Source organism: Paludisphaera borealis (assembly GCF_001956985.1).
Lineage (GTDB): Bacteria > Planctomycetota > Planctomycetia > Isosphaerales > Isosphaeraceae > Paludisphaera > Paludisphaera borealis.
Genome location: NZ_CP019082.1, coordinates 7,429,521 through 7,486,356, shown reverse-complemented (window position 1 = coordinate 7,486,356; position 56,836 = coordinate 7,429,521). Strand labels below are relative to the sequence as shown.

The 56,836-nt window shown below is 65.3% G+C and carries 48 protein-coding genes and 3 rRNA genes (2 of these 51 only partly in view); 17 read left to right on the top strand and 34 right to left on the bottom strand.

Features of this window, described 5'->3' with window-relative positions; all coding sequences use genetic code 11:
- A protein-coding gene (gene tnpC / locus BSF38_RS29015; RefSeq protein WP_076342953.1) for an IS66 family transposase crosses the window boundary here: on the top strand, positions 1–1,056 show its 3' portion. The gene continues 387 nt to the left of window position 1, outside the view; 1,056 of the gene's 1,443 nt are visible here — the last part of the coding sequence; the start codon falls outside the window, past its left edge; its stop codon occupies positions 1,054–1,056.
- Here tnpC and BSF38_RS29010 read toward each other — a convergent pair.
- The 8 genes from BSF38_RS29010 to BSF38_RS28975 all read right to left on the bottom strand — a co-directional run bounded on the left by BSF38_RS29010 (position 975) and on the right by BSF38_RS28975 (position 9,030).
- Positions 975–3,341: a M56 family metallopeptidase gene (locus BSF38_RS29010; RefSeq protein WP_076350482.1), complete on the bottom strand. Its 2,367-nt coding sequence runs from the start codon at positions 3,339–3,341 to the stop codon at positions 975–977. The genes tnpC and BSF38_RS29010 overlap by 82 nt on opposite strands.
- Before the next feature lie 504 nt (positions 3,342–3,845).
- Positions 3,846–4,220 (bottom strand): BlaI/MecI/CopY family transcriptional regulator, encoded by a 375-nt coding sequence (locus BSF38_RS29005; RefSeq protein ID WP_076350481.1) that lies wholly within the window; start codon positions 4,218–4,220, stop codon positions 3,846–3,848.
- Between the two features lie 211 nt (positions 4,221–4,431).
- Positions 4,432–5,382, bottom strand: a complete 951-nt coding sequence (locus tag BSF38_RS29000) for an NmrA family NAD(P)-binding protein (RefSeq protein WP_076350480.1) — start codon at positions 5,380–5,382, stop codon at positions 4,432–4,434.
- Positions 5,383–5,503: 121 nt separating this feature from the next.
- A complete protein-coding gene (locus BSF38_RS28995; protein WP_076350479.1) occupies positions 5,504–5,986 on the bottom strand; it encodes a hypothetical protein in 483 nt (160 codons plus the stop codon).
- An 83-nt stretch (positions 5,987–6,069) separates the two neighbouring features.
- Positions 6,070–6,720, bottom strand: a complete 651-nt coding sequence (locus tag BSF38_RS28990; protein ID WP_076350478.1) for a cysteine hydrolase family protein — start codon at positions 6,718–6,720, stop codon at positions 6,070–6,072.
- A gap of 84 nt (positions 6,721–6,804) precedes the next feature.
- The gene (locus tag BSF38_RS28985; protein WP_076350477.1) at positions 6,805–7,773 is read right to left on the bottom strand and encodes an alpha/beta fold hydrolase; all 969 of its coding nucleotides are present in this window, start codon (positions 7,771–7,773) and stop codon (positions 6,805–6,807) included.
- Between the two features lie 222 nt (positions 7,774–7,995).
- Complete coding sequence (locus BSF38_RS28980; RefSeq protein ID WP_145952384.1) at positions 7,996–8,217, bottom strand: hypothetical protein; 222 nt, start codon at positions 8,215–8,217, stop codon at positions 7,996–7,998.
- A gap of 54 nt (positions 8,218–8,271) precedes the next feature.
- Positions 8,272–9,030, bottom strand: a complete 759-nt coding sequence (locus BSF38_RS28975; RefSeq protein WP_076350475.1) for an SDR family oxidoreductase — start codon at positions 9,028–9,030, stop codon at positions 8,272–8,274.
- 89 nt (positions 9,031–9,119) lie between these two features.
- On the opposite strand from BSF38_RS28975, the gene BSF38_RS28970 reads away from it, so the two are divergent.
- The 3 genes from BSF38_RS28970 to BSF38_RS28960 all read left to right on the top strand — a co-directional run bounded on the left by BSF38_RS28970 (position 9,120) and on the right by BSF38_RS28960 (position 11,801).
- Positions 9,120–9,599, top strand: coding sequence for a MarR family winged helix-turn-helix transcriptional regulator (locus BSF38_RS28970; protein WP_076350474.1), 480 nt, complete (start codon positions 9,120–9,122; stop codon positions 9,597–9,599).
- A gap of 120 nt (positions 9,600–9,719) precedes the next feature.
- Positions 9,720–10,754, top strand: coding sequence for an SGNH/GDSL hydrolase family protein (locus BSF38_RS31580; protein WP_076350473.1), 1,035 nt, complete (start codon positions 9,720–9,722; stop codon positions 10,752–10,754).
- Between the two features lie 12 nt (positions 10,755–10,766).
- Positions 10,767–11,801 (top strand): sialidase family protein, encoded by a 1,035-nt coding sequence (locus tag BSF38_RS28960; protein ID WP_076350472.1) that lies wholly within the window; start codon positions 10,767–10,769, stop codon positions 11,799–11,801.
- Between the two features lie 10 nt (positions 11,802–11,811).
- Here BSF38_RS28960 and arsM read toward each other — a convergent pair whose 3' ends face one another.
- The 7 genes from arsM to BSF38_RS28925 all read right to left on the bottom strand — a co-directional run bounded on the left by arsM (position 11,812) and on the right by BSF38_RS28925 (position 17,447).
- Entirely contained in the window at positions 11,812–12,699 is an 888-nt protein-coding gene (gene arsM, locus BSF38_RS28955; protein ID WP_076350471.1) for an arsenite methyltransferase, read from the bottom strand.
- A 19-nt stretch (positions 12,700–12,718) separates the two neighbouring features.
- Positions 12,719–13,444, bottom strand: coding sequence for a low molecular weight phosphatase family protein (locus BSF38_RS28950; protein ID WP_237170672.1), 726 nt, complete (start codon positions 13,442–13,444; stop codon positions 12,719–12,721).
- Between the two features lie 67 nt (positions 13,445–13,511).
- Positions 13,512–13,886: an ArsR/SmtB family transcription factor gene (locus BSF38_RS28945; RefSeq protein ID WP_076350470.1), complete on the bottom strand. Its 375-nt coding sequence runs from the start codon at positions 13,884–13,886 to the stop codon at positions 13,512–13,514.
- 115 nt (positions 13,887–14,001) lie between these two features.
- On the bottom strand, positions 14,002–14,283 hold the full coding sequence (locus BSF38_RS28940; RefSeq protein ID WP_076350469.1) for an acyl carrier protein: 282 nt from the start codon (positions 14,281–14,283) through the stop codon (positions 14,002–14,004).
- 197 nt (positions 14,284–14,480) lie between these two features.
- Positions 14,481–16,205 carry a bifunctional sulfate adenylyltransferase/adenylylsulfate kinase gene (locus tag BSF38_RS28935; protein WP_076350468.1) on the bottom strand — a complete coding sequence of 575 codons (1,725 nt, stop codon included), beginning with the start codon at positions 16,203–16,205 and terminating at the stop codon, positions 14,481–14,483.
- A gap of 51 nt (positions 16,206–16,256) precedes the next feature.
- Positions 16,257–16,676, bottom strand: a complete 420-nt coding sequence (locus BSF38_RS28930; RefSeq protein WP_076350467.1) for an RrF2 family transcriptional regulator — start codon at positions 16,674–16,676, stop codon at positions 16,257–16,259.
- A gap of 48 nt (positions 16,677–16,724) precedes the next feature.
- A complete protein-coding gene (locus BSF38_RS28925; protein WP_076350466.1) occupies positions 16,725–17,447 on the bottom strand; it encodes a phosphoadenylyl-sulfate reductase in 723 nt (240 codons plus the stop codon).
- A gap of 197 nt (positions 17,448–17,644) precedes the next feature.
- Here BSF38_RS28925 and BSF38_RS28920 point away from each other — a divergent pair, with 197 nt between their 5' ends.
- Complete coding sequence (locus BSF38_RS28920; RefSeq protein ID WP_076350465.1) at positions 17,645–18,220, top strand: rhodanese-like domain-containing protein; 576 nt, start codon at positions 17,645–17,647, stop codon at positions 18,218–18,220.
- Positions 18,221–19,155: 935 nt separating this feature from the next.
- Here the strand turns inward: BSF38_RS28920 and leuD are convergent.
- From leuD to BSF38_RS28885, 7 genes are all read right to left on the bottom strand, one after another.
- On the bottom strand, positions 19,156–19,821 hold the full coding sequence (gene leuD, locus BSF38_RS28915) for a 3-isopropylmalate dehydratase small subunit (RefSeq protein WP_076350464.1): 666 nt from the start codon (positions 19,819–19,821) through the stop codon (positions 19,156–19,158).
- A 71-nt stretch (positions 19,822–19,892) separates the two neighbouring features.
- Positions 19,893–21,299: a 3-isopropylmalate dehydratase large subunit gene (gene leuC, locus BSF38_RS28910; RefSeq protein ID WP_076350463.1), complete on the bottom strand. Its 1,407-nt coding sequence runs from the start codon at positions 21,297–21,299 to the stop codon at positions 19,893–19,895.
- Positions 21,300–21,406: 107 nt separating this feature from the next.
- Positions 21,407–22,342 carry a lipoyl synthase gene (lipA, locus tag BSF38_RS28905; protein WP_076350462.1) on the bottom strand — a complete coding sequence of 312 codons (936 nt, stop codon included), beginning with the start codon at positions 22,340–22,342 and terminating at the stop codon, positions 21,407–21,409.
- The gene (locus tag BSF38_RS28900) at positions 22,317–23,051 is read right to left on the bottom strand and encodes a lipoyl(octanoyl) transferase LipB (RefSeq protein WP_076350461.1); all 735 of its coding nucleotides are present in this window, start codon (positions 23,049–23,051) and stop codon (positions 22,317–22,319) included. Before BSF38_RS28900 ends, lipA begins: the two co-directional genes overlap by 26 nt.
- 124 nt (positions 23,052–23,175) lie before the next feature.
- Entirely contained in the window at positions 23,176–24,219 is a 1,044-nt protein-coding gene (locus BSF38_RS28895; RefSeq protein WP_076350460.1) for a DUF1559 domain-containing protein, read from the bottom strand.
- A gap of 475 nt (positions 24,220–24,694) precedes the next feature.
- Entirely contained in the window at positions 24,695–25,786 is a 1,092-nt protein-coding gene (locus BSF38_RS28890) for a DHH family phosphoesterase (RefSeq protein WP_076350459.1), read from the bottom strand.
- A 160-nt stretch (positions 25,787–25,946) separates the two neighbouring features.
- Positions 25,947–26,561, bottom strand: coding sequence for a DUF4149 domain-containing protein (locus BSF38_RS28885; protein WP_076350458.1), 615 nt, complete (start codon positions 26,559–26,561; stop codon positions 25,947–25,949).
- 274 nt (positions 26,562–26,835) lie between these two features.
- On the opposite strand from BSF38_RS28885, the gene BSF38_RS28880 reads away from it, so the two are divergent.
- From BSF38_RS28880 to BSF38_RS28870, 3 genes are all read left to right on the top strand, one after another.
- Positions 26,836–27,015 (top strand): hypothetical protein, encoded by a 180-nt coding sequence (locus BSF38_RS28880; RefSeq protein ID WP_076350457.1) that lies wholly within the window; start codon positions 26,836–26,838, stop codon positions 27,013–27,015.
- 267 nt (positions 27,016–27,282) lie between these two features.
- Positions 27,283–28,146 carry a protein kinase family protein gene (locus BSF38_RS28875; protein ID WP_145952383.1) on the top strand — a complete coding sequence of 288 codons (864 nt, stop codon included), beginning with the start codon at positions 27,283–27,285 and terminating at the stop codon, positions 28,144–28,146.
- Between the two features lie 108 nt (positions 28,147–28,254).
- Entirely contained in the window at positions 28,255–29,610 is a 1,356-nt protein-coding gene (locus BSF38_RS28870; protein ID WP_076350455.1) for a protein-tyrosine phosphatase family protein, read from the top strand.
- Between the two features lie 32 nt (positions 29,611–29,642).
- Here the strand turns inward: BSF38_RS28870 and BSF38_RS28865 are convergent, their stop codons facing one another.
- The gene (locus BSF38_RS28865; RefSeq protein WP_076350454.1) at positions 29,643–30,068 is read right to left on the bottom strand and encodes an OsmC family protein; all 426 of its coding nucleotides are present in this window, start codon (positions 30,066–30,068) and stop codon (positions 29,643–29,645) included.
- A 1,213-nt stretch (positions 30,069–31,281) separates the two neighbouring features.
- Between BSF38_RS28865 and BSF38_RS28860 the strand changes: the two genes are divergently transcribed.
- Positions 31,282–31,959 (top strand): REP-associated tyrosine transposase, encoded by a 678-nt coding sequence (locus tag BSF38_RS28860; RefSeq protein WP_076350453.1) that lies wholly within the window; start codon positions 31,282–31,284, stop codon positions 31,957–31,959.
- Between the two features lie 115 nt (positions 31,960–32,074).
- Positions 32,075–32,584 (top strand): hypothetical protein, encoded by a 510-nt coding sequence (locus BSF38_RS28855; RefSeq protein ID WP_076350452.1) that lies wholly within the window; start codon positions 32,075–32,077, stop codon positions 32,582–32,584.
- Between the two features lie 165 nt (positions 32,585–32,749).
- Here the strand turns inward: BSF38_RS28855 and BSF38_RS28850 are convergent, their stop codons facing one another.
- The 6 genes from BSF38_RS28850 to BSF38_RS31040 form a co-directional block, all read right to left on the bottom strand.
- Positions 32,750–34,072: a glycosyltransferase family 4 protein gene (locus tag BSF38_RS28850; RefSeq protein ID WP_076350451.1), complete on the bottom strand. Its 1,323-nt coding sequence runs from the start codon at positions 34,070–34,072 to the stop codon at positions 32,750–32,752.
- A gap of 48 nt (positions 34,073–34,120) precedes the next feature.
- Positions 34,121–35,659, bottom strand: a complete 1,539-nt coding sequence (locus BSF38_RS28845) for an oligosaccharide flippase family protein (RefSeq protein ID WP_076350450.1) — start codon at positions 35,657–35,659, stop codon at positions 34,121–34,123.
- A gap of 384 nt (positions 35,660–36,043) precedes the next feature.
- Positions 36,044–37,144 carry an ABC transporter permease gene (locus BSF38_RS28840; RefSeq protein ID WP_237170670.1) on the bottom strand — a complete coding sequence of 367 codons (1,101 nt, stop codon included), beginning with the start codon at positions 37,142–37,144 and terminating at the stop codon, positions 36,044–36,046.
- Positions 37,145–37,220: 76 nt separating this feature from the next.
- The gene (locus tag BSF38_RS28835) at positions 37,221–38,687 is read right to left on the bottom strand and encodes a sugar ABC transporter ATP-binding protein (RefSeq protein ID WP_076350448.1); all 1,467 of its coding nucleotides are present in this window, start codon (positions 38,685–38,687) and stop codon (positions 37,221–37,223) included.
- A gap of 28 nt (positions 38,688–38,715) precedes the next feature.
- The gene (locus BSF38_RS28830; protein WP_076350447.1) at positions 38,716–39,783 is read right to left on the bottom strand and encodes a substrate-binding domain-containing protein; all 1,068 of its coding nucleotides are present in this window, start codon (positions 39,781–39,783) and stop codon (positions 38,716–38,718) included.
- Positions 39,784–40,037: 254 nt separating this feature from the next.
- Positions 40,038–40,466, bottom strand: coding sequence for a hypothetical protein (locus BSF38_RS31040; RefSeq protein ID WP_145952382.1), 429 nt, complete (start codon positions 40,464–40,466; stop codon positions 40,038–40,040).
- A gap of 134 nt (positions 40,467–40,600) precedes the next feature.
- Here BSF38_RS31040 and BSF38_RS28825 point away from each other — a divergent pair.
- From BSF38_RS28825 to rrf, 3 genes are all read left to right on the top strand, one after another.
- Positions 40,601–42,121 (top strand): 16S ribosomal RNA (locus BSF38_RS28825).
- 717 nt (positions 42,122–42,838) lie between these two features.
- Positions 42,839–45,640 (top strand): 23S ribosomal RNA (locus BSF38_RS28820).
- 176 nt (positions 45,641–45,816) lie between these two features.
- Positions 45,817–45,925: ribosomal RNA gene (gene rrf, locus BSF38_RS28815) — 5S ribosomal RNA — on the top strand.
- The 16S, 23S and 5S rRNA genes sit together here, the layout of an rRNA operon.
- A gap of 109 nt (positions 45,926–46,034) precedes the next feature.
- Here rrf and BSF38_RS28810 read toward each other — a convergent pair.
- The 3 genes from BSF38_RS28810 to BSF38_RS28800 form a co-directional block, all read right to left on the bottom strand.
- On the bottom strand, positions 46,035–46,391 hold the full coding sequence (locus BSF38_RS28810) for a hypothetical protein (RefSeq protein WP_076350446.1): 357 nt from the start codon (positions 46,389–46,391) through the stop codon (positions 46,035–46,037).
- 139 nt (positions 46,392–46,530) lie between these two features.
- Complete coding sequence (locus tag BSF38_RS28805) at positions 46,531–47,235, bottom strand: DUF72 domain-containing protein (protein WP_076350445.1); 705 nt, start codon at positions 47,233–47,235, stop codon at positions 46,531–46,533.
- A 7-nt stretch (positions 47,236–47,242) separates the two neighbouring features.
- Positions 47,243–48,934 carry a tetratricopeptide repeat protein gene (locus BSF38_RS28800; RefSeq protein WP_076350444.1) on the bottom strand — a complete coding sequence of 564 codons (1,692 nt, stop codon included), beginning with the start codon at positions 48,932–48,934 and terminating at the stop codon, positions 47,243–47,245.
- A gap of 135 nt (positions 48,935–49,069) precedes the next feature.
- Between BSF38_RS28800 and BSF38_RS28795 the strand changes: the two genes are divergently transcribed.
- Positions 49,070–50,410: a mitochondrial chaperone BCS1 gene (locus BSF38_RS28795; protein WP_076350443.1), complete on the top strand. Its 1,341-nt coding sequence runs from the start codon at positions 49,070–49,072 to the stop codon at positions 50,408–50,410.
- A 10-nt stretch (positions 50,411–50,420) separates the two neighbouring features.
- Here the strand turns inward: BSF38_RS28795 and BSF38_RS28790 are convergent, their stop codons facing one another.
- Complete coding sequence (locus BSF38_RS28790; protein ID WP_076350442.1) at positions 50,421–51,551, bottom strand: radical SAM/SPASM domain-containing protein; 1,131 nt, start codon at positions 51,549–51,551, stop codon at positions 50,421–50,423.
- A 638-nt stretch (positions 51,552–52,189) separates the two neighbouring features.
- On the opposite strand from BSF38_RS28790, the gene BSF38_RS28785 reads away from it, so the two are divergent.
- The 3 genes from BSF38_RS28785 (at position 52,190) to BSF38_RS28775 (ending at position 56,410) form a co-directional block, all read left to right on the top strand.
- Positions 52,190–52,846, top strand: coding sequence for a leucine-rich repeat domain-containing protein (locus BSF38_RS28785; protein ID WP_076350441.1), 657 nt, complete (start codon positions 52,190–52,192; stop codon positions 52,844–52,846).
- A 51-nt stretch (positions 52,847–52,897) separates the two neighbouring features.
- A complete protein-coding gene (locus tag BSF38_RS28780; RefSeq protein WP_210405659.1) occupies positions 52,898–53,797 on the top strand; it encodes a lipase family protein in 900 nt (299 codons plus the stop codon).
- 105 nt (positions 53,798–53,902) lie between these two features.
- Positions 53,903–56,410, top strand: a complete 2,508-nt coding sequence (locus BSF38_RS28775; protein WP_076350440.1) for a helicase HerA domain-containing protein — start codon at positions 53,903–53,905, stop codon at positions 56,408–56,410.
- Positions 56,411–56,430: 20 nt separating this feature from the next.
- Here the strand turns inward: BSF38_RS28775 and BSF38_RS28770 are convergent, their stop codons facing one another.
- On the bottom strand, positions 56,431–56,836 hold the 3' portion of the coding sequence (locus tag BSF38_RS28770) for a polyphosphate kinase 2 family protein (protein ID WP_076350439.1). The gene runs 515 nt beyond the window's last position; only the last 406 of its 921 coding nucleotides appear in the window; the start codon falls outside the window, past its right edge; its stop codon occupies positions 56,431–56,433.

The window sequence follows — 56,836 nt, the reverse complement described above, 5'->3', positions numbered from 1 at the left end:
GAAATCCCCCGGTTCGATCCGTGGGTGGATCAGTATCGGTTGCATCGTCTGACCTGCCCCGGCTGCGGCGCGTCGACTTGCGGCACGCTCCCCGAGGGGGGCTCCGCGAGTTGTTTCGGCCCGCGGCTCCAGGCGGTGCTGGCGACCCTGGCCGGGGCCTATCGGCTGAGCAAGCGGCAGATCCGCCAGTTGGCCGGCGACTTGCTGGGGCTGTCGATCTCCACCGGCATGATCGCCAAGTTGGAGCGGCGGTCGGCCCTCGCCCTGGCCGAACCCCACCGCGAACTGGCCGCGGCGGTCCACGAGGCGGCCGTGGTCAACGTCGACGAGACCGGCTGGCGCGAGCAAGGCCGTCGGGCCTGGCTGTGGGCGGCGACGACCCCGACCGCCACGGTCTTCGCGATCGCCGCGAACCGCTCCGGCGAGGTCGCCCGAAGCCTGCTCGGCGACAGGCCGGACCGGACCGTCGGCAGCGACCGCTTCAGCGCGTACAACTGGATCGCCGCGGCGGACCGGCAACTGTGCTGGAGCCATCTCCGCCGCGATTTCCAGGCGATGATCGACCGCGGCGGGGTCGGCGCGAAGTTCGGCGGCCGGCTGCTGGGGTTGTCGAACCGGCTGTTCCGGATCCATCGCAAGGCGCGCGACGGACTGCTCGGCGGAGCGACATATCAAAAAGCGATCGGCGGTCTGGAACGGCTGGTCCACGCGACGCTGGAGGCCGGCGCGCGGTGCGCGAGCGAGCGGGCGGCCGGTACGTGCTCGGAGCTGTTGCGGCTGGAAGCCGGGCTGTGGAACTTCGCGCGGCGGCCGGGCGTCGAGCCGACCAACAACGTCTCGGAACGCGCGGTGCGTCACGCCGTGATCTGGCGACGGATCAGCGGCGGGACCGCCAGCGCTTCGGGGAGTCGGTTCGTCGAGCGGATGCTGACGGTCGTCGCCACCTGCCGACGACAAGGCCGCAACGTGCTCGACTATCTGACCTCCGCCTTCCAGGCCCATCGCGCGGCCCTCGCCGTCCCATCGCTGACCCCGCCCTCAGTCGGCTCGTGCTGATTCAACAGCGCCGACCCGTGAACGGTTACCCGCGACGCCCGCATCCGCCCTCGCCTCGCCAAGACCCTCTGCGCCTCCCACCGTTCCTGCAATCGTCGGACGACTTCGTCCTTCGAGTTTGGCGTGCGGGAGGGGCGAGCGTCGGGGGCGGGGACGGGGCGGAACCTGAATCGGACGACTTCCGGCCTCCCCGCCACGATCATGGCCAAGGGGTTCTCGGCGTCGATCGGCTCGAAGCCGGGCACGCGATCGGCGAAGTACCGCCGCGCCCCCGGAGACGCGATCACGGCGAGCCGGCCGTCGGTGCCCGTGGCCGGGTGATCGACGTAAACCGTCTGGCTCGCGACCGGCCGGCGCACGCGAGTCGTGTCGGTCTCGTAGGCGAAGCGGACGCCCGCGATTCCCTTCCCGGTCGCCTCCTCGACGGCCTCGAACGTCAACGGCGCGCCCGCTTCGAGCTGGACGTCGACAGCAGTCTCTTTCGTCCCTTTCGCGACCTTGAATGGGAGTTCGGTGACGACGGCGACAACGCCGGACGGGGGCTCGGCTCGGAGCGTGTAGTCGTCCGGCTGAAGATGCAGGACGGCCATGCCTTGGGCGTCCGTCGTGGCGATCGCCCCGCTCCGCTGGATCTTCGACCCGCGGGCGATCACCGTCGCCCCGCCCGCAGCGCCGCCGGACCCGGCGAGGGTCGTCCGGACGCGAACGGTCCCCGGGACGGTGAAAACATGATCCAGAACACCATCATGTCCGAGACTTTTGATGTCGGCGAATGATTCCTTCGAGGTCGCGATCGTGAGCGTGCGCGGTTCGTAAGTGGGTTCATGGTCGATCAAGGCGAGGAACTTGGTCTCGCGCGGCAGCCCTTCGATTGCATACTTGCCGTGCGCGTCGGTGTGAGCCGATCGCCGCGACTCGGGCAATGAGGCGACTCCCCTGAACGCGACGTCCTCGCCGGTCGGGGCGATGGCCGAGCAGTTCCATGTGCCCGAGCCTCCGGGGCTGCGGACGTTGTTGATGTACCCGACCTGGACCAGCGCGCCCTCGACGGGCTTTCCCGCGTCGTCCGTGACCGTGCCGCTCAGTCGGGCAGGGGGGCCGAAGACCAGGTCGGTCGTGACTGTCTCCCCTTCGTAGAATGCCACACCGGCCTCCTTCGCATCGGTCTTCGCGGGACGCGGCCCGGGCCGGTAGCTCTGGGTCGCATGCCAGGCGAACGCCTTGCCGGAAACCCAGCCGGAGACCTCGAATCGCCCCTCGGTCGGCTTCGGAATCGCGCCGGGGGGCGGGGTCAAGACGGGTAGCGAGATGTCTCGAAGCACGAAGCGACCGTCCGTCCCGGACGTCGTCTTGCCGAGGAGCATGTCCCCCGAGTACATCGGGTTGTCGTTCACGACCTGGATGTCCGCGCCGGGCGCCGGGAGGCCGTCTTGGTCCAGGGCGCGACCGGTGATGATGATGGTCGCCACCTGTGCGTCGTAGCCGCCGGCATGCCGCCGGATCGGACCGGTCTTCTGGGAAGGCTCGCGTTTTTCTTGGGGGGCGGTGGGTTTTTCCTCCATCGCCGCGGCCTGTCGCTTCTCGTCGCCCGGCTCGGCGCGGCTGATCCCCAGGCTCCCGATAAGGAACGCCGACAGGCACAAGGAGAGCATCGCGGGCACGGTGAGGCTCCTGGGCGGGTCGTGTCGAAAAACGCGACGGTTGAGGAACGTGATCCGGCGGCGGACGTCGGACGCTCGGGCCATCGCCAGGCCATACGCCCCCGCAGTGCGACCGGACATCCGCAGGGCGAGCCGCGCCAGGGCTCGACCGTAGGAGGCGACGTCGCCCATCGCGTCCACGGCCACCGCGTCGCATACGGCGTCGCAGGCCGCGGCGTGCGTCTCGCGGGCCTTCCAGACGAGCGGATGGAACCACAGCAGGGTCGAGGTCGCGTGGAGGGCGTAGTTCCACATCAGGTCGCGGCCTCGAACGTGCGCCAGCTCGTGGCAGAGGAACGCCTGTAAGTCCTCACGGTTCGATTCGAGGTCGGTACGGGCCGGCAACAGGAGGACCGGCCGCCATGCCGAGGCGATGCACGGAGAGAGCACTTCGGCCGACCTCGCGACGCGAACCGGCCCTGAGCAGCCGAGCCGGGCGGCGAGCGCGGCGCACTCCTCGGCCAACGTATCGGAGGCGGCCTCGGCGCGCTCGATGACGCCGGAGAGCCGGCGTGCATCACGAAAGAGCCTGAACGACAGCAATCCGACGGCCGCCGCCCAGACGAGCAGGAGCCAGACGCCCAAGCGGACCCGCCCGAAGGCCTCGCTCGCTTGACTGCCGGATGATTGCCGGCCCGTGGGGGGACCAAAGGATTCTGGAGCAGGGATCGTCTTGGGGGCGACGTGGACCGGTTCCGCTCCTCGCTCCACGGCGCTCGGCGACTGCTGCCGGACCGGCGTTCTTGGACCCGATTCCGGAGCCTCTGGAAACATCAAGACTGGCGGAGCGACGGGGGCGGTCTTCGCGATATCCGCCGAGCCGATCGCGTCTGGCGGGGCTGCGCCGGCGAGACGCAATGGAATGACCGGAGGAGCCCAGGCGAGGATCGCGATGGCGGCCGCGCCAAGCGGCATCCCCCGCCACAGGGCCACCCGCCACCGTGGATTACGCCCGGCGAGCGCTGCGTGAGCCATCCAGATCAATGTGAGGAAGGCCGTCAACTTCGCTACCAGGACGAACATGGCCAAAGTCTCCTCGGCGCGGGGGAGTCACCCCTCGAATCCCCTGAGCATTTCCGTCTCCCGGCTTCAACTGCCGGACGCTTTCGATCCTTCCTCGTCGGCGAGCCGCTTCAGGGCGATGAGGTCCTCCTCGGTCAGCTTCTCCGACTTGATGACGTTCATCACCAGGGTGCGGACAGAACCGCCGCAGCAGGCCTCGGCCAGCTCGTCGAGCATCGTCCGGAACGCCGAGCGGGACCGGGTGATCGCCTTGTAGTAATACGCCTTGCCCTCGCGGCGACGGCTGACGTGCCCCTTCTCGAGCAGCACGGTCAGATACGAGCGGATCGCCGGGTTCTTGATCGGCTCCGGGAAGAGCTCTTGCAGCTCGGCGGGCTTCAATTCGCCATGGGCCCAGAGGAGGCTCATGACCTTCAATTCCCCCGATGTGAAACGCGGCATGGTCGGCTCCTGAGGTCGTCGATGTGCAGAGGTTACCGCACATGAAAGACCGCGCCAAGGCCCATGTGCAGGATGTTCTGCATTTGCTCTCGCCCCGCCGATTGAGGAAGAGCCAGCCCGATTGCGCGGTGGATGAAGCGGCGGCGGCCCATTCCCCGCATGGCGGGAAAGCCGCCGTGGCTCCTGTTGAGCGATTCGAACCACCGGGACGTCACCGAGATTCCGGGACCGTCGCGGGCTGGGTTCTTGAACCGAACAGCTCGGGATGCTTGGCGACGTACTCGCGGATACTCGTCGCGGGCCTTCCCGTGATCGCCTCGACGTCGTGTGTGAGTCGATCGTAGCGGTTGTCGGCATGGAGTTGAGCCATGACGCGGATGTGGTCAAAGACATGCTTCGGCAGGCCGCTCGCGCGAAGCACCCGATCTTGCCACTCCTTCATCGGCTCATCGACGTAGCGGACGGGTCGCCCGAGGGCTTCGGAATATTCCGTCGCCACGGCTCGCATGTCCTCCGATCGCGGCCCGGTCAATTCGTAGACCTTCCCGACATGAGCGTCTGGATGTTCCAGGACGGCCGCGATCACCTCCGCCACATCTCGGACGTCGACGGGCGATGTTTTCGCGGCGCCGAACGGCAGGCAGATCGTGCCGTCCTTCGCGATCGAATCGGCGGCCCACTGCGAGAAGAAGAAGTGCTGGAGGAAGACCGTCGCCCGGACGTGCACCACGGGCAAGCCGGACCAGTTCAGCGCCTGTTCGCCCAGCCAGTGCATGCGCTGCTGGAGGGAGTCCGTCATCGCGGTCAGGCTCATCTCCGAGACGGTCAACTGGGAGATGTTGACGAGCACCTCAAGGTCGCCGCGCTCGCGGGCGACGGCGGCGGCGGTGACGGTCGCCTCCAGATAGGATGCGGACACGCTCATGCCGAAGTACATGCGTCGGCACCCTTCCAGGGCGCGCGCGACGTCCTCCGGCCGGGTGAGATCGCCGACGACGACTTCGGCCCCGGTTGAGCGAAGGGCCTCGGCGCGCTCGTCTTCCGTTCGAACCAGCGCCCGGACGGGCAGATCGCGCTTGCGGAGGATCTCGACGATCTCTCCACCCACTCCGCCGATGCGCCCCGCGGCGCCCGTGACGAGTATCGGTGCATTGATCGACATCGAAGCAGCTCTTCTTTCCGAGCTTGGAGCCGGCGCGACGGCGACTCACGCCGGCTCGTTGAAAACTTGCCTTGCGCTGAAGCGACGCGGATTGACTTCATGGGCGACGTCGCCCGTCTCATCACGACGCCGTGACCGGTTGTTCGCGGAACCTTTTCGCCGCGAGAGCGCCGAGGACGACGAACGCCGCCATTGCGACGAGTTGAGCGGCCACGAAGGGGGGCTCCGTCTGGTTCGGCGCGAGCGACTTGAGCGCCGGGACCTTCTGGAAGGACTGCACGATCAAAACCAGGAAGTTGAGATAGAAAGCGAACACGGCGCCAACGACGTACACCCGACGCCAGACGCCCGTGAGACGGCGGGAGTAGCGAGCGTAGATCACGGGCGTCAGCACCAGGAGTGAGATCAGGCCGAGAGCGAGCCCGGGCGTCATGCCGTGGATCGGGAACATGAAGCCGGTGATGCTCGTCGCGACCGTGGTAGCCAGGAAGAACGCGGTCCAGCGGTCGAACCGCTTCCCGGCGATCATTCCGAATACGACGATGAATCCCGAGACAATCGCCGCCAGGCTGATGGCAACGTGAATGAGCGTGAAAGTCGACATAATTGAGCAATGCCTTGATTTGTCGCTTTGAACTTCCTGAAGACGCTCGATCGCCCATCGCAAGTGAGAAGCTGAGGGCCTATCTATGCCTGCATCGCGTTCACCGCCTCGTCGGTAGTCAGCACCGCGTTGGCGATGAATTTATAGTTGACGAGCGCGGCCTGATAGCCGTCGCCGAGTTGGGGGTGCCGGGGCCCGGCCGTCGCGTCCTTGACCACGGCCACCTCGAACCCCTGCTCGATCAGTTCACGCAGGTGGCTCTCGACGCACAGATTCGCGAGCATCCCCGCCAGGACGATCTTGTCGACGCGGCGCTTACGGAGTTGCAGGACGAGGTCGTTGGTCTGCGGTCCCCACACCTTGTGGGGGCTGACCACGATCGCCTTGCCGTCTTCGATGAACGGCTTGTAGCTATCGAGCCAGTCGGCCCCCGAGCCGGGCAACCCGTCGAGGCTGAGCGGGTCGTGGCGAAAGAACTCCTTGCTCTCCAACATCATCCGTTCGACCGCCCCGCCGAATCGCCACGCCTGGTCGGCCGGGTAAAGGTAGTGAGGGGAGATGAAGACGCCGAAACCACCATCCTTCGCGGCTCTGAAGAGTCGTGCGATGTTCTCGACGGTGTTGTTCTCCTTGACGCTGTCGCCGACCAGCCCCCAGGAGACGCCCGTCTCGCTCAAGACGTCGTTCTGAGGGTCGATGACGACGACAGCGGTGTCCTTCTTGTTGATCTCCATCGTGAAGCTCCTCGTTGCCGGTCGTTATTGTGCATCGAAGGAATCTCCGGAAACGTCGAGGCCACGCTAGGGAGACATCGGTGTCTACTGTTGCGTCACATGCTTGTCGAGGAACTCCCGCATCAGTTTGGCGATCTCATCGCCGTTCGTTTCCAGGGCGAAGTGTCCAGCGTCGAGCAGGTGGTACTCCAACGTCTTCAGGTCGCGCTTATAGGGCTCGGCGCCGGCGGCCGGGAATATCTGGTCATTCTTCCCCCAAGCGATCAGGACCGGCGGCTGGTGCTTGCGGAAATACTCCTGCCAGCTCGGGTACAGCGGCGGGTTGCTGCCGTAGCTGAGGAACAAGTCGAGCTGAATCTCGTCATTCCCCTTGCGATCGAGCAAGAACTGGTCGTGGGCCGCCCCGTCCGGGCTGACGAGCTCTAGGTTCTTGACCCCGTGCGTGTACTGCCACTTGGTCGCCTCGTAAGTAACCAGCCCACGAATGGCGTCACGCTTCTCCCGGCTTTTCGGCTCCTTCCAGTACGCCTTGATCGGCTTCCAGAAGTCATTGTCGAGCCCCTCGTCGTAGGCGTTGCCGTTCTGCACGACGATAGCGGTGATGCGCTCCGGGTGCTTGACCGCGAGCCTGTAACCGACCGGCGCGCCATAGTCCTGCACATAGAGGGCGTACTTCGTCAGGCTGAGCTTCTCGGTGAACTCGTCGACCACCTTCGCCAGATTGTCGAAGGTGTAGGTGAATTTGTCATGTGTCGGCATCGAACTATGGCCGTAGCCGGGGTAGTCCGGAGCAATCAGGTGATACTTATCTCCCAGGGCGGGGATCAGCTTGCGGAACATCTGCGAGCTGGTCGGGAAGCCGTGGAGCAGCAGCACTGTCGGGGCGTCCTTGGGCCCGGACTCGCGGTAGAAGATGTCCAGATCGCCGACTTTCACGGTCTTGTGGAGCACCTCCACCGGTTGCTGAGCCGAGACGCAGTCGGTCAGGCCGAGGGCCAACGCCGCAGCAGCCACTAGGGACAGGGGCAAGTGGGAGTTTGTCGTGCGGATCATGATCCTGTTTCCGTACGCGGGTGAGGACGGTCTTGGTGCGATTGACGCCAGAATGCCGGACTTGAGCGACGACATCAAGATGCGCGTCGATTCTATAGGTGAGAAGTCGCCGAGTCGGTCGTGGTCGACATCGCCGCGCCCATCATAACGGCGTCCATTCATGCCATCTTCGGTTGGCGGGCAACAGCTCGCCTTTGCGGTTCATGCGCCGTCGGAATTCTTCTACGGGCCGAGATTCATCACGGGGCTGTTGGCCACGAAGGGGACGATGCTCTCGTCCTCGTAGCGGAACGCCTTGAGGCTGCCAACCAGATTGCGTGACGGCGCAAGATCCTCCCACCCGATCACTCCAACTCCAAGGCCAGCCCGCCGCAACGCCTCGTCAATGCGAGCCTGAAGGGACTCGTCCCCGTGGTGCTCCTTGACCATCCGCAGATTGCTCACGCTGTGCTCCTCCACGTTCGGAGTGATCGGGATGGGCGATCCCGTACGAACCGGTCACCAGGGCAGGGGCTCGCCGACGTGAGAAAAGCCGCCGGTCGGGCCGTTGTCGGGCAGGGTCGCCAACAGCACGCTCGTCTTGCCCCCCTCGGAAAGTTCCATCGGGGCCGCCGAGCCTCCCATGTCCGTTTTCACCCAGCCCGGATGGGCCGAGTTCACCTTGATCGCCGTTCCCTTCAGCTCGTGGGCCAGGTGGACGGTGAAGGCGTTGAGCGCCGTCTTCGACGCGTCATAGGCGAACGCCTTCATTCCGTAAATGGGCGACTGCGGGTCGGAGTGGAGCGCGAGCGACCCGAGGATGCTTGACAGGTTGACGATCCGCCCCGCCGGAGATTTGCGGATCAGAGGCAGCAACGTCTGTGTGAGGGCGACGACGGCGAAGAAGTTCGTCTCGAACGTCCGTCGGAGGATGTCGGACGACACCGTGGACGTCGTGTTGACCCCGTTGGGATCGCCGAAATTCGCCTCGTCCAGCGCGACGCCCGCGTTGTTCACCAGGATGTCGAGCTTGCCGTATCGCTCCTTCAGATGCCGGGCGATCTCCTGGTGATCCTCCGGCCTGGTCACGTCGAATCGGACGGCCTCGACCTTCTCAATCCCTTCGGCTCGGAGCGCGTCGGCGGCCTCGCGGCCGTTCGCCTCGTTCCGGCTGCCGATCACGACGGCGACGCCCAACCGCCCGAGCCCCCGCGCCGTCTCCAGGCCGATTCCCTTGTTCGCCCCGGTGATGAACGCGACTTTGTCTTGCGATGCCATGGTCTCGCTACTCGTTGTGACGGATCTCGATACCGTTCCGGGATGGGCTGTCTCTTGACCAGCCGACTTTACCTGCATATACAGATAATATGGGAGACGTCAAGGACCTGACCGCCGGGAAACGCCAGCCGACCGTGACGCCGTGCCTCTGCGCGGCGTTGCGCCAAGCTTCGCGCGCCGTGACCAGGATCTACGATGCGGAGCTTCGGGAAACCGGTCTGAGGACGACCCAGCACGCGCTGTTGAAGCTGCTCGGCCGAGCGGGCGAGGTGCGTCAGAGCGACCTGGGCGAGATGGCGTCCCTTGATGATACGACGCTGACCCGCGGCCTCCGTCCGCTGGTGAAAGGCGGCTGGGTGACGATCCGACCGGGCTCGGATCGCCGGGAGAAGTTGATCGCGATCACCGAGGCGGGGAAAGAAAAGGTCGAAGAGGCCCGCGCGGCGTGGTTGAGGGGCCAGGAACGGATGCGGCGAGCCTTGCCTGTCGGGACGTGGGAGTTACTTTTCGAGGCGTTGCCGGAGGTCGCGAAAGCCGCCTCGAAAGCGACGTCGGGCGACGCGTCGTGATCCAGTCGCGTAGGAACGCCGAGCCCTCCGACACACGACCCTTGCCTCGTCCTCCCCACGCGCCCAACATGGTGCGACGGCCCTCGGCCCTGATCCCTCGCACCGAAGGAAGGACGCTCCATGCGCAGCCTGGCGCTCTCGCTTTCGATTCTGCTTCTCGGCTCCGTACTCGCGCGTGCCGAGGACCGGCCGCCGCTGGCCGGGGTGCGCCGCGTCGTCTTCCTCGGCGACAGCATCACGTATGCGGGCCAGTACGTCGAATATGCCGAAGCCTATCTGCGGGCCAGAAACCCGGCGCTCCGCTGTGAGTTCCTCGGCCTCGGCCTGCCCAGCGAGACCCTTTCGGGCCTCACCGAACCGGGCCACGCCGGGGGGGCATTCCCGCGTCCCGACGTCCACGAACGGCTCGACCGGGTGCTCGCGACTCTGAAGCCCGACCTCGTCGTCGTCTGCTACGGGATGAACGACGGCATCTACCATCCCTTCAGCGAGGAGCGGTTCCAGAAGTTCCGGGACGGGATGCAGTCGTTGCGGGACAAGGCGAAAGCGGCCGGGGCGAAGGTGCTCCACGTCACCCCGCCGGTGTTCGACCCGGCGCCGATCAAGGCGAGCACGCTTCCGGCGGGCCGAGACGAATACCGGCAGCCTTACGAGGGCTACGACGAGGTGCTGAACCTCTATTCCGCGTGGCTCCTGGCTCACCGAGGCGTCGGCTGGGACGTCGTCGACGCCCATGGCCCGATGGAGCGCTATCTCGCCCGGGAGCGACGCCGCGACCCCAACTTCCGGCTCGCCGACGACGGGGTGCACATCAACGCCGCCGGGCACTGGCTGATCGCCCGCGCGATCCTCCTGCACTGGGGAATCCCGGCTCGTGAACTCGACGACCAGAGCGCCGAGCAGGCGCTGGGCAAGCTGCCGCGCGGGCTCGACGTCCTGAAGCTGGTCGAGCGCAGGCAGCGGTTGCTCAAGGACGCCTGGCTGACGGCGATAGGCCACAAACGGCCCGGCATGGCCAAGGGATTGCCGCTCGAAGAGGCCGAGAAGCAAGCGGGCGAACTCGAAGCCGCGATCCGCAAGTTGTCGGAGAAGCCCGCCGATCCTCAAACCGTGCGGCGAGGGTACACGATCCCGCTGATCGATCTGGCCCACTAGGAGCAGCGCCAGGTGATCGTGGACCGCGAGAAGGGGCAGTATCTCGGCCATCCCACCACGGTGCTGCTCGAAGACGGCAAGACGATTCTGGCCGTCTATCCCAAGGGCCACGGCCGAGGGGCCGTCATCCTGAAGCGCAGCACCGACGGCGGCCGGACCTGGTCGGATCGCCTGCCCACGCCCGAGAACTGGGCCACCTCTAAGGAGACCCCCACTATCCACCGCGTCGTCGATCGGGCCGGCGTGAAGCGGCTGATCCTGTTCTCGGGCCTGTTCCCGATCCGGTTGTCGGTCTCCGAGGACGACGGAACCCACTGGACGCCGCTGGCGCCGATCGGCGACTTCGGCGGCATCGTGGCCATGGGCAGCGTCGAGCGCCTGAAGAACGGCGATTACATGGCCCTGTTCCACGACGACGGGCGGTACTTTCACGGCGAGGGCAAGGCGACGAAGTTCCGGGTCTACAAGACCGTCTCGAACGATGGGGGCCTGACCTGGGGCCGGCCGGAGGTCGTCGCCGAGCACCCGACCGCACAGCTTTGCGAGCCGGGCCTGATCCGCTCGCCCGACGGCAACCAGATCGCCGTGTTGCTCCGCGAGAACAGCCGCAAGCTCAACGCGTTCGTGATCTTCTCCAACGACGAGGGCAAGACCTGGACCGAGCCCAGGGAACTGCCGGGGGCCCTGACTGGCGACCGCCACGTCGGCAAGTACGCCCCCGACGGCCGGCTGTTCATCTCGTTCCGGGACATGGCGCACGAGAGCCCGACGAAAGGCGATTGGGTCGGCTGGGTCGGCACTTACGACGACATCGTCCAAGGACGAGAGGGGCAGTGCCGAGTGCGGCTGATGGACAACACCCAGGCGTTCGACTGCGCCTATCCCGGCGTCGAGGTCCTGCCCGACGGCACGTTCGTCGCCACCACGTACGGGCACTGGACCGCGGGCGAGCCGCCGTACATCGTCAGCGTCCGCTTCAAGCTCTCAGAACTCGACGAACTGGCGAAGCCGCGGCCGAAGGTCGACGCCAAGCGCGGGACGGAGTGATCCACGGTCCTCAGCGCGGCTTGACGGCGTAGACCTTTACGCTGGCGGCGTAGTCATTCACGTCGTAGCGTCGGAGGAGATCGGCCAGGCGCGCGTGGAGCGCCTCGTCCACGACTGCCGCCGGGCCGACCGCGCAGCAACCCGCGTCGACGACGGCCAGGCCCGAAGGAGTCGACGCCGGGGGAGGGCAGCATGCCGCCTGGTTCTCGACCTTGGCGTAGGCGTTCAGGTCCGCGCCGCTGTCGACGACCTCGACGTGGGCGAAGCCGGCTTCGGTCAGGCCCCGGCGATAGTCCTCGATCGGGATCGCGCCGGCGATGCAGCCCACGTAGGCCATCAGGTCGTCGCCCAGTTCGGGAGGCAAGTCGCGCTTCAGGGCGATGTCGCTGACCGCCAGCCGTCCGCCGGGCTTCAAGACCCTGGCGATCTCATGGAAGACGGCGGCCTTGTCGGGGGCCAGGTTGATGACGCAGTTGGAGATCACGCAGTCCACCGAGGCGTCGGCCAGCGGCAGCTTGTCGATGGTGGCGAGGTGGAACTCGACGTTGGTCAGTCGCGATTTCTCGGCGTTGTCGCGGGCCAGTTCGATCATCTCGGGGGTCATGTCGACGCCGACGGCCCGGCCGGTCGGCCCGACCTTCCGCGCCGCCAGGAACACGTCGAGGCCGCCGCCGCTGCCCAGGTCCACGACCGTCTCGCCCGGCCTCAGACCGGCCGTCGCGGTGGGATTGCCGCACGAGAGGCCCATGTTGGCCTCGGCGGGGATCGACGCCAACTCGTCGGGCGAGTAGCCGAACGCCTCGGCCACCGCCTTGATCCCCTCATGGGCGGTCGAGAGGCCGCTGGCCGCGACCGAACCATACTTCGATTTTACAGCCCGAGTGATCGTATCGGACATGGTGATTCTCGTCTCCGTCTTAGCGGGTTGAGGGTTGGTCGAGGCGGTTTCGCACCTGCATCATCACGCAGAGCATGAGCCGCCCGATGTCGTCCCGACGTTCGGCGTACTTGAGGGTTTCGTAAGTGCTGTCGTCGTAGATCTTGGGGTCCAGGTAGGGCATCGAGATGCGCAGGGACGCCCCCTTGACCACCGGGCACGCGGCGTCGGCCTCGCCGCAGACCATCAGGGCGGCGAAGCCTCGCTGGGGGTTGGCGGGGTCGAAGTAGGTCTTCGAGAACTCCATCGCCTCCAGACCCGAGTCGCCCCATCGGACCTGGTAAATCGGATTGGCCGTCTTCGGCTCGCCCCGAGACGCCTCCGCGCCGGTGGGTTCGATCTCGACGCCGATCTCCTTGAGGCAGGAGACCGTGCGGGAATTGAAGGCCGTCGGAGCGGTGCCGCCGCTGTGGAATCGAATCTCGGGCATCCCATAGTAAGCGGCGGCGATGTTGCCCATCGTCGAGCCGAGAATGCTCCGGCGACTGTTGCCCGTGCAGACGACCGTGACGTGGAGCGGCTCTCCAGGCTTGTAGTTCTCGGCGATCCAGGCGGCGAGCTTCTCACCCGCCTCACGATGGGGCTCGTCGATCAGGTCGAACGACGTGGTCAGATAGTCGGCGTGGGCCGCGACTTTCGGATTCAGCCGCTTGCGGGAAGCGGGCGATTCGCTTCGGGCTGCTCGATCGTGTCTTGATGCGTCCATGAGCCCCTCCCTCTCGCCTCATTGGATATGCTTGGGCGAATATAGTCGAGTAAAAAAAGTCAAATCATCAGCCCTCGCCGCCGCAGCACGAGACGGCCCGGCCGAGTCGTTCGAGGTCTTCCTTGAACACCTCCGGATCGCCCAGGCAAGTGCCGAGGCATCCGAGAAGGATGCGGTTCAGCCCCGATTTGGACCGGGTTAGTTTGTAGTGGACCCACAGGCCCTCCTTGCGTCCGACCACGACCCCGCTCTTGCGGAGATAGGCCAGGTGGCGCGAGACGGTCGGCTGCGGCAGGTCGAGGGCCTCGTGGAGATGGCAGACGCAGATCTCGCGATCATCGGAGAGCAGGTTCAGAAGCCGCAGGCGCACCGGATCGGCGAACGCCTTGAGCGTCGTCGTTGATTCGTCGAGGCCAGTGGATGTCGTGCGCGTCGTCTTCATGCGTCTAGGCGAATATAAAAGGGCGCGGCCGGTTCGTCAAGCGGCCGGAGGGGCAGGGGATCGAGAAGCTCGCTGCGGGAATTCAACCGACGCGCCCGTTCCAGATCATCCCGCCTCAGGCCGACGTTGAACCCATCTCCAGCGAACGCCCGACCGTCTTCTTGGCGAAGACGAGTTCGAGCAGGTCGCCGACGGTTTTGACTTCGAGGAGTTCTTCCATCGCCAGGCGGATGCGGAACTGGCGTTCGACGCGCATGACGAGGCCGACGACGTCGACCGAGTCGAGGCCGAGGCCGGTTCGAAGGTCGACCGCGTCGTCGTCGAGGTCGTAGGGCTGGCCCATCTCGTCTTCGAGAAGGCCGACGAGAGTCGTTCGGAGCGATTCACGATCCGTCATGATCGGTTCCTGTAGGTGAGTCGCGTCGCGAGCCGTCGCACCCGGCTCGGGCGGCCGTCGCTCCCGCTCGCGGGCTGCAAGGGATGCGTTGAATATACCGTGTCTGGGTTTTCGATCAATTCCGGCTTGGGAGTGAATGCGAACAGGCCCCCCGGGAGACGGTGCCCGCGGCGGGCCTGTTTGGGCGGCGCGGCCGCTCAGGCGGAGATGTGGCCGTGCGGCAGGATGTAGCCGAGGGCCAGGAGCTTCTCGATGATCTTGTCGACGCACTCGGCGACGCCGAGCGAGCCGGTGTCGAGCGTCACCTCGGGGTTTTCCGGAGCTTCGTAGGGGTCGTCGATCCCCGTGAAGCCCATCGGCTTGCCTTCGGCGACGGCGGCGCGGGCCTTGGCGTACATCCCCTTGACGTCGCGATTCTCGCAGACGTCGATGGGGGTCGAGCAGTAGACCTCGACGAAGTTCCCCTTCGACTGCTTGCGGGCTTCGTCGCGGATCGTCTTGTATGGGCTGATAACCGAGCAAAGCGTGGTGCCGCCGTGCTGGGCGACCATGCCGGCGACGTAGCCGACGCGGCGGATGTTGATGTCGCGGTCTTCCTTGCTGAAGCTCAGGCCCTTCGAGAGGTGCGTGCGGATCTCGTCGCCGTCCAGGAACGAGCAGTTGCGGCCGTACTCGGCGAGCCGCTCGACGAGCGCCTGGGCGACGGTGCTCTTGCCCGAGCCGGAGAGGCCGGTGAACCAGATTGTCAGGCCCTGGCGAAAGGCCGGGGGATTGGTTTCGTTGAGGATCTCGGCCACGGCCGGTCGGCTGAACCACTCGGGGAGCTGGAGCCCCTTCGCCAGGTAGTCGTCGCGGACCTGGGCGTCGGAGATGTCGGCGGTCTTGACGCCGGCGGGAACCTCGTCGACCGGCGCGTAGCGGTCCTCGTCGGGGAGGAAGACCATCTGCTTGAACTCGACCATCCCCACGCCGATCTCGTCCTTGTACTTCGCCATGGCTTCCTGGGCGGCGTACGGCTCGTAGAACGGCTTGCCGGTCGAGTCCTTGCCCGGTCCGGCGTGGTCGCGGCCGACGATGAAGTCGGTGCAACCGTAGTTGCGGCGGATGATTGCCTGCAGCAACACCTCGCGCGGGCCGGCCATCCGCATGGCCAGGGGCAGGAGGCAGAGCACGGCCGTTCCCTTGTCGTAGTAATTGTCGACGAGGGCCCGGTAGCAGCGGACGCGGGTGTAGTGGTCGACGTCGCCGGGCTTGGTCACGCCGACGACCGGGTGGATCAGCAGGCCGCCGCCGATCTGCTCGGCCGCGCGCTTGGTGAACTCTTCATGGGCGCGGTGCAGCGGGTCGCGGGTCTGGAAGGCGACGATCTTCGACCAGCCCTGCGACTCGAAATGCTCGCGAAGCTCGCGAGGGGGGCGCCGCAGCTCGACGAAGTCGTAGTGAGGAGGGATGCGGACGACTTCGAGGCGGCCCGTCGCGTAGTGGTTGGGGATGCGGTCGAGGTAGGCGACCGACGGGTGCTTCTTGTCGAGCGAGCCGTAGGCGTGCTCGGCCTCGGCCTGCTTGTCCGGCTCGTAGATCTCGTCGATGTGGAGGAAGGCCAGCAGGTTGCCGTAGACGTCGCGGAGGGCGAGGGCCTTGCCCACGGCGACGCCCTCGCCGGGGGTGACCGGCAGGACGACCGGCAGGGGCCAGAGCATGCCGTCGGCGAGCCGTTGCTCTTTGACCACGCGATCGTAGTCGGCCTTGTTCATGAAGGTCTTGAGCGGTGAGTACCCGCCGACGCTCAGCAGCTCGAGGTCGCAGATGGCGCGCTCGTCGAGCGTCTGGCTGGGGTAGTCCTTGGCGGAGGCCTTCATCTCGGCGGCCCGCTCGGGGCCGACGATCAGGTCGACCAGGAGCCCACCGTACGGGGAGTTCAGCCCCGGTTTCGTAGACGTCGCGGAAATCTCGATACTCCTTCCGGTATCAAATCAAATCGTCCACTCGTGCGGTGAGGTTTGCGCGACGAGCGCGGCGATGGTGGTCTGGTCGAGAACGGTCCGCTCCGCCTCGCGGACCCGTTCCCAGAGACGGCCCAGAATCTGGGTGGCGCGTCGATTGGCACGGGGGATGTCGCGAGGGGCGAGGTCCGGTCCGTCGATGGCGGACAGGACCTCGCTGACCGAGATCGACTCCGGCGATCGGGCGAGGCGGTAGCCGCCGGACGCCCCTCGGGTGCTGGAGACCAGCCCAGCCCCCTTCAATTGCAACAGGATCTGCACCAGGTAACGCTCGGGGATTCCGTGCAGCTCGGAGATCTCCCGGATTCGCAGCGGGGTCGATTCCTGGCCGTGCTGGGCCAGGGCGAGCACGGCCAGGCAGGCGTATTCGGCTTTCGCGGATACCTTCATCAGGTCCAGAACCTTTGGCCGCGGAACGCCCGCGCTTGACGACCCACCTTAGAGTTGACTGCTGTCGAGCGAGTGCAGGCCGCACTCCGTCTTCGCCTGACCCGCCCACCGCCCCGCCCGCTCATCCTGACCAGCGCCCACGGCCTTGGTGCAAGGAAAGCAGCCGACCGACGGATAACCCACGTCGTGAAGCGGGTTGTACGGGATCTTGTTGGCGACGATGAACGCCCAGACGTCGCGCCGGGTCCACTTCAACAGCGGATTGATCTTCACCAGGCTGAACTTGGCGTCCCAGCCGATGATCTTCGAGTACGCCCGGTCCGCCGACTGGTCGGCGCGGATCGCCGTGATCCAGGCTTCATACCCCACCAGCGCCCGCCGCAACGGGACGATCTTGCGGTCGTAGCAGCACTGGTCGGAATTCGACGTGTAAACCGGCCCGCCGTGCTCGCGCTCGTATTCGGCCGTCGACTTCTCGGCCCGCACCATCTCGACCTCGATCCCATAGCGATCGGCCAGACGGTCGCGCAGCTCAAGCGTTTCCGCGAACTGATAGCCCGTGTCGAGATTGAAGATCCGAACCTTCGGACCCACCTGCGACAGCATGTGGATCAGAATACACCCCTCGGGCCCGAACGCCGTGGCCATCGTCAACCGAGAGCCGAATCGCTCGACTCCCCACCGCAGAATCTCATCCGGCGTCGCTTCGGCGAGCGTCGCGTTGATATCCGCAAGTTCCTCTACCGAAAACGATTCGGTCGCAGTAGCCATGGCCTGTTCTGCTCCAAGGGGACGATCGGAACGGTGGCAATCATAAGTTACTTACAGATCAAAGTCAACATTCGGGGAATGGACCGCTCGGGTTTGGGGCGAGACCCGGGAAACGGTCGTGGGTGTTATAATCAGGACGGCTCGCCCGAGGCGGGATTCAGGGGGATGGTTGGGACGAAGCAGGATGGAGGAACGCCATGGAGCCGACGCGCGACGACTCGATTCGGACGATCACGCCCCGGTCGCTCTTTGAAGTTTACGAGGAAGGCAAGCCTGTCGAGCTGATCGACGTCCGGACTCCGGCCGAATACCGCGAGGTTCACGCGACGATGGCCCGGCTCGCGCCGCTGGAGCGGCTCGATCCGATCGCCCTCGTCGGTGCTCGAACCGACGGGAACGAAACGCTTTACGTCATATGCCGAACGGGGGCGCGGAGCAAGAAAGCGTGCGAGGCGTTTGCGGCGGCGGGTTTCGGCGACCGCGTAGTGAACGTCGAGGGGGGGACGCTGGCCTGGGAGAAAGCCGGGCTGCCGGTGGTTCGAGGCAAGAAGACGATCTCGCTCGAGCGCCAGTTGCGGATCGTCGCCGGCGGCATCGTGCTGGGGGGCGTGGTGCTCGGGGCGGTCGTCGACCCTTGGTTCAACCTGCTGGCCGCGATCGGCGGGGCGGGGCTGATCTTCGCCGGCGTGACCGACATCTGCCCGATGGCGATGGTTCTGGCCCGGATGCCCTGGAACCAGGCGGGGGGATCGTCGGCCTCGTGCCGACCCTGAGATCCGACCCGGCCGCCGCCGATCTTGGGTTCGTTCGCGCCGTTTTCCCCCCTCGGCGATGGTCCCACGCCCGCCGCCGCCGCCCCGGATCGGCCGGGGGAGCGATTGGGTTCGATCGTTCAAGTTCTCGCGCCAACGGCCCGCCCCTGACACCGAGAATCGATTTTAACCTCATCGCATGAAACACCTTATCGCTAACGACGCCCGCCGCTGATTTGGGTTCGTTCGCGCCGGTTTTTTTCGTTGATCACGTCTTTCGCCCCGCTGAACTCGTCCCGCCGGTCGCCGGCCGGGTCGAGGGGGGCGATTGGGTTCGATCGTCCCGGTTCTCGCGCCAACGGCCCGCTCCCTGCATTCCGAGACCGGCCGGCGACCGCCCACCGGAGGCCCCCGGAATTTGGGTTCGATCGTCGCGTTCTTTGGCGACGGTCAGCCTGTTCCGCTGCCGGATTGACAAAGATCGGCGAGGCGCGCAGTCGTCCTCTATGAGTGAATATGCTCCAGACCGCCGTGATTGCGCGTGCGAATCCGGGGGATTTTGGGGAAAATCCCGAGGCGATTCTCATCCGACAGCTCTGAAAATTCCGGTCTGTGGTTTGCCGTAGGGGCACCCCTTGTGGGTGCCCGATCGCCGAGCATGAGCGGTCGGGCACCCACAAGGGGCGCCCCTGCCAGATCTGGGCGACCGCAGGCCCCCATCTTCATCAGGCCGGGTGCCGCCTCGGCGGCATGACCGATTGCTCCGAAAATAGCCCGTGGGACGATCGAGGAGCGAAAGGGAAGGAAGCCCGAAGCGCCAGCGAGTGAATTCCCCGCTGGCCGACCGGAAATTCACTCGCTGGCGCTTCGGGCTTCCATTCGGAGGCCGCCCGCGTGACTCCTCGTCAGCTCATTTTCATGAGGTTGGGTGTCGCCACGGCGGCTTGACGATTCGTTCAGGACGAGACCGCGTTGAGCCACGGAGACGCGGCTTGCTCGTAGCGGCGGATGTCGGGCTCGTACTGGAGCGTCTCGGAGATCGCGTCGAGCCCCTGGAGCAGGCGCTGACGCTGGGTTTCGGGGATCTCGAACGCGACCTTGGGCTCGGGGTCGCGGCCGTCGTGGACGACGATGGTCTGGGTCTTGAGGTCGACCGTGGCCTCGACGCCCCCCGGCCCGCCGGCGTCGGCGATGAGCTTCCAGTCGGCCTCGGGGACCTCGATGACGAGGAGCCCGTTGTTGAGCGCGTTGCCCTCGAAGATGTCGGCGAAGCCTTCGTTCTTGCCGGGGGCGATCAGGACGCGGTAGCCGGCCTGGGCGATGGCCCAGACGGCGTGCTCGCGGCTCGACCCGCAGCCGAAGTTCTTGCCGACGACGAGCACCGTCGCCCCCTTCGACTCGGGGCGGTTGAGCGGGAATTCCGCGTTCAGCGCGCCGTGAGTCTCGGGGGCGTCGATCGACGGCGAGCCGCCGGGCTCGTACCGCTTGTCGGCGAAGAGCAGGGTGCCGTAGCCGGTCCGCTCGATCCGCTTGAGGTAGCGGGCCGGGATGATGAGGTCGGTGTTGACGTCGGTCCAGTCGAGGACCGCGATCTTGCCGCGGTGGACGATGAAGGGTTTCATGTTGGGGTCGTCAGCCTTCGTTCGATCGGATGAGTGAATAAGAGCGATATCCGGGACGCCGGGCGCGGTCCTCAGCGGGCCAGCAGCCTGCGGACGTCGGTGAACCGGCCGGTGACGGCGGCGGCGGCGGCCATGGCGGCGCTCACCAGGTGGGTCCGTCCGCCGGGCCCTTGACGGCCCTCGAAGTTGCGGTTGCTCGTGCTGGCCGCGCGCTGGCCGGGCTGGAGGCGGTCGGGGTTCATCGCCAGGCACATGCTGCACCCCGCCTGCCGCCACTCGGCGCCGGCGTCGAGGAACACCTGATCGAGCCCCTCGGCGTGAGCCTGGCTGCGGACCTGCTCGCTGCCCGGCACGACCAGGGCGCGGACGCCGGGCGCGACGTGGCGGCCCTGGAAGACGTGGGCCGCGGCCCGCAGGTCTTCGATCCGTCCGTTCGTACACGAGCCGATGAACACGACGTCGATCGGGATCTCGCTGATCGGCGTGCCGGGGGTCAGCCCCATGTACTGGAACGCGCGGGCGGCCTCGTCGCGCTGCGCCGGGGGGAGTTCCGCGAGCGTGGGGACATGGCCGGTCGCGTCGACGGTCATCGCCGGGTTCGTCCCCCAGGTCACTTGCGGGACGAGCGCCGAGGCGTCGATCTTGACGTGCGCGTCGTGGACGGCGTCGGGATCGGTCGCGAGCGTCTTCCAGTCGGCGACCGCTTCGTCAAACGCCTTGCCCTTGGGCGCGAACGGGCGGTCTTTCCGCGCCAGGTATTCGAAGGTCACGTCGTCGGCCGCGATCAGGCCGGCGCGCGCGCCGGCTTCGATCGACATGTTGCAGACGGTCATGCGGCCTTCCATCGAGAGGGCGCGGATCGCCGGCCCGTAATACTCGATGACCGAGCCCGTTCCGCCGCCGGTGCCGATCGCCCGGATGACCGCGAGGATGATGTCCTTGGGTTCGAGCCCGTCGGGCAGGGTCCCGGTCACCTCGACGCCCAGCGACCTCGGCCGCCGGCCTTGCCAGAGGGTCTGGGTGGCCAGGACGTGCTCGACCTCGCTGGTGCCGATGCCGAAGGCCAGCGCGCCGAACGCGCCATGGGTGCTGGTGTGGCTGTCGCCGCAGACGATCGTGGTTCCCGGCAGTGTCAGGCCCAACTCGGGGCCGATGACGTGGACGATCCCCTGACGGCCGCTCTTGATGTCGTAGAGGGTCACGCCGAACTCGCGGCAGTTGGCGCGGAGGGTTTCGATCTGCCGCCGCGAGAGCAAGTCGCGGATGTCGAGCTGGTCGTCCGTGGGGACGTTGTGGTCGATCGTGGCGAACGTCAGATCCTTGCGGCGGACCTGCCTGCCCGCAAGCCTCAGGCCGTCGAACGCCTGGGGGCTGGTGACTTCATGCACCAGGTGCCGGTCGATGTAAAGGAGCGTCGCCTCGTCGGTCGTGGACAGGACGTGGCGGTTCCAAACTTTCTGAAACAATGTTTCTGGCATGCCCGATCTACCTCGGAAGATCGTCAGGAGGGTCTGGTTCAATCAACTAGTCGAAGAAACACCGCGCGTGGTTCGCGTGAATCTCGATCGCGGCGGAAAGCCGCGGCTTACTTGCGAGCCATCTCGTCGGCGTGGTAGCTCGATCGGACGAACGGTCCGCTGGCCACCTCGTGGAATCCCATCAGCCGCGCCAGGCGGCCCAGTTCGTCGAATTCCTCGGGGGGCAGATAGCGCTCGGGGGCGAGATGGCGGGGCGACGGCTGGAGGTACTGGCCGAGGGTCAGGAAGTCGCAGCCGATCGAGCGCAGGTCGGCCAGCGTTTCGAGCACCTCGTCGGTGGTCTCGCCCAGTCCGAGCATCAGCCCGCTCTTGGTGCGGGTCTCGGGGCTGAGGCGTTTGGCCTGTTCGAGGACGCGCAGGCTGACCTCGTACTGGCTCTTGCGGCGGACGTGCTGCTGGAGCCTGGCGACGGTTTCGAGGTTGTGGTTGAAGACCTCGGGCCGGGCTTCGAGGACGATCGCGATCAGCTCGGGACGGCCGTCGAAGTCGGGCGTGAGCACTTCGATCGTGGCGCCGGTTCGCTCGCGGACGGCCAGGACGCAGCGGCGGAAGTGGTCGGCGCCGCCGTCGGGCAGGTCGTCGCGGGTGACCGACGTGATCACGACGTGCCGCAGGCCGAGCCGGGCCGAAGCCTCGGCCACGCGATCGGGCTCGTCGGCCGCGATCGGCTCGGGGCGGCCCCGCTTGACCGCGCAGAAGCCGCAAGGGCGCGTGCAGGTCTCGCCGAGGATCATGAACGTCGCGGTGCGCCGGGTCCAGCACTCCGACCGGTTCGGGCACTTGCCCGACTCGCAGATCGTCTCCAGGCCCAGCTCGCCGATCAGGTTCTTGGTGAAGTAGGTGCCGCCTCCCGAGGGGATCGGCCGTTTCAGCCACTCGGGAAGACGTCGCGGCTTGCCGCCGACCCTGGCCGTCGTTTCCGACGTCGCGCCGGACGGCGGCGGGTCGCTCGGCCGTTCATCCAGGACTGGGAGCGTAAACATGGGACAGGACCTTCCGGCGAAGCTGCGGATGGTGCGTGTAGAGATGGCGGCGATCCAATCCGAAGACGGCTTCCGTCCGGCGGACCAACGCCTCTCGCACCTTGGACATCAGGGTTGGACGCTGTCGTCGCGATTCCATCGATGTTTGACGCAAGAACGAACCGGCTGAGCCGGGCTCGGACAGGACGTCGAACAGGTCGAGATAGGGGCCGACGTTGAGCGTAAATCCATGGTAGGCGATCCCGCGGTTGATGGCTACCCCGATGGAAGCCACCCGCGCCTCGCCCAGGAAAATCCCGTGGGGGGCGTGGCGGACGGTGCCCCGAAGCTCGAACTCGTCGAGCACCTGGAGCAGAACGTCCTGAAGACCCGCGACGTAGCCCATCGGCGACAGGTCGCGAACCGCCAGCGGCAGGACGAGGTAGCAGGCGAGCTGGCCGGGGAGATGGAGCACGCAGCCGCCTCCCCGGTTGACCCAGAACATCCGGATCCCCATCGAGGCGAGCGCGTCGTCGTCCCTCGCGATGTGCGCCCGGCTCCCCAACCGTCCGACGCTGAGGGTCGGCGGATGCTCGCAGACGATCAGCGTGGCCCCGTCGCGCTCGCCCTGCTCGTAGACCAGCCGGCGCTGGAGTTTCTGGACGTCGGCGAAGTCGACCAGGCCGAGAAGGTAGACTTCGAGAGACGGTTTCGGGGGTTCCAGCGTCATCGGTCCATCCACCCCCAGGAAAAAAACGGAGCCGCCCGCCGGCGCGCCCTCGCGAGCGCGAACGTGAACCCGAACGGTCGTCGCGCGGCCCGCGGCGAAACGACGCCCCCGCGCCCGAATGGCGTCAGTACGCCGAGGAGTCGACGACCTCGCCGCCGGCCCTGGTCCCCAGGGCGCGCCACAGGGCGATGTTGATCGAGTTGGAGAAGAATTGCACGCTGCCGTCGGCGAGGAGTGCGTTGACACCGCCGGAATGGTGGCTCCGGGCGGTCACCGAGGCGAAGGTCGGGCCGCCGAGATACTCGCGAACGGACAACGTGTCGGAGTGCTGACTGCGGCTGAAGTCGGCCGGCTCCGCGTAATTCGGAGGCCGAGCGGTGGTGAACCCGGTCTGGTCGACCGAGCCGTCCGCCCACAACGAGTGGCCGTTCCCCCAGAACGAACAGGCGGTCGCTTTCACCACGCCGCCGCGACTGTCGAAGGGAACGTCGGTCCCCGGAACTTCGCTCGGATAGCGTTTGTTCAGAAGCGAGCCGCATTCGGTGATCTGATTCTGACGGGTTCGGACTTCGCCGATGAACAGCGTGTTGCTGGCACCGTCGGTGAAATCGGCCATCTTGTGGCTCACATTGGGCGAGAACGCGGATCGGTTCGGCATCGTGCCAAAGCCGAAGCCGCCCCAGATGTACCAGTCCCCCTCGGAGACGGCGTAGTTGGTCGTGCCCGCCATCGTCAAACCAGGATAGATCAGGCTTACGTCGAACGTCGTCGAGTTGACCTCGCTGGGACAGGCGAAGGCCGCGACCGGCGTCGACGACACCGTCTGGTTGGTCGGCGCGTCGAATCCGAACCCGAAGTTGATCGCGTTGAACAAGGCGGTCTGCTCGATGAGCGGCAACAACCGCGCCTGCGCGCTCCAGCCGACCCCCTTGGGAACGTTGTTGTTGCCCACCACCAGAAGCAACGGCGGCGGAAACACACCGTTCGACGACTCGTATTGCTGAAGCGCCAATCCTAATTGCTTAAGATTCGATACGCACTGAATTCGTCGGGCTGCTTCTCGTGCCGCCATCACTGCCGGGAGCAGTAATGCAATCAGGGCGGCAATGATGAAAAGTACAACCAGCAACTCGATCAGAGTGAAACCCGTTCGCCCCTGTCGATTCATCGCAGACCGACTCCAAGGCGGCATTGATCCATGTCGATGATACGTCAGACAGCCCGAAATCAATGCGCTTTTCCGATGACCGGCGACCAGAAAACGATGACGACGGCCTCTAGCATCCAATGGTGCACAGCTTAGAGATTGGTTGTTGCCACCCACTCCTTTGGGTCCCGCGAATCGCTTGGCTTGAGCCCCCCTTGTTGTACCCGTTGCCCTCGGTTCAACGCAACAGACTTCTTATCTGTTCGAGCGTTTGTCGATATTCCGAGATCAGCGCGAAACCGAGGGGGGGCGACCGATCGGGAAGGACGTGGGATCGGCTTGAATCGTATCGGAAGAAAATGAGATCTCCGGACTCCGCGCGTTCCTGTCCATCATTCTCTTTTCGACTCGCGGGAGCCGATTCTGTCGAAAATCCGGCGAGGTGGACGCAATCCCAGTCGATGCGCGCCCCCCCACGAGGGACGGGCCGGGGTGGTCAGGGGGCGGGGATGCGCGAGCATTCGTTGAGCAGTCGACGTCCCTGGTGCTCATCGATGTCGAGGTGCGCCAGCAGCCTTCGACGGAGTTCGGTCAGGCTTTGTTCCACGAGCTTGGGGCTCGCGTCGGCGAGCGGAACGACGCCGCCGGCGCGTTTGTCGTGGCCACCGGCGCTGCCCATTCCTTCCACCACGTCGCGGAGGACTTCCCCGGCCTGTCCGCCCAGGGCGCTGGCTCGCAGCGACAGCTTGAGGCCGCCGTCGAAGAGGCCGACGGCAAGGACCCAGTTCACCTGGTCGAACCGAACGAAGAAGTCGGCGACTTCCGCGATGATGTCGGGCTGAGAGACGTCGCCGCACCAGGCGACGATCAGGTCGCGGTACAAGAAGGCATTGGCCAGCGCGCGTTGAAACGTGGCGAAGTGGCTTTGCGGGAGCTTGGGGTTGCGAATCCGCGCCAGCAGTTCCTTGTCGGCGCGGGGGAACAGCCAGACGAGCGCGCCGTCGTCGAGCGAGCTCGCCTCGCGGGGGTAGCCCGTCGTCTCCGATTCGATGCCGTAAAGCAGCGCCGTGGCGAGCTGCGGCGAAACCAGCACGCGCTGTTCCAGCAGGTAGCCGGTCACCATCGTGCTCGAAGCGCCCAGGTGGGTTCGAATGTCTTGAAAGAGCACGCCGCTCAGATCGCCGCCGGTCTCGTGATGGTCGATCACGACCTGAGGCATGGCCGCCTCGCTGCTCCGGCGTCCAGTGTGAGGCTGGCTGTCGACCATGACGACGGCCGTCTCGCGGTCGAAGTGGACCGATTCGATGGGAACCAGCGGCACGGGGATCAGCTCGACCATCGCCCGGTTCTCGGCCCTGGCGATCATCCCCTCGACGGTCAAGATCACCGGCTTGCCCGGCTGGCACTGCTGGATCAGCTCGCGAATTCCGAGCATGCTGGCGAGTGAGTCCGGGTCGGGATTGACGTGGGAGACGGCGACGACGCGGGAGAACGGGGCCAGGGTCGCGAGCAATCGATCCGACCGGACTCGTCGCTGCGAATCGATCTCAAGTTCCACGTCCTGGCTGCTGTCGCCGGCGCCCGTCATGTTTGAAGAGATCCTTGGACCGAGAGGGTTCTCTGCAACCCCTTTGCGATCGCCGACCCCCGACGCGTCGTTTCACCTGATCGCCCCACCGAGTCTATGCCAACCGCGCAAGGATTGGCCAGACGTTCCCGAGACGATCCGCCGAACGTCCGGGCCCATTTTACAACTTCGGATCGACAAGTCTCGGGGAATCTTCGCGAGGTTCGCGAGGCTCCCCTCTCTCATCGACCGGTTCGGCCTGATGGGCGGCGTTCGCCTCGCGCTGCACTCGTTCGACGGGCGACGGCTCGATGATGCCCGACGTCCGCGGCGCCGGTCGGTTGGCGAACGCGACCAGCAGGCCGATTCCGACCACCAGCACCAGCACGTTGAGCACGACCGAGCGGAAGTGCAGCCGCCGGAATCGCGCATCGCCCGACGGGCCCTCGTCCCTCGCCGCGTTGATGGCGGGAGTCAGCGAGTTCCCCGAGTAGAGCGTCAGCAGGATCGCGCCCAGAATCAGCATCGCCTGAACGCCAATCCTCGGCCCCCGGAATTCGGGGTAACACAACGGCCCGGCGATGAACGCCGGCAGCGCGATCGCGCCGGCCGTCGCCCCCCAGGCGTAATAGCGCGGGAACAGGGCCCGAACGAATCGCTCCCCCGTTTCCACCCCCAGCGTCGAGAAGACAATCGGGGCCACGGCGAATGAGAAGAACAAAATTTCACCCGTCCAGGCCGCCAGGGCGAGGAGGTAGATCGAATCGAAGATCCCCAGCAGGAAATGTGCGGACACGGACGCCGACCTCCTCGATTTGATTCCTTCAATAGACCTAGCTTAGGCGGACCGGTCGCCGCACCCAAGGGCCTATCGCCTCGATTCGGCTGGAGCGACTGATGCGGCCATGGGTGCGAGAGGGGCCTTCAGGATGGGAATTCGGACCGGTTCCGCTTCGAGGGGCTTGTTGGCATCGATGTTGCGGTCCTAAACTACTCATCGGCGGCCGACTGCCTAGGCCTCATGCGAGGTCGCGGGTTGCTGAGTCCCACGGCGAAGAGAGAAACAAACTATGAAGAAGACACTGACGTTGTTTGCCGGCGCTTGCTTCCTGGCCGGTTCGTGCATGATCGCCGGCTGCGGCGGCGAAGAGTCCAGCGTGACGAAGGAAACGACCGTCAAGACTCCGGGTGGCTCGGAGAAGACGACGGAAGTGAAGAAGGTCGAAACCAAGGGCGACGCCGCCAAGTGACCTGACATGTCGAGCGGTTTCGCTCGACATGTAACTTCGACGTACAAAGCCGCCGGGAGTCTTCTCTCGGCGGCTTGTTGCTGCGCGGCGCGCAAGCCGCCGTCGAGCTCGGCGTGCCTTGCTAGACATTCCAGTTGAATCGTCTGGGCTAAAATCGACGATTCTGCGATTTAAAGGCTCATGGAGCCCGGAGCGGACAGCCGAAAGGAAGGATGGCGTTCTCAGAATGGACTTTGAGAAGCGGATTAACCAGGGAAGTGCGCCCGCATGTCTACGACGCAGGTCGAGGGTCGAAGCCCATCGCGGGTCAAGCCGCGTCCGAGATGGTTGCGGGCGCTGGGCGACGGATCGCCTCCGGAACAGCTTGAGATCGGCGGCGGACCGCACCGGTTGGTTGAGGTTTTCAAGCACGATTCCTGGGCGGCCACGGCGCTTTATGCCGGTCCACACGGCGCCCGACGAGTGGTGAAGCTGCATCGCCGGGCTTCGGCCTTCGGCGTCCCGCTAAGCTGGGTGGGCTGGCTCACGGCCCGGCGCGAGCACCGGCTGCTCCGCAATCTGGCCGATCTTCCCGGCATCCCCGCGCTGGCCGGTCCCGTCCTGTCGGGCGGAATCCCTCAGAAAAACGCGGTGGCTCGCGAGTACCTCGACGGGCACCCGCTGGGCGATCGCGAAGCCGTCAACGACCGTTTCTTCCCGGAACTGCGCGACCTGCTGCACGCCATGCACCGCCGGCGGATCGTCTACGTCGATCTGCACAAGCGCGAGAACGTGCTCGTCGGCGAGAACGGCGACCCTTGCCTCTTCGATTTCCAGATCAGCATGGATTGGCCGAGGTGGCTCCCACTGCGCCCCATTTTTCCCATTATGAGTGGCAGTGACGACTATCATCTCCTCAAGCATTGGGCGCGGTGCCGGCCCGATCAGTGCGGCGTCGCCGACGACCAGATGGCGGCGAAGCGGCCGTGGTGGATCCGGGCCCATCGCCTGATCGCACGGCCGATCCGCGAGATGCGTCGGCGGTTGCTGGTTCGGATCGGGGTTCGGACGGGCAAGGGGCGGGTGGAATCCGAGCAGTTCGCCGAGCACGCCCTCCGCGCCGCGGCGCCTTCCGATCGTCAAGCGGCTTGACGGAATCGCCGGGATCTGCATCATCGCGGCACGTTTTTTGACAAGCGTGCCGCGGCGCGGATCGTCGGGCGATCGGATCACCGCTGAATCGGAGAGGACGCCGAGCAGATGGAAGCACAGCCCATTCGCAATCGGCTCGGGTACTGGCCGTGGCTCGTTCTGGCTTTGACGACCTTGCCGGCCTTCTGGTACGTCGTCGACTTTGAACGAAGCCTCGACCCCGAGTTCCCCAACGTCGCAAGGCAGACGTACAATCCGTATCCCCCGGCGGCTTACCGTCTGGCCGTCGCGGGCGATACGATCGATCACGCGGCGGTTTACGTCGCGTCGGCGGCCGTCGTGCTCTCCGTCTGGAGCTGCCTGCGCGACCCGAAGCGGCGGCTGCGGTACGCCGCGCTCGCGCTCTCGCTGGCCGCGTTCTGGCACGCCGCCACGCCCGGCCCGCTGATGAACGGCTGGCACGGGCTCGGCTGGCGGACGATCTTCGATCCCCGCGTGGCGACCGGGCAGCGGCTCGCGCTCGCCGGGCTGGCGATGCTCGTCGCGATCGTCGTCGTCTGGTGCTCACGGCCCTGGACGCTGCCGACCTTCTTCCGAGAGGCGCGCGATAGTCGCATCCTCGCGCTCTTGCTGGTCGCCGTCGTGCTGCTGGCGGTCCGTCAGACGTCGTGGATCGATCGCGAGCCGTTCGAGTTCTGGCCGCGTTGGTTCTACGTCTGGGGGCTGTTCGCCTGGTCGTTCGCCCTCCTGCGGGTTACCCCGCCGGCGCCGCCCGGCTGGACGCGTCGCGCGGCCGTCGCGGGCCTGATCGTCGCCTGGCTGGGGCTCGACTTCCTGGGCCGGGGGATCTTTTGGTATCAGCGCCCGATCAACCGCCTCCACGAGATCGTGCCGGGCAAGCTTTACCTCAGCGCGATGCCGACCTATCAGGGGTTGAAGATCGCGCAAGAGCGGCACCATTTCAAGACGATCGTCAACCTGTTCCCCGAGTACACCGAGATGCGGAGCCCGCACTGGCCCGACGAGCAGCGGTTCGCCCGCGAACACGGCATCGCCTGCTACAACCAGCCCGCCGCCGACCCGACTGGCGAGCAGTTCGTGAAGGACACGCTCGCCCTGGCGCAAGACCCCAACAACTGGCCGCTCCTCGTCCACTGCCACGGCAGCATGGACCGCTCGCCCGCGTGGGTCGGCATGTATCGATTCGTCGTCGACGGCTGGCCGCTCAACGAGGCGATCAAGGAGCTCGAACGCCATCGCGGGCTTCGGCCCAAGTCGTCGGTGACGCTGCTTTACAACCGGATGCTGCCGATGCTCGCCCCCGAGCGGGCCGCGACCGATCCCACGGCGGCCCAGCTCAGAGTGAACGCCCGAGGTACGGTCGACCCCGCCGAAGAGATCGCCCGACGAGCAGAAACCGACGCCCAGCAGTCGGGCGAAACCTCCGCGACCCAGCGCCGCTGAGGTCTCGCCTGGACCACGAAGCGGCCGACGCCTCAGCTTTCGAGCGTGGCGTCGAGGGTGATCTTGGCGTTCAGGAGCTTGGAGACGGGGCAGCCGGCCTTCGCCTTGCCGGCCAGCTCTTCGAACTTCGCCTGGTCGGCGCCCGGGATCTTGGCCGTCAGGGTCAGGTGGACGGCGGTGATCGCGTAGCCGTCGGCGACCTGTTCGAGCGTGACGTCGGCCTTCGTCTCCATCCGCTCGGCCTTGAGCTGCGCCTCGCCGAGGATCAGCGACAGCGCCATCGTGAAGCAGCCGGCGTGCGCCGCGCCGATCAGCTCTTCCGGGTTGGTGCCCGGCTTGCCCTCGAACCGGCTGGAGAAGCCGTAGGGGTACGCGTTGAGGGCCCCGCTTTGCGTCGAGATGGCACCCTTGCCGTCCTTGATCCCGCCCTGCCATACCGCCGAGCCGTGCGTCTTCATGGTGGAGGTTCCTCGGGCCGGGGCCGGACAATCCCGGTCGGAAGGCGCTACGATCGCCGATCCGGCCCGCGGACCGTCGCCATTGTACCGGGGACGTCGAGGGGTCATCCTGGGGCTGGGCCTGCTCGACGATCGTCCCCGACCCGGCCGACCAGCCATTGGCTTCGTTCGCGCCCGAATCGCGACTGCCCGACCCGTCCGACTCGACCCGGCCCCTGGCTTCGATTGGCTTCGATTGCCGTCATTCAGACCTGATGGATCTGATGTAAAGACCATTGCCTGAGCAATTTACGTTGATCGCGATTTTGGCTTCGATCGCGTGAGAAACACCCGGTTTTCAGTCCGTTCCCGCCCTCTCCGTTATCTGCCTTCGCATGGCCGACCATCGAATTGACCTCGGCCGATTGGCTTTGATCGCGCGCTTTCCTCTCAGCCCCTTCCGACCGATCCGCCAGGCCGATTGGGTCCGTTCGCGCGCTTTTCTCCAGTCCCTCCGGCTTGTCCGCCGAGGGCGATTGGCTTTGATCGCGCGCATTTTCGGTGCCGAGGGCGTCATCCGCCGAGGTGCTTTCCCTGCTCAACCGACAGCCGTGTTGTGAAAGAGCCGGAGGCTCGCGAAGTCCTCCAGATTAAGCATACGACCGATCGACGAACCTGATCATCAATCCCTCGCGACCGCCCGGAACTTCGCCGCGATGAGGGGCGATCGAAACGATCCGGCGATGAAAAGGGATTGCATCGGTGGCGTGGCAGTCGCGACGAGATTCTACTCGCCTGCCTCTGATCGGATGACAGTCGCAGCCGAGTCCCCCAAACCACTTTTCCGGCCTCACTGCCTCGGAGCCAGTGCGGCGCAATGGGGACTGGCTCCGAGTGTACCCGCTCGGTGCCTGTCCCCATTCCGACGCACTGCGCCCTTGGCCCTCGCGAGTGTAGCCGCTCGGTGCCCGTCCCCCTTCCGACGCCCTGCGCCCTTGGCCCTTGACATCCGCCGCCCCACGGCCTTGGCCCTCGCCATCCGCCCAGCGCCGCTGTGGAGAAGGGGGACGGGCACCGAGCGGGTACTCTCGGAGCCCGTCCCCGTTTCCGAAGCTCGAAGGGAACCGCCCGGCCGAGAAGCTCGCCCGAGCATCCTGGACATCGGTTTGGAATCGCGGGTAGTGTTAATAAGCCGATGGGCCCTGTTGCAATGCGAACCCGGGGGTGAATTCCGATGCCGCGATCGCTTCGCGCCAGCGAGGGGGGCTATTGCTACCACGTCCTGAACCGGGGCAATCGGCGGGCTGAGGTCTTCCACAAGGTCGGCGACTACGCAGCTTTCCTTGGCCTGGTCGCCGAGGCGTCGACCCGGCTGCCATTGCCGGTGCTGGCGTATTGCCTGATGCCCAACCATTTCCACCTGGTGGTCCGGCCGGACGGCGACGGCGACCTCTCGCGGTGGATGCACTGGCTGACGACCGCGCACGTCCGCCGCTACCTCCGTCATTACGAGGGGTCGGGCCACGTCTGGCAGGGGCGGTTCAAGGCGTTCCCGTGCCAGGACGACGACCATTTGCGGACCGTCGTCCGCTACGTCGAGCGGAATCCGCTGCGAGCCGGCCTCGTCGAGCGGGCCGAAGATTGGCCGTGGTCGAGCCTGGGAACCGCCTCCGCCAGCCTTGAGCGAGCGCCGCAACTCGACGCGACCCGCTTCGAACGCGGCCCCGACTGGACGGAGCGGGTGAACGCCCCCATGACCGACGCCGAAGCCGCCGCCGTCTCCGCCTCCATCCGCCGCGACCGCCCCTTCGGCTCCGACGCCTGGGTCCGGACGACCGCCGAGAAGCTCGGCCTGGAATCAAGCCTCCGCAACCGAGGCCGCCCCGCCATCCGCCGCCCCGGCGAGGCTTGAGAACCACCTAAATTGCCCAAGGTGCGTCGAGATTTAGGGATGACCCCTTTTCGACTTCCCTTTTCGACTTCACCCCTTTTCGACTTCCCGAAGAAGCAGGAAAGGATATACCTTCATGGCTGAGGTGAATTTTCACGTGATGAATGCTGCTGTTCGTGAGCACATTGCGCAGGTTGTTGGCCAAATCTGCTGCCATCAGCATATATCAAAAGATCGGAGCCTTAGTCTAGGGTTCGGAGACGTCGTCCGGCACACGTCGGCAATTGCCGATGCGGATCATGGCAAGTGGGAAGTCGGCACTTATTATAGCTCGTGGCGGATTCTCCGTGGCAAGCAGATCGTGTGCGGAAGTCAAGACACGGTGGATTCCATTGATGCACTTCGTGAGGCAATGAACTCGGTCAAATGGGGCAGCTGCACCTCTATTCGACAATTGACCGACTTTGACGTGCGTGTCGAATTCGACAACGACGTTGTTGTGGACTTTCTTGCAACGATCAGCGACGAAGATGAAGTGTTTCATCTGTTTTGTCCAAACAAGATCGTGGTCGCATTTTCCATCACTGATGGTTGGAGAGCGGGGCCTTCAGATAAGCCCTGGGGGGCAGAAAGGGGTCATTCTTAATTTTGGACGGGGGCAGAAAGGGGTCATTCTTAATTTTGGACGACGGTTGGGCGTTATAGGGGATTTAGAGGAGCGGGCTGGCGCGATGCCTCCCAGACCTCCCAAAGTCCCTTGAGAATTCGATTCGCCCTTGATACGAGGGGAGCCGACGCGTCGTGGGCCGGCTCATCCGGTCCGCCGACTTTTCGAGGCGGCTCGGCCGGTTCGAGGCGAGGCGACGTGGGACTCGGCCGGGTCGAGCCGGTGCGACGCCCGCGCGTCGCGCGCCTGGCGATGGCCGGAGATCAGTTCCATGTATCGATGGACGTGCTCGGTCTCGGACCACGGGCCGATCCGCTGCGAGTACCCGCGCGAGGCCAGGTCGGCGCGAAGGTCTTCGTCGTGGACCATCCTCCGCATGGCGGTCAACAGCTCGATCTCGGTGCGATAACTCAGCCCGCCGCCGCTTTGCTGGCCGGTTTCGAGCAGCGCGCCGCCCCCTTCGTGGACGATCACGGGCGTTCCCGTGGCGAACGCTTCCAGAACCACGTAGCCGAACGTCTCGGGAAACAGCGACGGCACGACCACCGCCCGTGAGCCCCGGAACAGGCGGGCCAGGTCGGGGCCCCCCAGGAGACCTTCGAAATGGACGTTCGGCAGGTCTTCGGCCAGACGCCGCAACGTCGGCTCGTACGGTCCGGTTCCGGCGATCCGCAGGTCGGCCTCGGGTAGGTTGCGCATCAGCGGAATGAGCTTCTGGAACCCCTTCATCGCAACCATTCGGCCGGCCGCCGCCAGGTAGGGGCGTCCGCGCGGCTCGGGCTCCTCGTCCTCGATCCCCCGCGACCAATCGTCGGGCAGGAAGTAGGGCAGGTGTACCAGCGGCGCCCACGCGCCGACGCCCCGGCGCTCGTGTTCTTCGAGCGCATGGCGGCTGGGGAAGAGCAGGGCGTCGAGGTGCCGAAGCCCGCGCTCGATCGCGCCGGTGTACCGCCAGACCTGGGGGGGGCGCTTGCCGGCGATCGAGCACCGCACGCACGACGCGCCGTCGCAGGGCTTGCGATCGTACTTCCAGAGCAGGTGCATCGGGCAGATCAGCCAGTGCTCATGAGCGGTCATGATCCGCACCGCGCGGCGATTGGCTCCGAGGCCGAGAACCCCCGGCCCTCCCACGAGCGAGATGTTGTGGAAGTGGACGACGTCGGTGTCGTCGGCGTCGAGCACCTCGCGGAGAGCTTCCGACTTGAACAAGGGCAGGCCCGTCGCCTGGGTGGCCAGCGGCGAGAGCGTGCCGCGCCCGCTCTCCAGGGGATGGAGGTGGAGCCCGGGAGTCGGCTCGTAAGCCCGGAGCGGATGCTCGCCGCGCACGGCGTTGAACGCATCAACGCAGTAGAACACGTGAACTTCGTGCCCGCGGCGGCAGAGCGCCTGGCAGAGTCGGTCCACATAGGCGGCGTCGCCGCCGAAGCTGTGCGGCCCGAAGAAGGTGGTGATCATGCAGAATTTCAAGAGCGACCTCCTGTCGCAGTTGCGTTTCGTGGCTGCGTGATGCGGCGGTCAGGCGGCTTCGCCGGCCTCGGCGACGGGGTGGAACGCGGTGCGCCAGAGTCGGGCGGGATGGAATCCACCCATCGCCAGGAGCGCGACCGCGTAGGCCAGCGCTCCTCCCGAAACGGCGAGCAACACGTGCCAGCGTTGCAAGACCAGGCAGACCGGAACCATCGCCAGCGAGGCGGCCAACGGCCTTCCCAGGTGGTGATGCCAGATCGGCTGACGTCCCTCGCGAACGAGACTCCGGTATCCAGTCAGAACCAAGGCGAGGCCCATCAGCAAGACGCCCGCCGACGCCCCCCAGAGGCCGAACTGCCAGCGGAGCAAGAAGACCAACGGTCCGATCCCGACCGCCCCCAGCACCAGCGAGCGAACCCCCACCGTCTCGCGGTTGAGCGCGATCAACGTCGTCTGATACAAGAATGCAATACTCAGGAGAGGCGCCCGCCAAAGCCCGATCGCCAGCAGGTAGCCGGTGCCCGCGTACTCTTTCGAGAACAGCATCTCCACCAGCGGCTCGGCCAGCAGCGTCCCACCGACGGCCACCGGCACGAGCACCGTCATGAGCACCTCGACCAGCGAATCCAGGGCCTCCCGGCCCGCCTCGGAATGATGACGCCAGAGCCTCGCGAGCGTCGGGAAAGCCGCTTGCTGGAAGATCAGGCCGAACGTCAGGATCGCCGTCGCGATACGGTACGGCGCGCCGTACCGGCCGACGTCCCACCGCCCGCTGGTCATCCCCACGACCAGAAGATCGGCCGCGCAGATGAGCGCTTGCGAAAGTTGGATCAGGCAGACCGTCCGCCCTCGCTGCATGATGATGTAGATGAATCGAAATTCGAATCGGAGCCGCGGCATTCGATATTTATGGAGATAGTGCAGCCACACCAGCCCGATGCCGCACGCCTCGCCGACCACCAGCCAGATCGGCACCCAGGTGATCCGCTTGACGTCCCCCACGAAGGCCAGCACCCCCGCGCCGTAGATCAGCGTCCGCAGGCAGAGGGAGATCGCCAACAGGCCGAGGCTCTCCGTGCCGCGATAGACGAAATCGAGCCCGATCGCCGTCGTGAACAGCATCAGACCGTACAAGGTCAGGACCGTCCAATCGGTGTGGTCGCGGAGCGTCAGCCATCCGACCAGCGTGAGGCCCGAGAACAGGACGGCCGCCAGCAGCGTCTTGAACGCTAGGACGTGGTCGACCAGCGGCTTGATCAGCCGAGGGTGTCGCGACAGCTCGCGGGCGACCATCACGTCGCTGCTGTCTCGCACCAGGAGCACCAGCCAGAACACGACGCTGAAGGCGAATTCGATCCGCCCGTATCCGTCCACCCCCAACCGCTTCGTCAACGCCAGCATCACGAATACCGAGCTCGCCCGGCAAACCAGCTCGGCCATGCTCAGAAACGCGAAGTTCGAGGCGATCCGACGGCCCCGGGCGCGGGGACAGATCGCGATCGCGGGCGCCGAGGAAGGCGGCTGCGTGAGCCGTCTCGACGGAACGCGATGCGGAGATCGTCGCTTGCTTAGTGTCGGGCTGGCCATTCGGGAAGGCACTTCCTTGTGTGCTCGAGCAAAGCTCGCTTCCTTACGAGCCTTCTCAGCTCGCGTTCAGACTGCCAGAACTTATCGGCTTTCTTGACTTCTCCACCTTAACAGGAACCAACCCGGCGTCTGACTCGCCCGGCCAGCGATCGAGGTCGAAGAATCGCGAAAACGCCTCCTCGCACTCGTCGGGACGCGTCCTGGAGGCGGATGCCATGGAGCCCTAACACGTTTCCAGAAAATGGCTTTCAGTGGATCGGGATGTTCGGGCCGACGGCCGGCGCAGCCCCCGGCCCGGGCATGGTATGAGCGGGGGGATAGGCTGTCAATTCAAGCTTTGAGGCTGGGTCGGGATTGTCGCGGGAGAACCGGGCCGAGGGACGGTCAAACGGCGGTCGCCGACCGTCGGCGGAACTGGTCGAGGGTCACCGCGGCGACGATGATCAGGCCGATGATCACGTCCTGGGTGGCGTTGGGAATCCCCGCGTGGACGCAGCCGTTGTTGAGGACCGACATGATCAGGCAGCCGATCAGCGTGCCCAGAACGGTCCCCACGCCGCCGCTGAGGCTCCCGCCGCCGATCACCACCGCCGCGATGGTCTGGAGTTCGAGCCCTTCCGCGGTCGTCGGGTCGCCGGTTCCATTTAGATAGACGAACTGCAAGAGCCCGGCCAGCCCCGTCGCCAGCCCCCCCAGCGTGTAGACCGTCGTCTTGACCAGGGGGACGTTGATCCCGCACAGCCGCGCCGTGGCTTCATTGGAACCGACCGTGTAGATGTAACGCCCCAGGAGCGAATACCGCAGCATGAGCGCCAGAAGCAGGCTCAGAAACAGCAAGATCCAGACCCCGGGCGCGACCAGCAGCCACGAAGGAGTCGGCTCGGTCGCCATGATCCCCCGGAACCACCAGCTCTGCTCCTCCGCCGGAATGTAGATCACGGTGCTTCCGGCCAGCCATTTGGCCAGCCCTCGGAAGATCTTCAGGCCGCCCAGCGTGATGATGAACGGCACCACCCTCAGTCCGGTGATCACCGCGCCGGTGACGAACCCGCTCAGCCCGCCGACCAGCACGCCGCCGAGCATCGCCAGGGCCAGCGGCAACTTGAGCGTGAACAACGGCGTCCACTTCCACCCGAACGAGGGATCGCTGGGCAAGGGGAGCGAAACCGTCGCGCCGTTGACCAGCAAGGCGATGGTCACCGTCACCAAGGCGATGACCGAGCCGACCGACAGGTCGATCCCGCCCGCGATCATGATCGCCGTCATGCCGAGCGCGGCGATCCCGACGATCACCGTCTGAACGGCGATCGTTCGCCAGTTGTCGACCGTCAAGAACAAGCCGGAGTCGCGGGTCAACCAGGCGAAGAAGAGCGTGACCAGCACCAGACCCACGAACGGGCCGAAGACCGTCCAGACCCAGTTCAGGGTGCCTCGAAAAGCCCTGCCGTGTCGCATCGTGTTCGCAAGCCGAGCGTTCTCTGCCACGACCCGTTTCCCCCTCGTGACCGGCGCACCGGTCGCCGACGTCGTTCCGACCCATTGAAGTGAATTGAATTGCTGCTTATCCGCGCGTGGCGACTTCCATCACGCGATGCTCGTTCCATTCGGCGACCGGCCGGCAGTCGCTCAGCGCGCCTCGTCGCATCACGGCGATGCGGTCGCAAATTCCCAGCAGTTCGGGAAGGTACGAGCTGACCACGAGCACCGCCTTGCCCTCGGCCGCCAGCTCGCCGATCAGCCGGTAGATCTCGGACTTCGACCCCACGTCGATGCCGCGCGTCGGTTCGTCGAGCAACAGCACGTCGGCCCTTTGATGCAAGAGCCGGGCGATCGCCACTTTCTGCTGATTGCCCCCCGACAGCTCGCCGACACTCTGAAGCGGCGACCGCGCCTTGACCCGCAACCGCTCCATCCAGCCGCGCACCTCGTTCCGCCGCCGTCGCAGTCGCAAGAAACCCCAGGTCGTGTGCCGGCCCAGCGCCGAGCAAGTCAGATTTTCCTCGATCGGCAGGTTGAGCGCGAGCCCTTCTCCCTTGCGGTCCTCGCTCAAGAACCCCAGCCCTTGCTCGATCCGTTTCCCCGGCCGCGCGCCTCCTCCCGAGACCTTGTTGACGACGACCCGGCCCGAGACCACCGGATCGAGCCCGAAGACCGCGCGCAACAGCTCGGTGCGCCCCGCCCCGATCAGCCCGGCAATCCCCACGATCTCGCCGCGCCGCAAAACCAGGTCGGCCGGCTTCGTCGAGATCCGGGTCGCGACCTCCTTCAGATCCAGGATCGGCTCCCCCGCCTCGTGCGGCACGCGCGGGAACAGCTCGTCGAGATCGCGGCCCACCATGTGCGCGATGATCGACTCGATGCTCGTGTCGGCCAGGTCGCCGACCGCCACCGATCGACCGTCGCGAATCACCGTGTACGTCTGGGCGACGCGCCGCACTTCTTCAAGGAAATGGCTGATGTAAACGATCGCCAGACCGCGCCGCTTCAGCCGGTCGATGATCGCGAACAGTCGTTGGGCGTCGTGCTCGGTCAACGAGCTGGTCGGCTCGTCGAAAACCACCACGCGCGCGTTCGACACCAAGGCGCGAGCCACCTCGACAAGCTGCTGCGCCCCCACGCTGAGGTCGCGCACCTCGGTCTCGGGCTGAATCTCGGGATGATCGAGTAGCTCGAGCGCCTCGCGGACCAGCCGTCGGTGCTCGCCACGGCGGATCAGGCCGGCCCGCACCCGCTCTCTCCCGAGCATGATGTTGGCCTCGACGCTGAGATGAGGCGCCAGGGCCAGCTCCTGGTAAATCATCGCCACCCCCGCCTCCCGCGCCTCGCGCGGGCCCTTGGGGGCGTAAGGGACGCCGCCGAGCGACATCGTCCCGGAATCCGGCCGGTGGGCGCCGCTGAGGATCTTCATCAGCGTGCTCTTGCCCGCCCCGTTCTCGCCGATCAAGGCGTGGACCTCGCCCGCCCCGACGCGCAGCGAGACCCCGTCAAGCGCCCGGGTCGCCCCAAACGCCTTCACCACATTGCTCATTTCCAGTAGTGGCTGCGTTTCCGTCACCCTACCGCCGCTCCGTCAGCAGGCCGGCCGCTTCCAGAGCGCGCAGCATTCCCACCGTGCTGGTCTCGTTGGGAGCGAAGACGCCGTCGATCTTGCCCCGAAACCGCGTCACCAACGACTGCGATTTCAGTTGGGCCGACTCCTGCGTCGCCCCGGCGTACTCGGTGTCCGACAGGTACGTGATCTTGGGAAACTCCTTGGCGATCGTGTCGGTGAACCCCTTCTCACGCTGATCCGTGCTCTCGGAGCCCACCTGGTAACGAAGCAGGATGATCCGCCCCTCGCCCCCAAGAACCTCCCCGAGCCGCTTGGCCGCCAGAACGCCCCCGTTGTAATTGTCGGTGGCCACGTAACTGACCGTCTTCGTCGACTCCAACGCCGAATCGATGATCACCACGGAAATGCCCTTGTCGACCGCCGCCTCGACCGGCTGCTTGAGCGCCCGGGCGTCGAGCGGAGCCAGGACGATGCCGTCGACCCCCGCCGCGATCGCGCTCTGAACAAGCTGGATCTGCTGGACGCGGTCGTCTTCCTTCTGCGGCGCCTGCCAGATCACCTCGACGTTCCCAAGGTCTTGCGCCGCCTGAAGCGCCCCGGCGTGAACCGTCTTCCAGAACTCGTGCGTCGAGCCCTTCGGAATCATCATCACCCGCCACTTCTTCGATTTGCCGCCCGAAAGGCTTCCCGTCGTGTTGTCAACCTTGGGCGGATGCACTCGCTCGACGACCTGGGGATCGGTGAGGTTTTCCGGCGTCACCAGAAACTCGCCGGTCGGCACCCGCGCCTCGACCGGCTGCTTCTCAAGATGCTGGACCATCGTCTTGACCCCCAACATCCCCATCTTGAACGGACTCTGCAGAACGATCCCCTGGATCTTGCCCTGGCTCATCGCATTCAAGGCCGGCTCGCTGGCATCAAAGCCCACGAAGACCACCGGCCGCGTGGAGGCCCCCGCCAGAGACTTGGGGCCCGACGACTGGTCACCCCCCGAATTCGCCGGTCCGCCGCACCCGGCCGCCAGCAGCGCAATCGAGGCCGTACAGACAGCCCGCCAGGCTTGCCAGGTCATGGATCGTCTCCGTTTCGTAAATCAGGCACGACTCATAAGAAGCGACCGATATCGTATGGGCCCCTTTCAACCTCAGTCAAGCGCGTACCGGATTTCACGCCCCCCAAACCCATCCCCAAGAGCAAACAGAACTCCATTGCACTAATAAGGAACGCGCGTGCGCGGAGCACCCCTTCAGCTCGGGAAGAGCAGGGGGGGAGAGACAGGATTCGCACAGCAAAAGAGGGGGAGAAAGCGTGGCAATCATCGAAACGTCACAAAGTTCGCGAGATTATGAGAATGCCTAACCTACTGCCCTCACTGAGTTTGCGCGCTTGCCATGTGAGAACTTCGTGAAGAAGATTCGGTGGGTTGTTGACCTTCGCCGCCGTCCGGGTAATATATCCCTTGTCGCCAGTAAACGTCGCCTTGAACGACACGGCCGGCTGAGACGCTCGCAAGAGACGGCTCGACCGGCCGAAAACGTCGAGTGGACGGGGGCCGGAGACGCTCTTTGACAATCCGATTGATTGCAAGAATTCGTCAGCCAGACGAAAGCAAGAAGCAAGCCAGTCAGCCAGTGAACCTTTGAGGGGAGCCGGCGTGCGGACGGCACCGAAGGCGTCGTCGACCTCCAGGTCCTGGGGGTCGCCAAAGACGACGTCGGGACGGCCGCAAGGACCGGCGGCAAGAAGCTTCTTCAACGATCCGCCGCTCCTTCGGGGGCGGCGGCGAGCGGGGGAGGCGGGCTTGCCGCGACAGTAGAAATTTCCTCAATCCATTCGGATGGGGACCGGACTTCGGCGAAGCCCGCGAGGGCGAGTCGAGGGACGACCTAATCATGAAGGGTTTGATCCTGGCTCAGAATGAACGTTGGCGGCGTGGATTAGGCATGCAAGTCGAACGGGTCCGGCTTCGGCCGGGCCAGTGGCGGAAGGGTGAGTAAGGCGACGGCAACCAACCCCGAGGTTGGGTATAGCCGCGGGAAACTGCGGGTAATCCCCAGCGACGTGACGACGCCGGCATCGGCGTTTCACCAAAGGCTTCGGCCGCCTTGGGACGGGCCGTCGTGGTATTAGGTAGTTGGCGGGGTTACGGCCCACCAAGCCGATGATGCCTACCGGGCGTGCGAGCGTGGCCCGGCACACTGGGACTGAGACACTGCCCAGACTCTTACGGGAGGCTGCAGTCGAGAATCTTCGGCAATGGGCGCAAGCCTGACCGAGCGACGCCGCGTGGAGGATGAAGGCCTTCGGGTTGTAAACTCCTGTCGAGGGGGAGGAAGGGGCAACCTTGACCGATCCCTGGAGGAAGCACGGGCTAAGTTCGTGCCAGCAGCCGCGGTAAGACGAACCGTGCGAACGTTATTCGGAATCACTGGGCTTAAAGCGCGTGTAGGCGGATGGGTGCGTCGGCTTCTGAAAGCCCCCGGCTCAACCGGGGAAGTGGGGCCGAAACGACCCGTCTGGAGGGACGTAGGGGGATCTGGAACTTCCGGTGGAGCGGTGAAATGCGTTGAGATCGGAAGGAACGCCCGTGGCGAAAGCGAGATCCTGGACGTTTTCTGACGCTGAGACGCGAAAGCTAGGGGAGCAAACGGGATTAGATACCCCGGTAGTCCTAGCCGTAAACGATGAGCACTAGGTAGGGGGCTCGCCGATGGGCTCTCTGCCGTAGGGAAACCGTGAAGTGCTCCGCCTGGGGAGTATGGTCGCAAGGCTGAAACTCAAAGGAATTGACGGGGGCTCACACAAGCGGTGGAGCATGTGGCTTAATTCGAGGCTACGCGAAAAACCTTATCCTGGGCTTGACATGCAGGGATTAGCCGGCGGAAACGTCGGTGACGCCGCAAGGTGGAACCTGTGCAGGTGCTGCATGGCTGTCGTCAGCTCGTGCCGTGAGGTGTTGGGTTAAGTCCCCTAACGAGCGCAACCCCTGTGACTAGTTGCCAGCACGTAAAGGTGGGGACTCTAGTCAGACCGCCGGCGTCAAGCCGGAGGAAGGCGGGGACGACGTCAAGTCATCATGGCCCTTATGCCCAGGGCTGCACACGTGCTACAATGGGGCGGACAAAGCGTCGCCAGGCCGCAAGGCCGCGCTAATCGCAAAAACCGCTCCTCAGTTCGGATTGCGGGCTGCAACTCGCCCGCATGAAGCTGGAATCGCTAGTAATCGCGGATCAGCATTGCCGCGGTGAATGTGTTCCTGAGCCTTGTACACACCGCCCGTCAAGCCACCAAAGCGGGGGGCATCCGAAGTCGTCGGAGCCGAAAGGCAGGCGCCGAAGATGAAACCCGTGATGGGGACTAAGTCGTAACAAGGTAACCGTAGGGGAACCTGCGGTTGGATCACCTCCTTTCTAAGGATACTTAGAAAACCGACCTGGGACGTTCAATCCGGAAGTTGCCGCCAGGCCTCGTCCGCGACCGTCCCAAGGTCTCGTCGGCGCCGTTCCTCCCCGGAGGACCGCCGTGCGTACGCCTGCTCCCCCTGAAGGTTCACACCGAAAGAAACGCTTCTTGCTACAACGACGTCCGGGGCCGGGCTTTTCCAAGAGCCCGCCCCGGACGCCGTCTTCCCTCTTGCAATCGATCTCCGCGTCCGCCGGCCGCGGGGCGGGGCCGTCTCGTTCGGGACGACCTCGCCCCCTGGCCGGCACAAACGCCAGGAAAGGGACCGGCTCGGGCCGCGAGGCTTGATCCGTTCCCGTTGCTTTTTGACAATTCGGTGGTTGGTCATACACGAATCCAAGTTCGTGTCGCGAAAGCTCGTCTTCGGACGGGGGTTCGCGGCGACGGACGAGGGATTCACACTACATCCCCGCGGAAGTCTCATGACGCGAGTTGTGACGCTTTCGCGATCAGGGGTAGTGGCATACTCCACAACACAGTTTCACGCCGCATCGACGAGACGTCGACGCGGCGACAGAATGATACGAACCCTTTAGGAATTGGAAAGTCAGGGCCCGAGAGCGGTCGCCGCGTCGCGAGACGCCGGGATCGCACGCCTCGGGGCCCGCAAGCAGCCCGCAGGTCGGCACCGCGGTCTTCCCAGACGGCGGAGGCCCGATCGGCGTGGTCAAGCTCCTAAGGGCGCGGGGGGAATGCCTAGGCGTCATCAGCAATTCGAGCGTGGAAGGCTGCGATATGTCCGGGGGAGCTGCCCAACGAGCGTCGATCCCGGAATCCTCGAGGAAAACCCAGGGAACTGAAACATCTCAGTACCTGGAGGAGAAGAAATCAACCGAGACTCCCTCAGTAGCGGCGAGCGAACGGGGACCAGCCCAAACCGAGTGGGTCACCACTCGGGGTCGTGGGACCGGAGCCATGGAACGAGTCGAAGCGAGCCGAAGCCGTTTGGAAAATCGCACCAGAGCGGGTGACAGTCCCGTAGGCGAAGCGACGACTCTCCTATCCGGCACCCAAGTAGGGTCGGGCACGGGAAACCCGGCCTGAATTCGCGGGGACCATCCCGCAAGGCTAAGTACTCGATGACGACCGATAGCGAACCCAGTAGGGCGACCGAACGGTGGGAAGAACCCCGATCAGGGGAGGAGACTGAACCTGAAACCCCGCGCCTACAAGCGGTGGGAGGGCGTTGGCGCAAGCCAGCCTGACCGCGTGCCTTTTGCATAATGATCCGGCGAGTTACCGTGTCCGGCCAGGTTAACCCCTTCAGGGGGGGAGCCGTAGGGAAACCGAGTCTGAACAGGGCGTCAGAGTCGGGCGTGGTAGACGCGAAACCAGGTGAACTACCCATGGGCAGGTTGAAGCGGCCCTAACCGGCCGTGGAGGACCGAACCCACCAGTGTTGAAAAACTGGGGGAGGACCCGTGGGGAGGAGTGAAAGTCTAATCAAACCTGGAGATAGCTCGTTCTCTCCGAAATGGCTTTAGGGCCAGCCTCGGGACGTAGCGTGCGGGGGTAGAGCGACGGAATCCGACTGGGGGCCTTCCCGGCTACCCATCGGAACCCAACTCCGAATACCGCACGCCGGACCCCGGGAGTCAGAGTGTGGGGGATAAGCTTCATGCTCGAGAGGGAAACAACCCAGACCGCCGACCAAGGCCCCTAAAGCGACGCTCAGTGGTAAAGGAAGTGGGATCGCGGTGACAGCCGGGATGTTGGCTTAGAAGCAGCCACCATTTCAAAAGTGCGTAACAGCTTACCGGTCGAGCCATCCCGCGCCGAAAATGACGGGGACTAAGCGTCGTGCCGCAGTCGCGGATTCGCAAGAATGGTAGGAGAGCGTCGACGTCAGCAGTGAAGCGGCACGGGTAACGAGCCGTGGAGCGGCGTCGAGTGCGCATGCCGGAACGAGTAACGATAAGACGGGTGGGAAGCCCGTCCGCCGAAAGCACAAGGTTTCCTGGGGAAGGTCAATCCGCCCAGGGTCAGCCGGGACCTAAGACGAGGCCCAAGGGCGTAGTCGATGGACAGACGGTTAATATTCCGTCGCCCGAGCGGGAAGGTTGAACGAGGGAGGACGCCGGGAACAGAGAGGTCGGGGCGCTAGAAACCCCCGTGCCGCAAGGCCGACAGCTTGATCTGGAAGCCTCTGGAAGTCTCGGCCGCGAAAAGCCCCCTCGGGACGACCCGCCGGCCCGTACCGCAATCCGACACAGGTGTGCTAGGTGAGCATCCGAAGGCGTTCGGGAGAACCCTCGTGAAGGAACTCGGCAAAATGACCCCGTACCTTCGGTACAAGGGGTGCTCCCTCGCAAGGGGGAGCCGCAGAGAATCGGCTCTAGCGACTGTTTATCAAAAACACAGGACTCTGCTAATTCGCAAGAAGACGTATAGAGTCTGACGCCTGCTCGGTGTCGGTAGGTTGAGGAAGCCAGTCAGCGCAAGCGAAGCCGGCGACCGAAGCCCCGATAAACGGCGGCCGTAACTATGACGGTCCTAAGGTAGCGAAGTTCCTTGTCGGGTAAGTTCCGACCTGCATGAATGGCGTAACGACTGGAGCACTGTCTCCACGAGGGACCCGGTGAAACTGTAGTCGTGGTGAAGATGCCACGTACCCGCGGTTAGACGGAAAGACCCCGTGAACCTTTACTGCAGGTTGGCACTGGTCCAATGCTCGTTCTGTGTAGGATAGGTGGGAGGCTTCGACCCGGCGGCGCCAGCCGTCGGCGAGCCACTGGTGAAATACCACCCTGAATGATCGTTGGCCCTCACCGACGCGTAGCCCGCGTCGGGACCGTGCTCATCGGGCAGTTTGACTGGGGCGGTCTCCTCCCAAAGAGTAACGGAGGAGCGCCATGGTACCCTCGGCCCGGTCGGCAATCGGGCAACACGAGCGCAAACGTACAAGGGTGCCTGACTGCGAGACGTATGCGTCGAGCAGAGACGAAAGTCGGCGTTAGTGATCCGGCGGTGCTGGATGGAAAGGCCGTCGCTCAACAGATAAAAGGTACTCCGGGGATAACAGGCTGATCTCCCCCGAGCGTCCCTAGCGGCGGGGAGGTTTGGCACCTCGATGTCGGCTCATCGCATCCTGGGGCTGGAGAAGGTCCCAAGGGTTTGGCTGTTCGCCAATGAAAGCGGTACGCGAGCTGGGTTCAGACCGTCGTGAGACAGGTCGGTCCCTATCTGCCGTGGGCGTAGGAAACTTGAGGAGAGTCTCCCCTAGTACGAGAGGATTGGGGAGGACCGACCTCTGGTGTACCGGCTGTCCTGCTAAGGGCACCGCCGGGTAGCTAGGTCGGGACAGGATAAGCGCTGAAGGCATCTAAGCGCGAAGCCCCCTCCGAGATGAGGTTTCCAGCAGGATTTCCTGCGTAGGCTCCTGGAAGACGACCAGGTCGATAGGCCGGACGTGCACGACGAGCGATCGTCTCAGCCGACCGGTCCTAACAGCCAAGCGGCTTGACCACCCCGATCGGCCCTCTTCTCCGAAGAGCGGACCCGAACCGGTGTGGCTGCAAGACAGTGACTCGCCGATCCCGAAAAGGGTCGTGCTGTGGAGTCGCCCCTCCCCTGAACACGCGTAGTGCGTACGACCGACCGACCGAACCACGACCGGCGGACCTCACCGTCCGCCGGCCGTTTTTCCGGCGACCATACCGACGGGGCCACACCCGTTCCCATTCCGAACACGGCCGTTAAGCCCGTCGGGCCTATGATAGTGCTTTCAGCGCGAAAGTCGGTCATCGCCGGAATCCTCCACCCCAGCCGCCCCCGATCGTCCTGATCGCGGGCGGCTGTTTTCATGCGCGCCGCTCGACGCCGGGGCCGCGCGTCGGGATGGATGGCGATTTGTCATTTCTCTCAAACGTAAATGCCGTCAGGCTGGATCGAGAACGATTCATACTGCTCGGAGCTGTCGAAAATGGTCAGCGCACAACCATTCTCGAAGTGAAGCGTGAATGAGCTTGGTGAGTCGACGGCGTAACGAAGAACTGGTGAGTTGATGATCTTGTGGACGCAATAGCTGGTTCTTGAGTCGTGCTCCTTCGCCCGATCGATCGTCGTCCCGGTTGCGTCAAGCACCTTCCAGTCGCCTTCAACCAGGATCTCGCCGGCACTCGGAAACGCGAACTGGATTTCAGAGCCTCCGATTCTGATCTGGCTGCATTCTTTCCCGAGGAAACGGGCCAGCGGTAGGTCGGGAGGTACCCCATACATCACAAGACTCCGATCTCGCGACTGTTTTCAAGGGAGCACTGGCTTGCGCGCCCAGTCCTTGAGCGGGATCGCGATTGATTTCCCGCGAGCGTTGAGGTTGGATTCCGTATCGTGAGCCCGGACGCTCGTGGAGTGAAGCCTACGCGTACGCGGCCAACTCCAGATATCGCTCCGCCATCCGTGGCCCTTTGCCTTCATTCTCGTGTTTGAAGAACACGAACGCATCCTCCCAGTCTTGTTCCCGCACCCGCTTCGCCCATTCCTTGAGTTCCGCGTCGCCGTAGTCGGGCCGCCGCAACCGCAGGTAGCCCCAATCCGTGGTCGCCACAAAGGGAACTTCAAAGTTGACTTCGGCGTCGGCGATGCATAACGCTGCGCGGTGATCGCGTAGCAGTCCGAAGACCTCGTCGTCGAACCACGATGGATGGCGGAACTCGAACGCCGCGCGGAGCGGCGATGGCAGCAGCGCGAGAAACGTTCGCAAAAGTGCCACATCCTTTTTCGATGTCGGCGGTAATTGGAATAGCAACGGCCCCCGACGCTCTGTCAAAGCTCCGGACACTTCAAGCAATTGCGACACCAACTCGCCTATGTCTTTGAGCTTCCGCATATGCGTGATCTGCTTCGGCGCCTTGAGCACGAACTTGAAATCGGCGGGAACCGCCTGCGCCCATCCTTCCAGGATCGGAACTTTGGGCATGCCGAAGAATGTGCTATTGATCTCGACGGTACGAAAGCGCTCGCCGTAGAAATGGAGCATCTGCCGAACCGGCAAGTCCTTGGGATAGAACGTGCCCTTCCATTCCTTGTAGGAATAGCCACTGGTGCCGACGTAGAGACCCATTTTTCGTTCACTTGATGAGAAGGTTGAGATCCCTGATGGACGAGGGCTGAGTCGAAGGGCGACCAATCGAGGGCGAGCCGCTTCCTCGGCTCCGTCTCACAGACCGGGGCAGGGCGGTGTAACAAATGTAAGGCGAGACGCCCAGCCCATGTTCCGGACTACGGTCTCGGGGCAGCCTCTCACGACTCGCCTTGCTGTTGGTCACGCGACTGTTCCTCTCATCGGACGGCCGGTCGTCGACGCCAGCGGGCGAGGCGCAGTCGGACCTGGCCCGGATTGCCTTGGCTCGGGTTTCCATGGTCTGGGCTTCGGCGTTGCGTCCCACCTTGCGGAGGAACGCCGCGTAGTTGTCAAGCAATTCGGCGGTCTGGCGATCGTCGCCGGAAGGATGTTCATCGCGAAGGGCGAGGGCGCGCCGGAAGGTGGCTTCCGCTTCGTCGTTCGAGCCGCGCTGGGAGTCGATCCGGGCGAGCACGTCGAACGCCCGGGCGACCTCGGTCGGAAGGTTGGTCGACTCCAGAATCACGAGCGAACTGCGGGCGAGCGGCTCAGCCTCCGCGTATCGGCCCTGCTTCACGTAGAATCGCGACAGCTCGATCAGGCTGATCGCGATCTCCGGATGTTCCGGCCTCCACTGCTTCTCTCGAATGGCCAGGGCGCGTTTGAGTAGCGCTTCGGCCTCGTCGTTCCGGCCCTGGGACGAACGGATGGACGCGAGGCGGACGAGTGGCCAGGCCAGCGCGGGGCAGTCCGGGCCGAGCGTCTTCTCGAAGGACTCGATCGCCGGTTCGTACAGGGCCTCGGCCTCAGTCGTCCGCCCTTGATCGCGAAGCGTGGCTGCCAGGTTGCAGCGGCAGGCCGTAACATCGGGGTGGTCCGGCCCCTGGATCTCTGCGCGGACGGCCAGCGCTCGTTCGGCGTGCTCTCTCGCACTGGCGCATCGCCCCCGGGCGCTATCAACTGCCGCGAGCGCTCCGAGACACAATGCCAGGTTCAGCCGGGCCTCGCCGGTCGCTTTTTCCCAGGTCGCCAGGGCCCGCCTGGCGAGGTGGTCGGCCTCGTCGAGCCGGTCTTGCCTGATGAGGAACCAGGCCAGGCCGTGGAGTGATTTCGCGGTCGGCTCGGCGTCGGCTGGCAGGGCGCGCTCCAGGATCGCCAGCCCGCGGCGCGCCTGTCGCTCGGCCTCGGTATAGCGTCCCTCGTTCCAATAGATCCAGGCCAGATCGTTGAGCGACTGGGCGACCTCGGAGTGGTCGGGGCCGAGGGCGTTTTCGCGGATCGTCAGGGCGCGTCGAAAGAGGGGGGCGGCTTCCGCGTCCTTGGCCTGTCGACCATAGGCCGTCGCCAGGCCGCTCAGGCAGTCGGCGACCTCGGGATGGTCGTGGCCCAGGCGTTTCTCGGCGACGTCCAAGGCGCGATGGAACAGCGACGCGGCCTCGTCATCCTTGCTCAACGCCACATACAAATAACCGAGGCCGGCCAGCGACCGCGCCCGGCGGAGGCCGTGCGCGCCGAACCAGCTCGCCGCGGTGAGTGACTCCGTGAATTGTTCTTCCGAAACGGCGTAGCGCGACTCGGCCAACGCCGCGCGCCCGGCGTCGTAGGCCGTTCGCCAGCGTTGGTCCTGGACGTAGATGAAGAAGACGCACGCCGCCACGACGAGGAATGCCGCGAGCAGAATAGCCTTGAGCAGCTTCATGACCGATGCGTCCCTCGGCTGATGGATTTCGGGTTGAAATCGTGTGAACCCGGCTACTATTTCCAGTGACCATGTTACTGGACTTTTGGCCGTCGATGCTCCGACGATTTCAACACGGGATGATGATCCACGACCATGCTTGAGATGCTCAATCAGAACCCGTTCTTCTCAGGGGGCCTTTCCCTGATGGTCGTCGGGTCGGCGGCGGCGCTGTTGCGGCACTTGCCGGCCCAGATCTGGTCGTTCCTCCAGCGTCGGTTCTCGATCACGATCGAGATCCCGGACCGCGACCCGGCGTTTCGATGGCTTCAGGTGTGGCTGGCGTCGCAGCCGTACGCGCATCGCGCCCGCGATCTGAGCCTGGCGACGACCTGGGTGCCCGTCGACGCCGATTCCGAGACGGCCGTGGTTTTCGACCCCGACGAAGGGGGCTCGAAGAGCGGAGCGTCGCGGGTGAAATTCTTGCTGTCGCCCGCGCCGGGGACGCACTGGATGGTCTATCAGAACCGGCTCGTGGTGCTGAATCGGAGCCGCCGCGACTTGCAGAACGGCAACGCGCGGACGTTTCAGGAGACGCTTTCGCTGCAAGTTCTGGGAGGCTCGCGCGGCCTGATCGAGCAGTTGCTCGGCGATGCGCAGCAGCTCGCGTGTCCCCGGGTTCCCGGCGTGAGCATCCTGACGACCCGGTACGAGTCGTGGGAAACGACGTCGTGGCAGCCTCGGCGGCCGCTCCGGTCGCTGGTCCTGGCCGATGGAGTTTTCGAGGACGTCCTCGAAGACCTGCGCGAGTTCTACGGCTCGCGGACGTGGTACACCGAGCGCGGGGTGCCGTATCGTCGCGGGTATTTGCTGCACGGACCTCCGGGCAACGGCAAGACGACGCTGGTCCTGGCGGCGGCCGGCGAGCTGAACCTGTCGGTCGCCGTGCTGAGCCTGAGCAACCGCTTACTGAGCGACGACGCGTTGCGGACGTTGGTCGACGCGTTGCCGCCGGCCACGGTCCTGTTGATCGAGGACGTCGACTGCGTGTTCAAGACCGAGCGGACGACCACCGACCAGACGGGGGTGACGCTCAGCGGCCTGCTCAACGCCCTGGACGGCGTCAGCTCGCGCGAGGGGCGGATCTTGTTCCTGACCACGAACCATCCCGAGCGACTCGACGCGGCGCTGGTCCGTCCCGGGCGCGTGGACAAGAAGATCGAGCTGGCCAACGCGACTCGGAGCCAGGCGAAGCGGCTGTACGGCTGGTTCTACCAGGGCTGCGGCCTGACTGACGACCGGCTCGACGAGTTGGCCGAGCGGTTCGCCGCCCAGGTCGCCGAGGGTAAGGTCTGCATGGCGGCCGTCCAGGAACATCTGCTGCGCCATCGCGGAGCGCCCGAAGCCGCCGCCCACGAGGTCGACTTCGGCGACGTCGCGCCGGCTTCGTCGGCCAACGGCAAGCCGACGGCCGCGCTCTTGGAGTCGTCGGCGTGATGATCGGAAGTCACGCGGGGAGGCCCGCCGGTTTGGCGGTCGTCGTCGGGCCGTCGTCATGGTTGGCCTTGCCTGCGAACACCATCAAGCCGCGTTTGATCGTGTGGACGATCGGCTTGGAGGAGAGGCAGCCGTAGGGGCAACCACGGTCGCAGGCGACGGTTCGTCGTCGGACCTCCCGGGCCGCCGCCTCGGTCCAGATCTCGCGGGCCGACTGGCGCGTCAGGTCGCCCAAGGGGAGGTGGGCGAAACAACTGGTCACGGCGCCTCGCGGATTGATCGAGAAGACCCGAAGGCCGATCCGACACACGCCGACCTCAGAGGCGACCTTCCGACGCCGGAAGTGGTCCGGCATGCTCAGCAACCTGTGCTCCGACGTCTCGATCGGCAGGCCGTCGGCCTTCATGCGAAGCAACTCGGTGACGATGGACTCCAGCTCGACTGTTTCCTCGGGCGAGAGCCACAACTCGGCCTTCGATTCGTCGGTCCACTCACGATTCGGTTCGATGTCGATCGACGTCGCCCCTTGATCGACGGCCCAGTTCACAAGGTCCGGCATCGCGCGGAAATTCACGGAATTCAGGGTCGGCTTGATCCGGATCGGAAACGACGCTCCGGCCTCGCGACGCGCCCGGCGCAGGTTGCGGATTCCGGCCTCGATCGCTTCCAGCGAGCCCGGGACGCCCCGGAGCCGGTCGTGAATCTCGGGCGTCGGGCCGTCGACCGAGATCTCGACCTTCATGGGAAGCGCCGATACGAATCGAGCGACGATGCGATCGTTCGTAAACGCCGAGCCATTGGTGATGACGCCGAAATCGATCGCCTCGGCGCGGCAGAACTCGAGAAGGTCCAGGAAGCCCTTCTTCACGAAGGGCTCGCCGCCGGCGAACTGAATTCGATAGCGACCGATGAACTCCTTGACGCTGGCCAGCCCGTTCTTCCACTGCTCGATCGACATCTCCGGGCCGTGGGATTCTCGCCAGCAGCCGCAGTGCAGGCACTTGTAGTTGCAACGAGTCGTCAGCGAGGCCCTCACCTCCGTGGGCCGAGTGAGGTCGACGCCGCTCTTGATGTAGATCGTCTCGAAGAAATGCGAGGATAGCTGCTGCATTCCCAGTCGGCCGATCAACGCGAGGTCCATGACTCTCCTCCCGTGGAGACTCGAATGAAGATGAAGGCGAACCGCCGGTGGAAGCCACGGTGAGCAAGCGAAGGCCGACGCCGCCGAGTCGATCGATCCCCGGCCTGGTCATTAGGAGTGTCGTTCCGCGTCGACGCAAGCCGAAAAAAATCAACACTGTAGATATGCTTAATTGTGCGTTTCGGTCTGGTAATGCCGAGGACTTCGCCGAGGCGCGACGAACGTCGATTTGAACATGGCTATACGAGGCGATCCTCGTAACCGCCTCCTTCGCGCTCGAGAGTCGCGGCGCGTCCGGTCCGGTTCATCGCCGTCGGCCTTCGGGCCGTCCGGGGCCGAACACCTTTCGGGACGTCGTCAGGCCGTGCGTCTGGCTACTTCAAGCGCGTTCGGTCGAACGGCCGATCCTGCCTAGTTACAAGAGAATGCGATCGTCGGGATGCGTTTCGGGACGAAGCGTCGCAAAAAACGGATTTCGTCGATGGTGAGAAAAATCGACGCGACGGAGCCGAACGGGGGGCGGATTGCAAAGCCGCAGAGTTCTCGCTCGTCGCGGCGTAACTGGCTAAGATAGCGAAGTCCGACGCGGGGGACGGTCCCCGCTTCGACTGTTCCGATCGTCCGGGAACCGCGTCGCAATGATCGAGCAATACGGCGTCTATATCGAGCTGGCGGGCGTGGCCTTGATGGTGATCGGCTGGCTCTGGATGGCGGCCCGCGCGTTCCGACATCGGATTGGGTGGGGGCTGGCCGTTTTGATTCCGCCCGTGGCACCGTTCTACGGCCTCTGGCGGGGCAGGCCGGCTCGCTGGCCCTTGATCGTGCTCGTCCTGGGTCTGGTCGTGACCGCCGCGCCCCCGGTTTATAGCCTGCTCGCGCCGATCGACCTGGGGCCTCGCGATAGGATAGTCGCCGGCGAGCGGCACCTCACGCTGACCGGCTGGGATCGCAAAGATTACTCGGCGCTGGCCCAGCGGCCGGACGTCGTGGTGCTCCAGATGGCCAATCCCGACGTGACCGACGAGACCCTGACATACCTCAAGGGCCTCGACCGATTGAAAGAGCTGGACCTCGACAACACGAAGATCACCGACGAGGGGCTGAAGATCCTCAAGGACCTGCCCGCGCTCGCGATCTTGCGGCTCAAGAATACGAAAATCACCGACGCCGGCTTTACCGCTTCGCTCGCCGCCAAGGAGTCGCTGCAACGGCTTGACCTGACCGGCACGCGAGTCGATCGTGAGACGGTGGAGACGTGGCGCAAGGCCAAGGCCGGACGTCGGGCGATGCAGTGAAGTGACGGGAAGCGGGAACTCTGGATCTTGTCTTGATCGAGGATGAAAACGGTGCCTACCAAGCTCGACGTCTCGGCCCACGGCAGTCCGAGAAACGGCCTCTTGCTCGCCGAGGCCTGCTCGCTGGCCTATTACGACGAGCCCGAGGGGGCCAAGGGGTTCCTTGAGGACCTCGGCCTCGACGCCCGGCTGATCAGCGTGAGCAACACCCAGGTCTACGTCGCGCAGAGCGACGAGGTGGTGCTGGTCGCGTTTCGAGGTTCGCAGTCGCCGACGAGCCTTGACGGGCTCAAGGACTGGCTGTTGACCAACGCCAACAACTACCTGATCCTGCCGGAAGGCCGGTTCGGCACCGATTTCGCCGCCGCCGGGGTGGGCGCCCGGTTCCACCGGGGGTTCATGGAAGCGCTCGATGACATCTGGGCGCCGCTGTTCAGCGCGGTGGACGAAGCGATGCAGAAGGCCGAGCGGCCGCTCTGGATCACTGGCCACAGCCTGGGAGGCGCGCTCGCTCTGCTGTCGGCCTGGCGGTTCCAGCGGAATTTCATCAAGGTCGACGAGATTGTCACGTTCGGGGCGCCGATGATCGGCAACCAGACGGCCGCCGACGCGTTCGAGAGGGAGTTCGCGGCGAAGATCTCGCGGTACGTCAACTTTGAAGACCCGGTGCCGCTTTTGCCCTCGGTCAGCCTGCTGGCCAACACCTACGTCCACTGTCCGACCGAGGTCGCGCTCACCCCCGCGCAGGCCGCGGCGTCGGCCCTCGACGCGCTCAAGCAGAAGGCGGGGGCGGCGGCCGACAGCGTCATGAACGCCAGCCTTGTCGAAGACGTCTGGGGCGCCGTCCAGGAGCGGATCTCCGCCCACTTCATCGGCCATTACCTCGACCGCGTGAAGTCCAAGATCGCCGAGCTGGCTTCGTCGTCGGACGACCCGTCGGCCGCTTCGTAAGTGCATTCGAGAAGCGCCGATCTCCTGTCTCGCCGTCGCTCGGTCGATACTATGTTGTAAGACGGGACGATCCTTCCGCCTTGCGCCGTTTGCGAGACGCGTTTCATGAAGAACGAAGACTTCGAGCAGCTCGGCTTCTTTTACCTGGGCAAGTATTACGACCAGGAACGGCGCGCGGTCAGCCAGCGGACGTTTCTCTACGACTCGAAGCAGCTCACGACCCACGCGGTCTGCGTGGGGATGACCGGCAGCGGCAAGACGGGGCTCTGCATCTCGCTGCTGGAGGAAGCGGCGATCGACGGCATTCCGGTGATCGCCATTGACCCCAAGGGGGACGTCGGCGATCTGCTGCTGGGCTTTCCCGACCTGCGAGGGTCGGACTTCCTCCCCTGGATCGACGCCGACGCGGCGGCCCGCCAGGGGGAATCGCGCGAGCAGTTCGCCGACCAGACGGCCGAGACCTGGCGCAAGGGCCTCGCCGACTGGGGCCAAGACGGGGCGCGGATCAAGCGGCTGCAAGACGCCGCCGACCTGGCGATTTACACGCCGGGAAGCTCGGCCGGCCTGCCGCTGACGGTCTTGCGGTCGTTCAACGCCCCGCCCCCGAGCCTCGTCAACGACGCCGAAGCCTACCGCGACCGCGTGGCGTCGGCCGTCTCGGGCTTGCTGGCGCTGCTGGGGATCGACGCCGACCCGATCGCCAGCCGCGAGCACATCCTGCTCTCGAACCTGCTCGATCAGACCTGGCGGAACGGCCGCGACCTCGACCTTCCCGGTCTGATCCACGCCGTCCAGGCGCCGCCGTTCGACAAGGTCGGCGTCATCGACCTGGAGACCTTCTATCCGGCCAAGGAGCGGTTCACGCTCGCGCTGAAGATGAACAACCTGATCGCCTCGCCGGGCTTCGCGGGGTGGATGGAGGGCGAGTCGCTCGACGTGCCGAGCCTGCTCTACACCGCCGAGGGCAAGCCGCGCATCTCGATCATGTCGATCGCGCATCTCAACGACAGCGAGCGGATGTTCTTCGTCACGATCCTCCTGAATGAGATCCTGGCCTGGGTCCGCACCCAGCCGGGCACGTCGAGCCTTCGCGCCGTGCTCTATATGGACGAGATCTTCGGCTACTTCCCCCCCACGGCCAACCCGCCTTCGAAGAAGCCGATGCTGACCCTGCTCAAGCAGGGCAGGGCGTTCGGCCTGGGGGTCGTTCTGGCCACCCAGAACCCGGTCGACCTCGACTACAAGGGGCTCTCCAACGCGGGCGCCTGGTTCCTCGGGCGGTTGCAGACCCAGCGCGACAAGGACCGCGTGCTCGAAGGGCTCGAAGGGGCGTCCAACGCGGCGGGCGCGAGTTTCAACCGGAAGCAGATGGACGAGACCCTCTCGGCCCTGGGGAAACGGGTCTTCGTGATGAACAACGTCCACGAAGACCACCCGGTCGTCTTCGAGACCCGCTGGGCGCTCTCGTACCTCGCCGGGCCGCTCACCCGCGAGCAGATCCAGAAGCTGATGGCGCCCCGGAAGCAGGCCCTGGCCGCGAAACCCGCCTCGCCGGCCGTTCCCGCCGCCGATTCCCCGGAGCCCGAACCGGCGCCGGCGTCCGAACCCAAGCCGTCGCCCGCGCCTGGCAGTCCCTCGGCGGCCGTCGCGTCGGGCCGTCGCCCGGTGGTCCCGCCCGACGTGCCGGAGTTCTTCCTGCCGCGCGTCGGCGTCTCGAATCCCGGTTCCAGCCTCGAATACCGCCCGGCGCTCCTGGGCGTGGCCCGCTTGCACTATGTAGAGAAGAAGGCGGGGGTCGATTACTGGGAGACCCTGGCCTTGCTCCGGCCGATCGCCGACGAGGCGCCCGCCGACGTCTGGGAAGAAGGCAAGCAGTTCACCGACCAGATTCCCGAGCTGGACAAGACGCCCGAGACCGGCGCTTCGTTCGCCGCCTTGCCCGCTCCGCTCACCCGCGCCAAGAGCTACCCCGAGTGGACCAAGACGCTCAAGAACCACCTGTACCGCGCGCGCAAGCTGACCATCTGGACGTGCCCCGAGCTGAAGGCGTACGGCAAGCCCGAGGAGACGGCTCGCGACTTCCGGATGCGGCTGACGCAGGGGGCCAGGGAGAAGCGCGACGCCGACATCGAGGCGCTGCGAGCCGAGTTCGGCCCGCGCCGGACCAGCCTGGAGAAGCGGATGCGACAGGCCCAGGAACGCCTGGAGGCCGAGCAGGCCCAGGCCTCGAAATCGACCTGGGACGCCGCCGTCTCGCTGGGGACCTCGATGCTCGACGCCTTCACTGGCCGAAAGACCTGGACCAAGACCAACGTCAGCAAGGCCGGCGCCGCCGCCAAGGCCGCCGGCCGCGCCATGCAGAAGCGCGGCGAGGCCGGCTCCGCCCAGGCCCAGGTCGATAAGCTGAATGAGGAATACGTCGACCTGGAGACTGAGTTCCAGGCCGATCTGGAACTCATCAAGGCCACACGGAGCGCCGACCTGCTCAAGATCGTCCCCCTCGAATTGACTCCGCGCAAGGCCGACATCACCGTCGAACGGGTCGTCCTCGCCTGGACCCCCTGGAACGCCGACGCCGGCGAGCCGGCCGAGATCGCCTATCAGTCGAGCTGATCCGGACCGTCGGACCGACTTCAATCCTTGTTCTTGTCTTTGTCCTTGCCCTCGGCTTCGAGCTGCTGCTTGGCCGCCTTGATCGTTTCCAGGTGCTCGGGGACGACTTGGGGGTACTTAGGGTCGAGGGCTTCGACAGCCTGGACGATCGTCTGCGCCACGATCGACCGGGCGACCCATTTGTGGTCGGCGGGGATCACATGCCACGGGGCCCACTTGGTGCTCGTGGCGCGGATAGTCTCTTCGTAGGCCTTCATGTAATCGTCCCAGTGGCCGCGCTCGGAGAGGTCGTCGGCGGAGAACTTCCAGTTCTTCGAAGGATCGTCGAGCCGCTTGAGGAACCGCTTGCGCTGCTCTTTCTTCGAGAGGTTGAGGAAGAATTTGAGCACGCGGGTGCCGTTGCGCGACAGATGCCGCTCCAGGGCG

What these genes read in the sequence shown, in the direction of transcription:
- BSF38_RS28775 (WP_076350440.1), top strand. Translation starts at nt 53,903, where the DNA reads ATGAAGAACGAAGACTTCGAGCAGCTCGGCTTCTTTTACCTGGGCAAG.
- BSF38_RS28845 (WP_076350450.1), bottom strand. Translation starts at nt 35,659, where the DNA reads ATGGCCAGCCCGACACTAAGCAAGCGACGATCTCCGCATCGCGTTCCG.
- BSF38_RS28975 (WP_076350475.1), bottom strand. Translation starts at nt 9,030, where the DNA reads ATGGCATCGCAAGACAAAGTCGCGTTCATCACCGGGGCGAACAAGGGA.
- BSF38_RS28800 (WP_076350444.1), bottom strand. Translation starts at nt 48,934, where the DNA reads ATGAAGCTGCTCAAGGCTATTCTGCTCGCGGCATTCCTCGTCGTGGCG.
- BSF38_RS28995 (WP_076350479.1), bottom strand. Translation starts at nt 5,986, where the DNA reads ATGTCGACTTTCACGCTCATTCACGTTGCCATCAGCCTGGCGGCGATT.
- BSF38_RS28940 (WP_076350469.1), bottom strand. Translation starts at nt 14,283, where the DNA reads ATGACGGATCGTGAATCGCTCCGAACGACTCTCGTCGGCCTTCTCGAA.
- leuC (WP_076350463.1), bottom strand. Translation starts at nt 21,299, where the DNA reads ATGCCAGAAACATTGTTTCAGAAAGTTTGGAACCGCCACGTCCTGTCC.
- BSF38_RS28925 (WP_076350466.1), bottom strand. Translation starts at nt 17,447, where the DNA reads ATGGCTACTGCGACCGAATCGTTTTCGGTAGAGGAACTTGCGGATATC.
- BSF38_RS28860 (WP_076350453.1), top strand. Translation starts at nt 31,282, where the DNA reads ATGCCGCGATCGCTTCGCGCCAGCGAGGGGGGCTATTGCTACCACGTC.
- BSF38_RS29000 (WP_076350480.1), bottom strand. Translation starts at nt 5,382, where the DNA reads ATGTCGATCAATGCACCGATACTCGTCACGGGCGCCGCGGGGCGCATC.
- BSF38_RS28790 (WP_076350442.1), bottom strand. Translation starts at nt 51,551, where the DNA reads ATGGACCTCGCGTTGATCGGCCGACTGGGAATGCAGCAGCTATCCTCG.
- BSF38_RS28810 (WP_076350446.1), bottom strand. Translation starts at nt 46,391, where the DNA reads ATGTATGGGGTACCTCCCGACCTACCGCTGGCCCGTTTCCTCGGGAAA.
- BSF38_RS28970 (WP_076350474.1), top strand. Translation starts at nt 9,120, where the DNA reads ATGGGAGACGTCAAGGACCTGACCGCCGGGAAACGCCAGCCGACCGTG.
- BSF38_RS28870 (WP_076350455.1), top strand. Translation starts at nt 28,255, where the DNA reads ATGGAAGCACAGCCCATTCGCAATCGGCTCGGGTACTGGCCGTGGCTC.
- BSF38_RS28990 (WP_076350478.1), bottom strand. Translation starts at nt 6,720, where the DNA reads ATGGAGATCAACAAGAAGGACACCGCTGTCGTCGTCATCGACCCTCAG.
- BSF38_RS28945 (WP_076350470.1), bottom strand. Translation starts at nt 13,886, where the DNA reads ATGAAGACGACGCGCACGACATCCACTGGCCTCGACGAATCAACGACG.
- BSF38_RS31580 (WP_076350473.1), top strand. Translation starts at nt 9,720, where the DNA reads ATGCGCAGCCTGGCGCTCTCGCTTTCGATTCTGCTTCTCGGCTCCGTA.
- BSF38_RS29005 (WP_076350481.1), bottom strand. Translation starts at nt 4,220, where the DNA reads ATGCCGCGTTTCACATCGGGGGAATTGAAGGTCATGAGCCTCCTCTGG.
- BSF38_RS28930 (WP_076350467.1), bottom strand. Translation starts at nt 16,676, where the DNA reads ATGAAGGTATCCGCGAAAGCCGAATACGCCTGCCTGGCCGTGCTCGCC.
- BSF38_RS28785 (WP_076350441.1), top strand. Translation starts at nt 52,190, where the DNA reads ATGATCGAGCAATACGGCGTCTATATCGAGCTGGCGGGCGTGGCCTTG.
- BSF38_RS28875 (WP_145952383.1), top strand. Translation starts at nt 27,283, where the DNA reads ATGTCTACGACGCAGGTCGAGGGTCGAAGCCCATCGCGGGTCAAGCCG.
- arsM (WP_076350471.1), bottom strand. Translation starts at nt 12,699, where the DNA reads ATGTCCGATACGATCACTCGGGCTGTAAAATCGAAGTATGGTTCGGTC.
- BSF38_RS28855 (WP_076350452.1), top strand. Translation starts at nt 32,075, where the DNA reads ATGGCTGAGGTGAATTTTCACGTGATGAATGCTGCTGTTCGTGAGCAC.
- BSF38_RS28985 (WP_076350477.1), bottom strand. Translation starts at nt 7,773, where the DNA reads ATGATCCGCACGACAAACTCCCACTTGCCCCTGTCCCTAGTGGCTGCT.
- BSF38_RS28805 (WP_076350445.1), bottom strand. Translation starts at nt 47,235, where the DNA reads ATGGGTCTCTACGTCGGCACCAGTGGCTATTCCTACAAGGAATGGAAG.
- BSF38_RS28830 (WP_076350447.1), bottom strand. Translation starts at nt 39,783, where the DNA reads ATGACCTGGCAAGCCTGGCGGGCTGTCTGTACGGCCTCGATTGCGCTG.
- BSF38_RS28950 (WP_237170672.1), bottom strand. Translation starts at nt 13,444, where the DNA reads ATGGACGCATCAAGACACGATCGAGCAGCCCGAAGCGAATCGCCCGCT.
- lipA (WP_076350462.1), bottom strand. Translation starts at nt 22,342, where the DNA reads ATGTTTACGCTCCCAGTCCTGGATGAACGGCCGAGCGACCCGCCGCCG.
- BSF38_RS28920 (WP_076350465.1), top strand. Translation starts at nt 17,645, where the DNA reads ATGGAGCCGACGCGCGACGACTCGATTCGGACGATCACGCCCCGGTCG.
- BSF38_RS28880 (WP_076350457.1), top strand. Translation starts at nt 26,836, where the DNA reads ATGAAGAAGACACTGACGTTGTTTGCCGGCGCTTGCTTCCTGGCCGGT.
- BSF38_RS28890 (WP_076350459.1), bottom strand. Translation starts at nt 25,786, where the DNA reads ATGACGGGCGCCGGCGACAGCAGCCAGGACGTGGAACTTGAGATCGAT.
- BSF38_RS28865 (WP_076350454.1), bottom strand. Translation starts at nt 30,068, where the DNA reads ATGAAGACGCACGGCTCGGCGGTATGGCAGGGCGGGATCAAGGACGGC.
- BSF38_RS28900 (WP_076350461.1), bottom strand. Translation starts at nt 23,051, where the DNA reads ATGACGCTGGAACCCCCGAAACCGTCTCTCGAAGTCTACCTTCTCGGC.
- BSF38_RS28895 (WP_076350460.1), bottom strand. Translation starts at nt 24,219, where the DNA reads ATGAATCGACAGGGGCGAACGGGTTTCACTCTGATCGAGTTGCTGGTT.
- BSF38_RS28835 (WP_076350448.1), bottom strand. Translation starts at nt 38,687, where the DNA reads ATGAGCAATGTGGTGAAGGCGTTTGGGGCGACCCGGGCGCTTGACGGG.
- BSF38_RS28795 (WP_076350443.1), top strand. Translation starts at nt 49,070, where the DNA reads ATGCTTGAGATGCTCAATCAGAACCCGTTCTTCTCAGGGGGCCTTTCC.
- leuD (WP_076350464.1), bottom strand. Translation starts at nt 19,821, where the DNA reads ATGAAACCCTTCATCGTCCACCGCGGCAAGATCGCGGTCCTCGACTGG.